44 protein-coding genes, 1 tRNA gene and 1 pseudogene (1 of these 46 running past the window's edge) are annotated in these 57671 nt (G+C 71.3%); 15 read left to right on the top strand and 31 right to left on the bottom strand.

Translation table 11 applies throughout. The features are described 5' to 3' along the window. The 5 genes in view from tal to pgl are tightly spaced (at most 48 nt apart) and all read left to right on the top strand, a layout consistent with a single transcriptional unit that may run on beyond the window. Positions 1–531, top strand: the 3' portion of a protein-coding gene (gene tal, locus PLJ28_RS02660) for a transaldolase (protein ID WP_298043750.1). It extends 606 nt beyond the left edge of the window; only the last 531 of its 1137 coding nucleotides appear in the window; the start codon falls outside the window, past its left edge; it ends in the stop codon at positions 529–531. A 48-nt stretch (positions 532–579) separates the two neighbouring features. Beyond that, a complete protein-coding gene (locus PLJ28_RS02655; protein ID WP_298043748.1) occupies positions 580–2211 on the top strand; it encodes a phosphoglucose isomerase-related protein in 1632 nt (543 codons plus the stop codon). Next, positions 2204–3796, top strand: coding sequence for a glucose-6-phosphate dehydrogenase (zwf, locus tag PLJ28_RS02650; protein ID WP_298043745.1), 1593 nt, complete (start codon positions 2204–2206; stop codon positions 3794–3796). The genes PLJ28_RS02655 and zwf overlap by 8 nt, the downstream gene beginning before the upstream one ends. After that, positions 3796–4737 carry a glucose-6-phosphate dehydrogenase assembly protein OpcA gene (locus PLJ28_RS02645; RefSeq protein ID WP_298043743.1) on the top strand — a complete coding sequence of 314 codons (942 nt, stop codon included), beginning with the start codon at positions 3796–3798 and terminating at the stop codon, positions 4735–4737. Before zwf ends, PLJ28_RS02645 begins: the two co-directional genes overlap by 1 nt. A gap of 4 nt (positions 4738–4741) precedes the next feature. After that, positions 4742–5533 carry a 6-phosphogluconolactonase gene (pgl, locus tag PLJ28_RS02640; RefSeq protein ID WP_298043740.1) on the top strand — a complete coding sequence of 264 codons (792 nt, stop codon included), beginning with the start codon at positions 4742–4744 and terminating at the stop codon, positions 5531–5533. A 57-nt stretch (positions 5534–5590) separates the two neighbouring features. Here the strand turns inward: pgl and secG are convergent, their stop codons facing one another. From secG to PLJ28_RS02615, 5 genes are all read right to left on the bottom strand, one after another. Then, entirely contained in the window at positions 5591–5842 is a 252-nt protein-coding gene (gene secG, locus PLJ28_RS02635) for a preprotein translocase subunit SecG (RefSeq protein ID WP_010142557.1), read from the bottom strand. 28 nt (positions 5843–5870) lie between these two features. Further along, positions 5871–6686: a triose-phosphate isomerase gene (gene tpiA / locus PLJ28_RS02630; protein ID WP_183525786.1), complete on the bottom strand. Its 816-nt coding sequence runs from the start codon at positions 6684–6686 to the stop codon at positions 5871–5873. Then, positions 6683–7942 carry a phosphoglycerate kinase gene (locus PLJ28_RS02625; protein WP_298043735.1) on the bottom strand — a complete coding sequence of 420 codons (1260 nt, stop codon included), beginning with the start codon at positions 7940–7942 and terminating at the stop codon, positions 6683–6685. Before PLJ28_RS02625 ends, tpiA begins: the two co-directional genes overlap by 4 nt. Positions 7943–7994: 52 nt before the next feature. After that, a complete protein-coding gene (gene gap, locus PLJ28_RS02620) occupies positions 7995–9011 on the bottom strand; it encodes a type I glyceraldehyde-3-phosphate dehydrogenase (RefSeq protein WP_183525780.1) in 1017 nt (338 codons plus the stop codon). A 108-nt stretch (positions 9012–9119) separates the two neighbouring features. After that, complete coding sequence (locus PLJ28_RS02615) at positions 9120–9743, bottom strand: superoxide dismutase (RefSeq protein ID WP_183525778.1); 624 nt, start codon at positions 9741–9743, stop codon at positions 9120–9122. 276 nt (positions 9744–10019) lie between these two features. Between PLJ28_RS02615 and PLJ28_RS02610 the strand changes: the two genes are divergently transcribed. Together PLJ28_RS02610 and PLJ28_RS02605 are read left to right on the top strand one after the other, a co-directional pair. Continuing rightward, positions 10020–10529, top strand: coding sequence for a DUF2243 domain-containing protein (locus PLJ28_RS02610; protein ID WP_298043730.1), 510 nt, complete (start codon positions 10020–10022; stop codon positions 10527–10529). A gap of 11 nt (positions 10530–10540) precedes the next feature. Next, positions 10541–11371 (top strand): cytochrome c oxidase assembly protein, encoded by an 831-nt coding sequence (locus PLJ28_RS02605; protein WP_324589867.1) that lies wholly within the window; start codon positions 10541–10543, stop codon positions 11369–11371. Here PLJ28_RS02605 and whiA read toward each other — a convergent pair. The 8 genes from whiA to PLJ28_RS02565 all read right to left on the bottom strand — a co-directional run bounded on the left by whiA (position 11368) and on the right by PLJ28_RS02565 (position 21403). Then, a complete protein-coding gene (gene whiA, locus PLJ28_RS02600; RefSeq protein ID WP_183525772.1) occupies positions 11368–12360 on the bottom strand; it encodes a DNA-binding protein WhiA in 993 nt (330 codons plus the stop codon). The two genes, PLJ28_RS02605 and whiA, sit on opposite strands and share 4 nt — an antisense overlap. Before the next feature lie 69 nt (positions 12361–12429). After that, positions 12430–13461, bottom strand: coding sequence for a gluconeogenesis factor YvcK family protein (locus PLJ28_RS02595; protein WP_298043725.1), 1032 nt, complete (start codon positions 13459–13461; stop codon positions 12430–12432). Further along, complete coding sequence (gene rapZ, locus PLJ28_RS02590; protein ID WP_010142547.1) at positions 13458–14351, bottom strand: RNase adapter RapZ; 894 nt, start codon at positions 14349–14351, stop codon at positions 13458–13460. Before rapZ ends, PLJ28_RS02595 begins: the two co-directional genes overlap by 4 nt. Before the next feature lie 19 nt (positions 14352–14370). Further along, positions 14371–16404 carry an excinuclease ABC subunit UvrC gene (uvrC, locus tag PLJ28_RS02585; protein ID WP_183525766.1) on the bottom strand — a complete coding sequence of 678 codons (2034 nt, stop codon included), beginning with the start codon at positions 16402–16404 and terminating at the stop codon, positions 14371–14373. A gap of 17 nt (positions 16405–16421) precedes the next feature. After that, complete coding sequence (locus tag PLJ28_RS02580; protein ID WP_183525763.1) at positions 16422–17096, bottom strand: lysophospholipid acyltransferase family protein; 675 nt, start codon at positions 17094–17096, stop codon at positions 16422–16424. An 81-nt stretch (positions 17097–17177) separates the two neighbouring features. After that, complete coding sequence (locus PLJ28_RS02575) at positions 17178–17900, bottom strand: HAD hydrolase-like protein (protein WP_183525760.1); 723 nt, start codon at positions 17898–17900, stop codon at positions 17178–17180. Beyond that, positions 17897–20920: an excinuclease ABC subunit UvrA gene (gene uvrA, locus PLJ28_RS02570; RefSeq protein ID WP_255459425.1), complete on the bottom strand. Its 3024-nt coding sequence runs from the start codon at positions 20918–20920 to the stop codon at positions 17897–17899. The genes PLJ28_RS02575 and uvrA overlap by 4 nt, the downstream gene beginning before the upstream one ends. Before the next feature lie 63 nt (positions 20921–20983). Then, positions 20984–21403, bottom strand: coding sequence for a GntR family transcriptional regulator (locus PLJ28_RS02565; protein WP_183525757.1), 420 nt, complete (start codon positions 21401–21403; stop codon positions 20984–20986). 122 nt (positions 21404–21525) lie between these two features. On the opposite strand from PLJ28_RS02565, the gene PLJ28_RS02560 reads away from it, so the two are divergent. Then, on the top strand, positions 21526–22206 hold the full coding sequence (locus tag PLJ28_RS02560) for an MBL fold metallo-hydrolase (protein WP_183525754.1): 681 nt from the start codon (positions 21526–21528) through the stop codon (positions 22204–22206). A gap of 10 nt (positions 22207–22216) precedes the next feature. Here PLJ28_RS02560 and PLJ28_RS02555 read toward each other — a convergent pair whose 3' ends face one another. Further along, entirely contained in the window at positions 22217–23062 is an 846-nt protein-coding gene (locus tag PLJ28_RS02555; RefSeq protein ID WP_183525751.1) for a methyltransferase domain-containing protein, read from the bottom strand. A 94-nt stretch (positions 23063–23156) separates the two neighbouring features. Here PLJ28_RS02555 and PLJ28_RS02550 point away from each other — a divergent pair, with 94 nt between their 5' ends. The 3 genes from PLJ28_RS02550 to PLJ28_RS02540 are packed head-to-tail and all read left to right on the top strand — an operon-like array spanning position 23157 to position 27804. After that, positions 23157–25793 (top strand): DEAD/DEAH box helicase, encoded by a 2637-nt coding sequence (locus tag PLJ28_RS02550; protein WP_298043713.1) that lies wholly within the window; start codon positions 23157–23159, stop codon positions 25791–25793. A 47-nt stretch (positions 25794–25840) separates the two neighbouring features. Further along, on the top strand, positions 25841–26419 hold the full coding sequence (locus PLJ28_RS02545) for a GNAT family N-acetyltransferase (protein WP_183525744.1): 579 nt from the start codon (positions 25841–25843) through the stop codon (positions 26417–26419). After that, positions 26416–27804 (top strand): alpha/beta fold hydrolase, encoded by a 1389-nt coding sequence (locus tag PLJ28_RS02540; RefSeq protein WP_183525740.1) that lies wholly within the window; start codon positions 26416–26418, stop codon positions 27802–27804. Before PLJ28_RS02545 ends, PLJ28_RS02540 begins: the two co-directional genes overlap by 4 nt. Positions 27805–27816: 12 nt before the next feature. Here PLJ28_RS02540 and PLJ28_RS02535 read toward each other — a convergent pair whose 3' ends face one another. From PLJ28_RS02535 to coaE (PLJ28_RS02515), 5 genes are all read right to left on the bottom strand, one after another. After that, positions 27817–29031 (bottom strand): globin domain-containing protein, encoded by a 1215-nt coding sequence (locus PLJ28_RS02535; RefSeq protein ID WP_298043709.1) that lies wholly within the window; start codon positions 29029–29031, stop codon positions 27817–27819. A 102-nt stretch (positions 29032–29133) separates the two neighbouring features. Continuing rightward, on the bottom strand, positions 29134–30396 hold the full coding sequence (locus PLJ28_RS02530; protein ID WP_183525733.1) for a TerC family protein: 1263 nt from the start codon (positions 30394–30396) through the stop codon (positions 29134–29136). Positions 30397–30610: 214 nt separating this feature from the next. Continuing rightward, positions 30611–32785 carry an excinuclease ABC subunit UvrB gene (gene uvrB, locus PLJ28_RS02525; RefSeq protein WP_183525730.1) on the bottom strand — a complete coding sequence of 725 codons (2175 nt, stop codon included), beginning with the start codon at positions 32783–32785 and terminating at the stop codon, positions 30611–30613. Positions 32786–32890: 105 nt separating this feature from the next. Then, complete coding sequence (gene coaE / locus PLJ28_RS02520) at positions 32891–33529, bottom strand: dephospho-CoA kinase (protein WP_183525728.1); 639 nt, start codon at positions 33527–33529, stop codon at positions 32891–32893. Beyond that, complete coding sequence (gene coaE, locus PLJ28_RS02515) at positions 33522–35876, bottom strand: dephospho-CoA kinase (protein ID WP_255459582.1); 2355 nt, start codon at positions 35874–35876, stop codon at positions 33522–33524. The genes coaE (PLJ28_RS02520) and coaE (PLJ28_RS02515) overlap by 8 nt, the downstream gene beginning before the upstream one ends. Positions 35877–35978: 102 nt before the next feature. On the opposite strand from coaE (PLJ28_RS02515), the gene PLJ28_RS02510 reads away from it, so the two are divergent. Together PLJ28_RS02510 and PLJ28_RS02505 are read left to right on the top strand one after the other, a co-directional pair. Continuing rightward, entirely contained in the window at positions 35979–36665 is a 687-nt protein-coding gene (locus PLJ28_RS02510; protein ID WP_183525722.1) for an IMPACT family protein, read from the top strand. Then, positions 36662–37879 carry a class I SAM-dependent methyltransferase gene (locus PLJ28_RS02505; protein WP_183525719.1) on the top strand — a complete coding sequence of 406 codons (1218 nt, stop codon included), beginning with the start codon at positions 36662–36664 and terminating at the stop codon, positions 37877–37879. The genes PLJ28_RS02510 and PLJ28_RS02505 overlap by 4 nt, the downstream gene beginning before the upstream one ends. 136 nt (positions 37880–38015) lie before the next feature. On the opposite strand, the gene rpsA is transcribed toward PLJ28_RS02505, so the two are convergent. The 3 genes from rpsA to polA form a co-directional block, all read right to left on the bottom strand. Continuing rightward, positions 38016–39470 (bottom strand): 30S ribosomal protein S1, encoded by a 1455-nt coding sequence (rpsA, locus tag PLJ28_RS02500; RefSeq protein ID WP_183525716.1) that lies wholly within the window; start codon positions 39468–39470, stop codon positions 38016–38018. Positions 39471–39665: 195 nt separating this feature from the next. Further along, on the bottom strand, positions 39666–40961 hold the full coding sequence (locus tag PLJ28_RS02495; protein ID WP_298043703.1) for a GNAT family N-acetyltransferase: 1296 nt from the start codon (positions 40959–40961) through the stop codon (positions 39666–39668). Further along, positions 40948–43791 (bottom strand): DNA polymerase I, encoded by a 2844-nt coding sequence (gene polA, locus PLJ28_RS02490; RefSeq protein WP_183525710.1) that lies wholly within the window; start codon positions 43789–43791, stop codon positions 40948–40950. The genes PLJ28_RS02495 and polA overlap by 14 nt, the downstream gene beginning before the upstream one ends. On the opposite strand from polA, the gene PLJ28_RS02485 reads away from it, so the two are divergent. Next, on the top strand, positions 43784–44314 hold the full coding sequence (locus tag PLJ28_RS02485) for a hotdog fold thioesterase (RefSeq protein WP_183525707.1): 531 nt from the start codon (positions 43784–43786) through the stop codon (positions 44312–44314). The two genes, polA and PLJ28_RS02485, sit on opposite strands and share 8 nt — an antisense overlap. A gap of 33 nt (positions 44315–44347) precedes the next feature. Here the strand turns inward: PLJ28_RS02485 and PLJ28_RS02480 are convergent. Beyond that, positions 44348–44429 (bottom strand) — tRNA-Leu (locus PLJ28_RS02480). 116 nt (positions 44430–44545) lie between these two features. Between PLJ28_RS02480 and PLJ28_RS02475 the strand changes: the two genes are divergently transcribed. Continuing rightward, a complete protein-coding gene (locus PLJ28_RS02475; RefSeq protein WP_183525704.1) occupies positions 44546–45148 on the top strand; it encodes an ANTAR domain-containing response regulator in 603 nt (200 codons plus the stop codon). Here the strand turns inward: PLJ28_RS02475 and PLJ28_RS02470 are convergent. The 8 genes and pseudogenes from PLJ28_RS02470 to trpC all read right to left on the bottom strand — a co-directional run bounded on the left by PLJ28_RS02470 (position 45129) and on the right by trpC (position 57609). Beyond that, positions 45129–45668 (bottom strand): nucleoside deaminase, encoded by a 540-nt coding sequence (locus PLJ28_RS02470; protein ID WP_183525701.1) that lies wholly within the window; start codon positions 45666–45668, stop codon positions 45129–45131. The genes PLJ28_RS02475 and PLJ28_RS02470 overlap by 20 nt on opposite strands. Position 45669: 1 nt before the next feature. Further along, a complete protein-coding gene (pyk, locus tag PLJ28_RS02465; RefSeq protein ID WP_183525698.1) occupies positions 45670–47163 on the bottom strand; it encodes a pyruvate kinase in 1494 nt (497 codons plus the stop codon). Positions 47164–47311: 148 nt separating this feature from the next. Next, a pseudogene (locus PLJ28_RS02460) lies at positions 47312–48775 on the bottom strand (glutamate synthase subunit beta); the annotation flags it as partial. Next, entirely contained in the window at positions 48768–53357 is a 4590-nt protein-coding gene (gltB, locus tag PLJ28_RS02455) for a glutamate synthase large subunit (protein WP_298043753.1), read from the bottom strand. The pseudogene PLJ28_RS02460 and the gene gltB, both read right to left, overlap by 8 nt. 220 nt (positions 53358–53577) lie before the next feature. Beyond that, on the bottom strand, positions 53578–54612 hold the full coding sequence (lgt, locus tag PLJ28_RS02450) for a prolipoprotein diacylglyceryl transferase (RefSeq protein ID WP_298043691.1): 1035 nt from the start codon (positions 54610–54612) through the stop codon (positions 53578–53580). After that, entirely contained in the window at positions 54609–55430 is an 822-nt protein-coding gene (gene trpA, locus PLJ28_RS02445; RefSeq protein ID WP_324589866.1) for a tryptophan synthase subunit alpha, read from the bottom strand. The genes lgt and trpA overlap by 4 nt, the downstream gene beginning before the upstream one ends. Continuing rightward, entirely contained in the window at positions 55430–56740 is a 1311-nt protein-coding gene (gene trpB / locus PLJ28_RS02440; protein WP_298043687.1) for a tryptophan synthase subunit beta, read from the bottom strand. The genes trpA and trpB overlap by 1 nt, the downstream gene beginning before the upstream one ends. A 44-nt stretch (positions 56741–56784) precedes the next feature. Further along, positions 56785–57609, bottom strand: coding sequence for an indole-3-glycerol phosphate synthase TrpC (gene trpC / locus PLJ28_RS02435; protein WP_298043685.1), 825 nt, complete (start codon positions 57607–57609; stop codon positions 56785–56787). Positions 57610–57671 lie beyond the last annotated feature (62 nt).

Here is a 57671-nt window from a genome sequence, read left to right as displayed (position 1 = left end):
GCCAGCTTCTTCGTCTCCCGCGTGGACACCGAGGTCGACCGGCGGTTGCGCGAGTCCGGCACCGAGGGCGTGGAGGAACTCACCGGCCAGGCCGGCCTGGCCAACGCGCGGCTGGCCCACCGGATCTTCACGGAGACCCTGGACACCGAGCGCTGGCGCGTCCTGGAGGCGGCGGGCGCCCGGCCGCAGCGACCCCTGTGGGCCTCCACCGGCACCAAGGACCCGGCGCTGCCGGACACCCTGTACGTCACCGGGCTGGTGGCACCCGGAACCGTGAACACCATGCCGGAGAAGACCCTGGCGGCCCTCGCCGACCACGGTGAGGTCACCGGCGACACGGTGACCGGTTCCGGCGAGGACTCGGACCGCGTGCTGGACGCCATCGGCCACGCCGGCGTGGACTACAACGACGTGGTGTCCGTGCTGGAGGAGGAGGGCCTGGAGAAGTTCGTCACCAGCTGGAACGAACTGCTCGAGACCGTGGGCACGGCGCTCCGCGAGGCCTCGGCCCAGGACGCCGCGGCGCGCTAGCCGGGCACCGCCCCTCCCACCAGGCAACGACACCAAGGAGAATCCCCCATGAGCTCGCTCGGACTGCAGGCCACCGGCGCCGCACTCGAGGCCATCGACCGCCACGTGCCCGCCCTGGTGCAGGACCGCTTCGCCAGCCGCCTGTCCGAGCGCGACGCCACCCTGTGGGGTCCGGCCGCCGAGGACGAGGCCTCGAGGCGACTGGGCTGGATGACGCTGTTCGAGGACTCCCGCGCGCTGGTGCCCCAGGTCGAGCAGCTCCGCGAGGAACTCGCCGCGGAGGGCATCACCCGCGTGGTCCTGGCCGGGATGGGCGGGTCCTCCCTGGCCCCGGAGGTCATCGCGGCCACCGTGGGCGCGCCGCTGACGACCCTGGACTCCACCGATCCGGAGATGGTGGGCAACGTGCTGGCCGCCGGCGTGAAGGACACGGTCCTGGTGGTCTCCTCCAAGTCGGGGTCCACGGTGGAGACCGACTCCCAGCGCCGGGTCTTCGAGCAGGCCTTCGCCGACGCCGGCGTGGACCCGAGGGCCCACGTGGTCGTCGTCACGGACCCGGGGTCCCCGCTCGAGCAGTCCGCCCGGGAGGCCGGGTACCGCCGGGTCTTCACGGCGGACCCGACCGTCGGCGGACGCTACTCCGCCCTGACGGCCTTCGGGCTGGTGCCGACCGGCCTGGCCGGGGTGGACATCGCGCGGTTGCTGGACGAGGCCGAGGAGACCCTCGAGGTGCTCGTCACGGACGAGCCGGACAACCCGGGCCTGCAGCTCGGTGCGGCGATGGCCGGCACGGATCCCCTGCGGGACAAGCTGGTGTTCTCGGACGAGGGGTCCGGCCTGGTCGGCTTCGCGGACTGGGCCGAGCAGCTCATCGCCGAGTCCACCGGCAAGGACGGTACGGGCCTGCTCCCGGTCGTCGTGGACGCCGGGGATCCCGAGACCACCGGGGACGCCGGTGACCTGCTCCAGGTCCGGCTCGTCGCCGACCCGGACGATCGCGAGGAACGGGTCGGCACCGACCCGGCCACCCGCTCCGAGGACGCCGTGGAGGTGTTCGGCTCCCTGGGCTCCCAGTTGCTCCTGTGGATGTTCGCGACGGCGGCCGCCGGCCGGATCCTGGGCATCAACCCCTTCGACCAGCCCGACGTCGAGGCCGCCAAGACCGCCGCCCGCGGCCTGCTGGACGCCACGCCCGCGCCGGGCACGCCCGACGCCGTGATCGGTGCCGTCGAGCTCACCGGCCCGGCCGACGTCGTGGGAGCCCCGGACGTGGCCTCGGTGCTCGGCGCCGTCGCCCGCCTGGTGCCCGAGGGGGGCTACCTGGCCGTGCAGGCCTACCTGGACCGCCTGGGCTACCCCGAGCTGGAGACCCTGCGCGCCGTCCTGGCCCGGGAGTCCGGCCGGCCGGTCACCTTCGGCTGGGGCCCGCGCTTCCTGCACTCCACCGGCCAGTACCACAAGGGCGGACCGGCCGGGGGCGTGTTCCTGCAGATCACGGCGGACTCCGACGTCGACCTGGCCATCCCCGGCCGGCCCTTCACCTTCGGCCAGCTGATCACCGCGCAGGCGGACGGTGACGCCACCGTGCTGCGCGAGCACGGCCTGACGGTGGTCCGGGTGCACCTGACCGACCGCGGTCAGGGCATCGCCCAGCTGCTCAACGGTTTCCGCGGTGCCTGAGACGGCCCAGGACCGCGGGACGAGGAACCCGCTCCGGGACCCCCGTGACCGGCGACTGACCCGGATCGCCGGACCCTCCGCGCTGGTGCTGTTCGGCGTCACCGGCGACCTGGCCCGCAAGAAGCTGCTGCCGGCCATCTACGACCTGGCCAACCGCGGACTGCTGCCCCCGGGGTTCTCCCTGGTCGGGTACGGGCGGCGCGACTGGGACGACGCGGCCTTCACCGACTACGTGCGCGCCTCCGTGCAGGCCTCGGCCCGGACCGAGTGGAACGACGCCGTCTGGGACCAGCTGCGCGGCGGCTTCCGGTTCATCTCGGGCGCCTTCGACGACTCCGCGGCCTACGAGCGGCTCAGCGACACCCTGGCCGTCCTGGAGTCCTCCCGGGGGACCGGAGGGAACACCGCGTTCTACCTGTCCATCCCCCCGGACTGGTTCGAGGAGGTCTGCCAGCAGCTCGCCGACCACGGCCTGGCCGGACGGCACCACGACTCCGGCACCCGGCCCTCCCCGGCGCGCACCGGGTCCACGGGCCGGCCGTGGCGCCGCGTGGTGATCGAGAAGCCCTTCGGCCACGACCTGGCCAGCGCGCGGGAGCTCAACGACGTCATCGAGCAGGTGTTCGTGCCGGACGCGGTGTTCCGGATCGACCACTACCTGGGCAAGGAGACCGTCCAGAACATCCTCGCGCTGCGCTTCGCGAACCGGCTGTTCGAGCCGCTGTGGAATGCCAATCACGTCGACCACGTCCAGATCACCATGGCCGAGGACATCGGCATCGGGGGACGGGCCGGGTACTACGACGGCGTCGGAGCGGCGCGGGACGTCATCCAGAACCACCTGCTGCAGTTGCTCGCCCTGACCGCGATGGAGGAGCCGATCTCCTTCGACGCGGACCACCTGCGCGCCGAGAAGGAGAAGGTGCTGGCCGCCGTCGAGGTCCCCGCGGACCTCGGGGCCGCCTCGGCCCGGGGCCAGTACACCGGCGGCTGGCAGGGCGGGGAGAAGGTCACCGGCTTCCTCGACGAGGAGGGCTTCAACCCGGCGTCCACCACGGAGACCTACGCGGCGCTGCGGCTGGGCATCCGGACCCGGCGCTGGGACGGGGTGCCGTTCTACCTGCGCGCCGGCAAGCGCCTGGGCCGACGCGTCACGGAGATCGCGGTCGTGTTCAAGCGCGCCCCCAACCTGCTCTTCCCGGGCCACCGGGAGGACGAGTTCGGCCAGAACACCATCGTGGTGCGGGTCCAGCCGGACGAGGGCGTGACCATCCGCTTCGCCTCGAAGGTGCCCGGCACCCAGCAGGAGGTCCGGGACGTGACCATGGACTTCGGCTACGGTCACGCGTTCACCGAGGACAGCCCGGAGGCCTACGAGCGGCTCATCCTGGACGTGCTGCTCGGCGAGCCGCCGCTGTTCCCGCGCCAGGCCGAGGTGGAGCTCTCCTGGGCCATCCTGGACCCGTTCGAGCAGTACTGGGCCTCGCTGCCCGGACAGCCCGAGCCCTACGCCCCGGGCAGCTGGGGTCCCGTCACGGCCGATGAGCTGATGGCCCGCGACGGCCGTGTCTGGAGGAGGCCCTGATGATCATCGACGTCAAGGACACCACCACCTCCCGGGTGGCCAAGGAGATGAACCGGCTGCGCCAGGCCGGCGGCGTGGTCACCCTGGGACGCGTCCTCACCCTCATCATCGCCACCTCCGACGATCACGTGGAGTCCTCGATCCGGGCGGCCAACCTGGCCAGCCGGGAGCACCCCTGCCGGATCATCGTGATCGCCGTCGGCGACCCCGAGGCGGAGACCGCCCTGGACGCCCAGATCCGGGTCGGCGGGGACGCGGGCGCCTCGGACGTCGTGGTGCTGCGCGGTTCCGGATCCAACGCGGTGGAGTCGGAGTCGCTCATCGGCGCCCTGCTGCTGCCGGACGCCCCGATCGTCGTCTGGTGGCCGCACCGGCCACCGGAGGTCCCGGCCGAGTCCCCGCTGGGCCGCATCGCGCACCGCCGGATCACGGACACGGCCACGGCGGCTTCCGCCCGGGAGGCGTTGATGCACCTGCGGACGACCTACCGGGCCGGGGACACCGACCTCGCCTGGACCCGGCTGACGGGCTGGCGCATCCAGCTGGCGGCCATCCTCGACGGGCTGGATCCGGCGGAGATCCGCTCCGTCACCGTGGACGGGGCCGAGGACTCCCCCTCCACCATGCTGCTGGCGGCCTGGCTCACGCGCCGCCTGAACGTCCCCGTGACGATGGCCCACTCCAAGGCCGGCCACGGCATGCGCTCCGTCCGGCTCCGCAGGGACGACGGTGACATCGTGCTCTCCCGCCCCGTGGGCGACGTCGCCTCCCTCTACCAACAGGGCCGGCCGGTCCAGCGCATCTCCCTGCCCAAGCGCAGCGACCAGGAGTGCCTCGCCGAGGAGCTGCGGCGGCTGGACCCCGACGAGGTGTTCGGCGACGTGGTGGTCCACGGGCTGCCCCTGACCGACCTGAAGGCGGTACTTCCCAGTGAACGATGACCACGTGACCATCACCACCGATCCCAGCGGGGACTGCGTCCGCGTCTACGGGGACCGGGACGCCCTGTGCCGGGCCGCCGCCCGGGAACTGCTCCGTGTCCTCGCCGAGGCCGTCAGCGGCCGGGGCAGCGCCTCGGCGGTCCTCACGGGAGGCGGGACCGGTACCGGCATCCTCGCCGCCCTGGCCCGCCTGCTCGGGGAGGAACCGGCGCTGGACTGGTCGCGCGTGCACCTGTGGTGGGGCGACGAACGCCACCTGGCCGCCGGCGACCCTGACCGCAATGAGGTCCAGGCCGCGGCGGCGCTGGTGGACACGCTCGTGGACGGCCACGGGATGCCGGCCGGCAACGTGCACCCCGTGCCGGCCGCCGACGGCTCCGGCCCGGACGCCGCCGCCGCACGCTACGCCGCCGAGCTGGCCCGGCACGCCCAGGCCGACCCCGGTCCGGACCCGCGGCTGCCCGTGTTCGACGTGGTGATGCTGGGTGTGGGCCCCGACGCCCACGTGGCCAGCCTGTTCCCCGGCCTGCCGGGCCCGCAGGCCCGGGACGCGACGGTGATCGGGGTGGAGGACTCCCCCAAGCCGCCGCCGCTGCGCGTCTCGCTGACCCTCGAGGCCCTGAACACCGCCCGGCGGCTGTGGTTCGTGGTCGCGGGTCTGGACAAGCAGGAGGCCGTCACGGCCGTGCGTGGGGCCAGGAACGCCAAGACCACCGACGCGGCCCGCTGGCCGGCATCGGTGGTCTCGGGTGCGATGTCCACCACCTGGTGGCTGGACGGTGCGGCCGCCCGCTGAGGCACGGGCGGGGCAGCGCCGGCGGCTCTCGCCGGCGGTCCCGGGTGCCCGAAGGGCTCAGAAGTCCTGGGAGAACCGCATGATCAGGCCCAGGGCCACGACGATCGCACCCCAGGTGATGCCGAGCGTCACCGTGAGGCGGTTCAGGTTCTTCTCGGCGACGCCGGAGGCGCCCAGGGATGAGGTCACGCCCCCGCCGAACATGTCCGACATGCCACCGCCACGGCCCTTGTGCAGCAGGATCAGCAGCACCAGCAGGACGCTGATGAGCGCCAGGGTGATCTGCAGGATGAGGGTCAGGACGTCCACGTCACTCTTTCCATTGGGGGTGCGCCGGTCAGTCGGTCAGCAGGTGGTGCTCGAACCTGACAATGCTAGCAAACTCGGACTCGTCCAGGCTGGCGCCGCCCACCAGGACGCCGTCCACGTCGCGCTCCCGCAGGATCGCCGCCACGTTCCCGGACTTCACCGAGCCGCCGTAGAGCAGGCGGACGCCCCGGGCGGTGGCGTCGTCGTAGAGGCCGGCCAGCTCGGCGCGCAGGGCGGCGCACATCTCCTGGGCGTCCGCCGGCCCGGCCACCTCACCGGTGCCGATGGCCCACACCGGCTCGTAGGCGACCACGAGCCCGGAGACGGCCTCGGCGGACAGTCCGGACAGGCCGTTCCGCACCTGGGCCAGGGTGTGCTCCACGTGCCCGCCGGCCCGGCGGACCTCCAGGCCCTCGCCGACGCAGAACACCGGGGTCAGCCCGTGGCGCAGGGCCGCCTGCAGCTTCCGGTTCAGCAGCGCGTCGTCCTCGCCGTGCAGGGTGCGCCGCTCGGAGTGCCCCACGAGCACGTAACGGCAGCCGAGACGGTCCAGGAACTGACCCGAGATCTCCCCGGTGAACGCACCGGAGTCCTCGGCGGAGAGGTCCTGGGCCCCGTAGGCCAGCGGCAACCGGTCCCCGGCGACCAGGGTCTGCACGCTGCGCAGGTCGGTGAACGGCGGGAAGACCGCCACCTCGACCCGCTCGAAGTCGTGGTCGGCGTCGGCCAGGGTCCAGGACAGCTTCTGGACGAGGGTGACGGCCTGGAGGTGGTCCAGGTTCATCTTCCAGTTCCCCGCGATCAGCGGGGTGCGGTCATAGACGCCGTTGGTCTGGGAGGTCATGCCCCGGCACCTGCCTGGCCGGCCGCCGGGGCGGTCTCCAGGGCAGACACGCCCGGCAGGGTCTTGCCCTCGAGGTACTCGAGGGAGGCGCCGCCCCCGGTGGAGATGTGGCCGAACTGGGAGTCCTCGAAGCCCAGGGTCCGCACCGCGGCCGCGGAGTCCCCGCCGCCGACGACCGTGAGCCCCTGGGACTCCGTGAGTGCCTCGGCCACCGTGCGGGTGCCGTGGGCGAAGGCCTCGAACTCGAACACGCCCATGGGCCCGTTCCAGAACACGGTGTGCGCGCCGCGGATCTCCTCACCGAACGCGGCCCGGGTCTCGGGTCCGATGTCCAGGCCGATGGCCTTCTCCCCGTGTGCGCCCGCGGTGAGGCGGTTCACCGGCAGCACCTCGTGGTCGGCGTCCGCGGCGAAGCCGGAGGCCATCACGATGTCCGTGGGGAGCACGATCCGGCAGCCGCCGTCCTGGGCGCGCCGGAGGTACTCGGTGACGACCGGGACCTGGTCCTCCTCGAGCAGCGAGGCGCCCACCTCGTGGCCCTGCGCCTTGAGGAAGGTGAAGAGCATGCCGCCGCCGATCAGCAGGGTGTCGGCACGCTCCATGAGGTTGTCGATCACGGCGAGCTTGTCCGAGACCTTGGACCCCCCGAGCACCACCACGTACGGGCGGTCGGGGTCTCCCGTGAGGCGGGACAGCACGTCCAGTTCCCGGGCCACCAGGGCGCCCTGGTAGGACGGCAGCCGCCCGGCGATGTCGTAGACCGAGGCGTGCCGGCGGTGCACGGCGCCGAAGGCATCGTCCACGTAGGCGCCGTGCTCCCCCGTGAGGGCCGCCATCTCGGCCGCCAGTGTCTCGCGGTCGGCGTCGGCCTTGGAGGTCTCCCGCGGGTCGAAGCGGACGTTCTCGAGCAGCAGGATGTCCCCGTCGGACATCGCGGCCGCCTGCTCACGGGCCGAGTCCCCGGTGACGTCGTCGGCCAGGCGCACGTCGCGACCGGACAGCTCCGCCATCCGGTCGGCGGCCGGCCGCAGGGAGTACTTCGGGTCCGCCTGGCCCTGGGGACGGCCCAGGTGGGCCATGACGATCACCCGGGCGCCGGCGTCGGCCAGCGCGGTGATGACCGGCAGCGAGGCGCGGATGCGGCCGTCGTCGGTCACCGTCCCGTCGTCCAGCGGGACGTTCAGGTCCGAGCGGACCAGGACGTGACGTCCGGCGACGCCCTCCTGCAGCAGGTCGTCAAGGGTCTTGGCGGTCATGCGAAAGTGCCTCTCTGAAGGAATTGCGGCTCGATGCGGTGCGATGGCGTGGTCAGAGCCTGGACGCGACCAGGGAGGTCAGGTCCACGAGCTGGGAGGTGTAACCCCACTCATTGTCATACCAGCCGAGGATCTTCACCGTCTTGCCGATCGACTTGGTCAGCGGCGCGTCGAAGGTGCAGGCCGCCGGGGCGCCGATGATGTCGGTCGAGGTGATCGGGTCCTCGGAGTAGACCAGGCGTCCGCCTGAGAGCGGACCGGACTCGGCGGCGGCCCGGAAGGCGGCGTTGACCTCGTCCACGGAGGCCTCCCGTTCCAGCTCGACGGTCAGGTCCGTGGCCGATCCGGTGATGACCGGCACGCGCAGGGCGAAGCCGTCCAGCTTGCCCTTCAGCTCGGGGATCACCTCGCCGATGGCCTTGGCCGCGCCGGTGGACGTGGGGACGATGTTCTGGGCGGCGGCCCGGGCGCGCCGTCGGTCCTTGGCGTGGGGGGCGTCGTGCAGGTTCTGGTCGCCGGTGTAGGCGTGGACCGTGGTCATGATGCCGTCGATGATCCCGAAGGACTCGTGCAGCACCTGGACCATCGGGGCCAGGCAGTTGGTGGTGCAGGAGGCGCTGGAGACGATGTCCATGGTCCCGGGGTCGTAGTCCCCGTCGTTGATGCCCATCACGAACGTGCCGTCGATGCCCTTGCCGGGGGCCGACAGGACGACCTTCCTCGCCCCGGCCTCGAGGTGCTTGCGGGCCTGCTCACCCTTCGTGAAGTGCCCGGTGCACTCGATGACGATGTCCACGCCGAGCTCGCCCCAGGGCAGGTCGGCCGGGTCCTTCTCGGAGAAGACCCGGATGGTCCGGCCGTTCGCCACGAGGTTGCCGTCCACGAGGTCGATGTCGTGACCGTACCGGCCCATGACGGAGTCGTACTTCGTCAGGTACAGCAGGTCCTCGGCACCGGTGAGGTCGTTGACGGCCACGAGCTCCAGGTCATGGCCGTCCTGCTCGAGGACACGGAGGATGCTCCGGCCGATGCGGCCGAATCCATTGATGGCGATCTTGGTCACGGTCATGCCTTTCAGTCGTGCTGGGAGGGTGGACGACGAGGGACTGCGGGGAGACGGCATGGGCGGGGCCGGCCGGGCTGTGACAGGCCGGCCGGCCCCGGGCACTTCATCGGATCAGGGGGTGATCAGCTTCGGGGCGCCGGTGCGGGCGGCCTCGAAGCGGGCGGCGACGTCCGCCCAGTTGACGATGTTCCAGACGGCCTTGACGTAGTCGGCCTTGACGTTCTGGTAGTCCAGGTAGAAGGCGTGCTCCCACATGTCCAGCTGGAACAGCGGGATGGTGGCGACCGGCACGCCGTTCTGCTGGTCGTAGAACTGCTCGATGACCAGGTTGCCGCCGATCGGCTCGTAGGCCAGCACGGCCCAGCCGGAGCCCTGGATGCCCAGCGCGGCGGCGGTGAAGTGGGCCTGGAACTTGTCGAACGAGCCGAAGAACTCGTCGATCGCGGCGGCGAGCTCGCCCTCGGGCCTGTCGCCACCGTTCGGGGAGAGGTTCTTCCAGAAGATGGAGTGGTTGGTGTGGCCACCGAGGTTGAAGGCCAGGTCCTTGGAGAACTGGTTCACGGAGCCGAAGTCACCGGCCTCGCGGGCCGCGGCGAGCTTCTCCAGGGCGGTGTTGGCGCCCTTGACGTAGGTGGCGTGGTGCTTGGAGTGGTGCAGCTCCATGATCTTCGCCGAGATGTGCGGCTCGAGAGCGGCGTAGTCGTAATCCAGCTCCGGCAGGGTGAATTCAGCCATTATTCCTCCTTGGTGGACGTGTGGCCGGGACCTGTGCGACAGGCCCCGCGGTTCGTGGCCCCGAGAAGGAGCCATCTGTCTCATCCTATGCATGGGCGGGGCCCGTCTGGTCAATGATTCCGCTGTCAGCCACAATGTCCGGCCGGTGTCCCGCCCGGTCACCGGCACGCCGAGGGCAACCCCGGGGCATCCCGCCGCGCCCGCGTCGTTGCCAGGGACGCCGCGGGGATGATGACAATGAGGGGTCCTCAGCATGCCGATCCAGGGGGTGGACCGATGTCGAGCGCAACGACCGGTGCCGGTGGTGAGGCCGGCCCCGGTGTGGAGCAGCGGTCCGGGGCCCGCGGGGGCCGGCGCGCGGTCGCCTCGGGGTTCCTCTTCGGTTGTGGCATCGCGGCGTCGATGATCGACCTGTTCGTCTTCCACCTGGGCCTGCAGTGGCATCACTTCTACGACCTCTCCACCCCGGAGGTGGCCCTGGCCGCCGACGGGGTCTTCCACGCCCTCGGGTGGTTCATCACGGTCTGGGGGCTGTTCCTGCTCGCGGACGTGCGCCGGCGCGGCGACGTGCCCTGGCGCCGGTGGATGGGGGCCGTGATCGCCGGGGTCGGGGCCTTCCAGCTCTTCGACGGGGTCATCAACCACAAGGTGCTCGGGATCCACCAGATCCGCTACCACGTGGACCTGCTGCCGTATGACCTGGCCTGGATCGGCTCGGCCGCGCTGCTCCTGCTCCTCGGGTCCGCCATCCTGTGGTGGACGCGGCCGGCACCGGCCGCCGGATGATCGCGGCCCGCATGGACCACGGGCACGGAGGGAGACCCGCCCCCGGCGGTTCCGGAGGTGCCGACGCCCTGGGTTGGTTCCTGGCCGACGTCGCCGTCGTGCTGCTGCTGACGGTGGCCGCGCTGGGCTATGCGCTGGGCCTGTGGGCGTCCCGGGGCCGCTCCCCGTGGCCGGTCCGGCGGGCCCTGTGCTGGTACGCGGGGCTGGGGTGCGTGGGGGCGGCGCTGCTCGGGCCCCTCGCCCGGGCCGCCCGCGAGGGCTTCACCGCCCACATGAGCGCACACCTGCTGCTGGGCATGATCGCTCCCCTGCTGCTGGTGCTGGCCGCCCCGGTGACCCTGGCCCTGCGGGCGCTGCCCGTGCGCGCGGCACGGTCCCTGGCGCGCCTGTTGCGTCGACGGTTCGTGCGGGTCATCACCCACCCGGTGGTCGCGGCGGTGCTCTCTGCCGGCGGGCTGTGGGTCCTGTACACGACGGCGCTGTACCCCCTGATGCACGCCTCACCCCTGGTGCACGCGCTGGTGCACGCCCACGTGCTGCTGGCCGGCTGTCTGCTCACCGCCGCGCTCGTGGGTCCGGACCCGGATCCGCACCGGGCCTCGATGGTCCTGCGCTCGGCGGTGCTGGTCGCCTTCATCGCCGCCCACTCGGTCCTGGCCAAGTGGCTCTACGCGCAGCCGCCGGACAGGGTGGACCGGACGGACGGCGAGGCCGGCGCCCAGCTGATGTACTACGGCGGGGACGCCGTGGACGTGGTCCTGATCGTGCTCCTGTTCAGCGGCTGGTACGCCGCCACCCGGCCCCGGGAGCGTGTGCGTTCCGGGAGCGGGGCCGGAGCCTAGTCCCCGTCCGCGGCGGACGGCGCCTCGGCGTGCAGGGCGGCGTCGGTGCTGGGCAGGCCCTCCTCCGCGGCGCGCTTGTCCGCCATGGCCAGCAGGCGCCGGATGCGCCCGGCGATCGCGTCCTTCGTCATGGGCGGATCGGCCAGCCGGCCCAGTTCGTCCAGCGAGGCCTGCTTGTGCTGGACCCGGAGCTGTCCGGCGTACTTCAGGTGGTCCGGGACCTCCTCGCCGAGGATCTCCAGTGCGCGCTCCACCCGGGCGCCGGCGGCGACGGCCGCCTGGGCCGAGCGGCGCAGGTTGGCGTCGTCGAAGTTGGCCAGTCGGTTCGCGGTGGCCCGGACCTCCTTGCGGGTACGGCGTTCCTCCCACACCAGCACGGTGTCATGGGCACCCATCCGGGTCAGCAGCGCCGAGATGGCGTCCCCGTCGCGGATGACCACGCGGTCCACGCCGCGCACCTCCCGGGCCTTGGCGGTGATGCCCAGGCGCCGGGCCGCACCGACCAGGGCCAGGGCCGCCTCGGGACCGGGGCAGGTGACCTCCAGGGCGGAGGACCGGCCCGGTTCGGTCAGCGACCCGTGGGCGAGGAAGGCCCCGCGCCACACGGCCTCGGAATCGGCGACGGAGCCGTTGACGATGGCCGGCGGCAGACCGCGCACGGGGCGACCCCGCACGTCCAGCAGACCGGTCTGCCGGGCCAGGGACTCGCCGTCGCGCACCACCCGGATCACGTAGCGGTTGCCCTTGCGCAGGTTGCCGCCGGAGACCACGATGATCTCGCTGCCGTGCCCGTAGACCTCGGCGATCGCGGTCCGCAGGCGCCGGGCCGCCGCCGCGTTGTCCAGCTCGGCCTCGATGACGATGCGCCCCGAGATGATGTGCAGCCCGCCGGCGAAGCGCAGGATCGCCGACACCTCGGCCTTGCGCTCAGAGGAACTCCTGACCGCGTGGTGGGTCAGCTCCTCTTTCACCGCAGCAGTCAGGGCCATGGGTCGCCTCACATCTTTCACTTGAACTCGTGGTGGCCCGGCACCGGCCGGGTGGGTACGCGCAGGGGGTCAGGATCTCGCGAAGGCCTCCTGGAAGGCCAGGGCCAGGCGCAACGGATCGTGCACCGGCGTCCCGGAACCGGCCCCTACCTTACTAAACTGCACGGCCGCACCGAGACGGGAGGCGGCCTTCTCGAAGCCGGCCCGGTCCTGGACCGCGTCGGGATCGGCCAGCACGACGTCGATCCGCAGGTCCGGCGCGTGATGGTGCACCGCCTCGAGGTGGTCGGCGGCGCTCATGCCGGAGGTCTCGGCGGTGTCCACGGCGAGGTTCATCACCAAGGCCCGGCGGGCGGTGGTCCCCTCGAGGGCCTCCCGCAGCTCCGGCAGCAGCAGGTGCGGCAGGACCGAGGTGTACCAGGACCCCGGGCCGAGGACCACCCAGTCGGAGAGCTCGATGGCCTCCAGGGACTCCCGGCAGGCCGGGGCGTCGTCCGGCTGGAGCTGGATCTGCGAGACCCGGGTGTTCCGGCCGGCGGCGGCGAGCGAGGCCTGGCCGGAGACGGTGCGCCGGATGAGCTCGCCATTGCGGCCCTCGGCGAGGACCGAACCGGAGATCGTCAGGGGGATGGTGGACATCGGCAGGACCTGGCCGCGCGCGCCCAGCAGCGCCCCGGCCCAGCGGAGCCCGCTCACCGGGTCGCCGAGGAGCTCCCACAGGGCCACGATCAGCAGGTTGCCCAGGGCGTGGTTGTCCAGGGTGCCGTCCACGCCCTCCTTGGAGTGGAAGCGGTGCTGCATGACGTCACGCCAGGTCCGGCCCCAGTCGGTGTCGTCGCACAACGCGGCGAGCGCCATCCTCAGGTCACCGGGGGGCAGCACGTCCATCTCCTGCCGGATGCGCCCGGAGGACCCGCCGTCGTCCGCCACCGTGACCACGGCCGTGATCTCCCCGGCGATCAGGCGCAGGGCCCGCAGCGTCGCGGAGAGCCCGTGCCCGCCACCCAGCGCGGTGACGCGCAGGGTGGGGTCGTACGTGCCCCCGGCGATCGACTGGGAGACCGGGACCAGGGGCAACTGGCCGGTGAAGTGCGTGCTCATTCCCGCCCCAGGTCCCGGTGCTGCACGTTCACGGTGACCCGTGGCTGCTGGCGGAGCCGGCGGGCCAGCTCCTCGGCGACGGCGACGGAACGGTGCTTGCCGCCGGTGCAGCCGACGGCGAAGGTGCCGTAGTGCTTGTTCTCCCGGCGGTACCCCTCCAGGACCGGCAGCAGCGCCTGGACGTAGCGGTCCACGAACTCCGCCGCCCCGTTCTGGCCCAGGACGAAGTCCGAGACGGCCGCGTCCTTGCCGGTGAAGGGGCGCAGTTCCGGCACCCAGTGCGGGTTGGGCAGGAACCGGACGTCGGCCACGAAGTTGGCGTCCTGGGGCAGCCCGTACTTGAAGCCGAAGCTCATCACGTTCAGGCGCAGCACGATCGGCCCGGACTCGGTGAACAGCTCCGTGATGGTGGTGGCCAGGGAATGGACGTTCATGGAGGTGGTGTCCACCACGATCTCGGCCTGCTCCTTGAGGTCCTTCAGCAGCAGTCGCTCGGCGGCGATGCCGTCCGGGATCCGGCCGGAGCCCTGGAGGGGGTGGGGCCGGCGGGCGGACTCGAACCGGCGGACGAGCAGGTCGTCCGCGGCGTCCAGGAACAGCACGCGGTAGTCGACGCCCTGGGCGCGCAATTGCTCGAGGGCCTCCTGGATGTCCGTGAACAGGTCCTTGGACCGGACGTCGACCACGAGCGCCATCCGCGGGATGGCCTCGGGCGAGCGGCCCACGAGGTCCGTCAGGGTGCCGAACAGCTGCGGGGGGATGTTCTCCACCACGTACCAGCCGTGGTCCTCGAGGGCGTGTGCGGCGGTGGTGCGTCCTGCCCCGGACATGCCGGTGACGATGAGTACCTCGGAAGTGGCCGGTTTCACCGGGATCAGGCCGTCGCTCATGCGTCCAGCCTACCCAGTGTCAGTCCAGGATCTCCCCGGTGGTCAGGTTGATCCCGTACTGGTCCGCCACCTGGTCCACGGCCTGCTCCCCCGCCTGTCCCGGGGCCCCGTCGGCCGCCTGGCCCGGATGCAGGGAGGCGTGGACGGCGGCGGCCAGGGCGGCACCGATGCCCGGGGCCTGACGGAGCTCGTCCAGTCCGGCCGCCCGGATCCGCTTCACCGAGCCGAAGTGCTTGAGCAGCGCCTTCTGCTTGGTGGGGCCGAGCCCGGGGATCCCGTCCAGGACTGAGGAGACCATCGACTTGGCACGCTTCTGCCGGTGGAAGGTGATGGCGAAGCGGTGGGACTCGTCGCGCAGCCGCTGCAGCATGTAGAGCCCCTGCGAGGCCCGGGGCAACACGACCGGGAATTCCTCCCCCGGCAGCCACAGCTCCTCGAGGCGCTTGGCCAGTCCGACCACCGGCAGGTCGGTGATCCCGAGGTCCGCGAGGGCCTGTGCGGCGGAGGCCACCTGGGCGGGGCCGCCGTCGACCACCACGAGGGAGGGCGGGTAGGCGAACCGCCGGGCGCCCGCCTCGGCCGGGGCGGCGCCCTCCGGTCCGTCGGGGCCGGCGTCGGGGATCTCACCGGTGGTGAAGGACCCGTTGCGTTCCTGGTCCTCCAGGTAGTGCCGGAAGCGGCGGGTCAGGACGTTGTGCATGGCGGCGGTGTCGTCCCGGGCCGCCTCCCCGGTGACGGCGAACTTGCGGTAGTCGGACTTCTTGGGCAGCCCGTCCTCGACGACCACCATGGACCCGACGACGTTCGTGCCGGACACGTGCGAGATGTCGTAGCACTCGATCCGCAGCAGCGGTTCGTCCAGCTCCAGGGCCTCCTGCAGTTCGCGCAGCGCGGCCGAGCGGGTGGTCAGGTCCCCGGAGCGGCGGGTCTTGTGCAGTCGCAGCGCCATCAGGGCGTTCTCCTGCACCGTCTCCATCAGGGCGCGCTTGTCCCCCCGCCGGGGCACCCGCAGGCTGACCTGGGCACCGCGCAGTCCGGTCAGCAGCGTGGCGACCTGTTCCGCGTCCTCCGGCAGCTCGGGGACCAGCACCTCACGCGGGATGCGGCTGGAGTCCTCGAGGGACCCGTAGACCTGCTCGAGCAGCTGCTCGACCATCTTCGGCCCGGAGACGTCCTCCACCTTCTCGACCACCCAGCCACGCTGGCCGCGGATCCGGCCCTCGCGCACGTGGAAGACCTGGACGGCCGCCTCCAGCTCGTCCTCGGCGAAGGCGAAGATGTCCGCCTCGGTGGACTCGGACAGCACCACGGCGTTGCGCTCGAAGACCCGCTTCAGCGCGGCGATGTCGTCCCGACGCCGGGCGGCGTCCTCGTAGCGCAGCTCGGCCACGGCCTCCTTCATCTGCTCCTCGAGCCGGCGGATGTACCGGTGGGCGTCCCCGGCCATGAAGTCGCAGAAGTCCTGGGCGAGCTGGCGGTGGTCCTCGGCACTGACGCGGCCCACGCAGGGCGCGGCGCACTTGTCGATGTAGCCCATCAGGCAGGGCCGGCCGGAGAGCTCCGCGCGCCGGAAGACGCCGGCGGAGCAGGTGCGCACGGGGAACACCCGCAGCATCAGGTCCACGGTCTCGCGGATCGCCTTGGCGGGGTGGAACGGCCCGAAGTACTTCACGCCCTTGCGCCGGTCCCCGCGCATGACCTGGACGCGGGGGTACTTCTCGTTCATGGTCACGGCCAGGTACGGATAGGACTTGTCGTCCCGGTACATGATGTTGAACCGCGGGGTGTACTGCTTGATCCAGGTGTACTCGAGCTGCAGGGCCTCCAGCTCCGAGCCGACGACCGTCCACTCGACCGAGGAGGCGGTGAACACCATGGCGCGGGTCTTCGGATGCAGCCCGGCGGGGTCCTGGAAGTAGGACGCCAGGCGGGAGCGCAGGTTCTTGGCCTTGCCCACGTAGACGACCCGGCCGTCCGGGTCGCGGAAACGGTACACCCCCGGGGAGGTGGGAACCTCACCGGGCCTCGGCCGGTAGCTGGCCGGATCAGCCATGGCGCATCAGTCCCGCATCAGTCCCGGGGCCCGCCGACCGGGGCGTTGTACTGCTCCACCCGCTCCTGGCCGGTGAGCGCGGCGATCGCCTCCATGACCTGGGCGGTGGCCTGCTTGCGCGGCGGCAGCGGGTGCTTGCGACCGAGGTGCTCGAACTGGAGGGGTTCGCCCACGGTCAGGCTGAAGTGGTGCGGGGTGACGCGGTTCGTGCCCGGCGGCTGGAGCCGGTCCGTGCCCCGCAACCCCACGGGGACCACCGGCATGCCGGTGGCCAGCGCGAGCCAGCCGACGCCGGTGCGGCCCTTGTAGAGCCGCCCGTCCCGGCTGCGCGTTCCCTCCGGGTAGATCCCCACGCCGGACCCGGCCTCCACGAGTTCCACCAGCTGGTCGAGCGCGGCCACGGAGGCGGCCTGCTGGTCGCGCTGGACGGGGATCGACCCGACGGACTCGAAGAAGCCCTTCATCACCCGGCCCTTGAGGCCCGGCTGCGTGAAGTACTCGGACTTGGCGAAGAAGTGGACCATCCGCGGCATGAGCGCCTGCAGGATCACCGAGTCCAGGAAGGACAGGTGATTGCTGGCCACGATGAACCCGCCGGTCCGCGGGACGTTCTCGAGCCCGGTGACGGTGGGGCGGCAGGAGACCTTCAGGGCGGCACGGAACCCCCAGCGCACGGCCTCGTTGGTCGCCATGTCCATCCTCTCGCTGCGTGGGTACGTGCTGGTCCGCACCGGTTCCGTTGAGGACCGGCGGACCGGTCCATCATAGTGTGCTCAGTGCTGGATGGCCCGCTCGCCCAGCAGGCACCGGCACAGCGCGGGCAGTTCCGCCGGGCTGTCGCACAGGGCCTCGGCCCCGGCGGCGGTCAGCTCGTCCCGCTCGCCGAAGCCCCACAGCACCCCGATGCCGGGCAGGCCGTGGTGCGCGGCACCGTCGAGGTCGAAGTGCCGGTCGCCCACCATCACGGCACGCGGCTTCCCGCCCCCGTCCATCCCGACGGCGGCCAGGGCCTCGGCCATCGCCTGCACCTTGGTGCCCCCGGGCGGGACGGGCGCGGTCTCGTCGTCGCTGGAGCCGCAGATGGCCACGAAGTGGTGGTCCAGGCCGTGGATGCCCAGCAGCCGGCGTGCACTCGAGACCGGCTTCGAGGTCGCCACCACCAGGTCGTGGTCCCGGCCCAGGTCCTCCAGCGCCTCGCGGATGCCCGGGTAGACCACGCTCGCGGCCATCCCGTGGTCCCGGTAGCCGGCGCGGTACTCGCGGATCAGGACCAGCAGGTTGTCCTCGGTCACCCCGTCCAGGCTCCGCAGTCCCTCCCGCAACGGGGGGCCGACCAGTGCGCGCAGCCGCTCCGGTCCCGGCACGGGCAGCCCGTGGCGGGCCAGGGTCGCCGCGATGCCCCCGGTGATGGCCCCCGCGGGGTCCACGAGGGTGCCGTCCAGGTCCAGCAGGACGGCCGGACGGGGGCTGCCGGTGGCGGGCGTCGCCGCCGTCACAGGACCTCGGCGAGGAACCGGCCGGTGTGGCTCGCCGGGTTCTTCGCCACCTGCTCCGGGGTGCCCGTCGCCACGATGGTGCCACCGCCGGAACCGCCCTCGGGACCGAGGTCGATCAGGTGGTCGGCCGACTTGATGACGTCCAGGTTGTGCTCGATGGTGATGACGGTGTTGCCCTTCTCCACCAGGGACTGCAGCACGCCGAGCAGCTTGCGGATGTCCTCGAAGTGCAGGCCGGTGGTCGGCTCGTCCAGCACGTAGATCGAGCGGCCGTTCGAGCGCTTCTGCAGCTCGGCGGAGAGCTTGACGCGCTGGGCCTCGCCGCCGGAGAGCGTGGTGGCCGGCTGGCCGAGCCTGACGTAGCCCAGGCCGACGTCCACCATCGTGTTGAGGTACCGCGAGATCTTGGAGTAGGCGGAGAAGAACTCGGCGGCCTCCTCGATCGGCATGTCCAGCACCTCGGCGATGTTCTTGCCCTTGTAGTGCACCTCGAGGGTCTCGCGGTTGTACCGGGCGCCGTGGCAGACCTCGCAGGGCACGTAGACGTCCGGCAGGAAGTTCATCTCGATCTTCAGGGTGCCGTCCCCGGAGCAGGACTCGCAGCGGCCGCCCTTGATGTTGAACGAGAACCTGCCGGGCTGGTAGCCGCGGACCTTGGCCTCCTGGGTGTCCGCGAACAGCTTGCGGATGGTGTCGAACACGCCCGTGTAGGTCGCCGCGTTGGACCGCGGCGTGCGCCCGATCGGACTCTGGTCCACGTGCACGACCTTGTCGAGGTGCTCGAGGCCGTTCACGCGCTTGTGCCGGCCGGGAACGTGGCGGGCGTTGTTGAGCTGGTTCGCCAGCACCTTGTAGAGGATCTCGTTGACCAGGGTGGACTTGCCCGAGCCGGAGACGCCCGTGACCGCGGTGAGCACCCCGAGGGGGAAGTCCACGGTGACGTCCTGCAGGTTGTTCTCCCGCGCCCCGACCACGGTGAGCTTGCGGTCCTTGTCCACGGGGCGGCGCTCGGCCGGCAGCGTGATGGCGCGGCGGCCGGAGAGGTAGTCCCCGGTGATCGAGCGCTCGTTGGCCTTCAGGTCCTCGAGGGACCCGGAGTGGACCACCTCGCCGCCGTGCTCGCCGGCCCGGGGACCGATGTCCACGATCCAGTCGGCCTCGGCGATGGTGTCCTCGTCGTGCTCCACCACGATCAGGGTGTTGCCCAGGTCGCGGAGCCGGTTGAGGGTCTCGATCAGCCGGCGGTTGTCCCGCTGGTGCAGCCCGATGGACGGCTCGTCCAGGACGTAGAGGACGCCCACCAGTCCGGAGCCGATCTGGGTGGCCAGCCGGATGCGCTGGGCCTCGCCGCCGGAGAGCGTTCCCGCCGGGCGCTCCAGGTTCAGGTAGTCGAGGCCGACGTCGAGCATGAAGTGCAGCCGGGCCAGGATCTCCTTGAGGACCTGGTCGGCGATCTGCCGGTCGCGGGCGGACAGCTCCAGTGCCTCGAGGAAGGTGATGGCGTCCCGCATGGGCAGGACCGAGGCCTCGGCGATGGACTTCCCGCCGACCAGCACGGAGAGCGACGTCGGGTTCAGCCGCGTGCCGTTGCAGGCGGCGCAGGGGATCTCGCGCATGTAGGACTCGTAGCGGTCCCGCGCGTTGTCCGACTCGGTCTCCAGGTGCTTGCGGTGGATGTAGTCGATCACGCCCTCGAAGCCGGTAGTGTACCGGCGTTCGCGGCCGAAGCGGTTGCGGTACTGGACCACGACCTTGAAGTCCTTGCCGTGCAGTACGGCCTTGCGGGCCGCGGCGGGCAGCTTCTTCCACGGCGTGTCCATGGAGAACCCGACCTCGTCGGCGAGGCCGGACAGCAGGCGCTTCCAGTACTCGGACGTGGACTTGCCCATGGACCAGGGCGCGATGGCGCCCTCGGCGAGGGAGAGGTCGGGGTCGGGGACCACCAGGTCCTCGTCCACCTCGAGCCGGGTGCCGATGCCGGTGCAGACCGAGCAGGCCCCGAACGGGTTGTTGAAGGAGAACGACCGCGGCTCGATCTCGTCGATGGACAGCTGGTGGCCGTTGGGGCAGGACAGCTTCTCCGAGAAGGAGCGGTACTTGCGGTTCCCCTCAGCGTCCACGGCGTCCCACTCACCGGCGTTGGCCTTCTCCGGATCCACCCCGGCGTCCACGTCCACGAAGTCCACCACCACGAGGCCGTCGGCGAGCTTCAGCGCCGTCTCCACGGAGTCGGTGAGCCGCTGGCGGATCCCGTCCTTCATCGCCAGCCGGTCCACGACCACGGCGATGGTGTGCTTGACCTGCTTCTTCAGCTTGGGCGGGTCGGAGAGCTGGATGAGCTCGCCGTCGACGATGGCGCGCGAGAAGCCCTGGGTGGCCAGGGAGGAGAAGACGTCCACGAACTCGCCCTTGCGGCCCCGGGCCACGGGGGCCAGCACCTGGAAGCGGGTCTTCCCCGGCAGTTCGGACAACTGGTCGACGATCTGCTGGGGTGACTGCCTGGAGGCCGGCTCCCCGCACTCGGGGCAGTGCGGCACGCCGATCCGCGCCCACAGCAGGCGCATGTAGTCGTAGACCTCGGTGATCGTGCCGACGGTGGACCGCGGGTTCCGGTTCGTCGACTTCTGGTCGATCGACACCGCCGGGGACAGGCCCTCGATGAAGTCGACCGAGGGCTTGTCCACCCGGCCCAGGAACATGCGCGCGTAGGAGGACAGGGACTCCACGTACCGGCGCTGGCCCTCCGCGAAGATCGTGTCGAAGGCCAGGGAGGACTTCCCGGACCCGGACAGCCCGGTGAAGACCACGAGCGAGTCCCGGGGGATGTCCAGGTCGACGTTCTTCAGGTTGTGTTCCCGGGCTCCCTTGACCACGATCCGGTCCGGGTCGTGGCGATGGCCACCGCTGTCCGGGCCCGAGGCCAGGCCGCGGGCGGTGGTGGGTGGAATGGTCTGGTCAGTGATCGTCAGAGGGGTATCGGGCACGCCGTCCAGTCTATTGGAGGACGCCTTCGAAGACATCTTCGAAACGTCGGCCGAGAGCGTAACCGGCCCCGGGCGCGCCTGCGGCACCGCCGCCCGTGCTCAGGACGGCGGGTAGACGGCCTCGAGCTGCCGGACCGCCTGGCGCCGCGTGAACCCGAGGGCCTGCGCGGCCTCCGCGTAGGCGGTGGCCGCCGCGGCCAGCCGGTCCTCGGCGTCGTCGCCGCCGCGGGCCACCACGGTGCCCAGCCGGGGCCGGGCCGTGACGACGCCGGCCTGCTCCAGTTCCTTGTAGGCGCGCGCCACGGTGTTGGCGGCGACCCCCAGGGCGGCCGCGAGACCGCGCACGGTCGGCAGCTTGGTGCCGACCGGCAACCGGTTGCGGTGGATGAGGTCGAGCAGTCCGGTGCGGACCTGCTCGAACGGCGGGACGGTGGAGGAGGTGTTGATGGCCAGGGCCTTGACGAGCCAGGCCGGCACCGATCCCTGCTGCGGCGCCCGCGCCGCGCTCTCGTCCTCCACCAGCACTCCCCCGTCTGCCGTGCACCCGCTGATGGCCCCACCCTAGCGAACGGCGCGGACCGGGTCTTGACCTCCCCGGCGGCCTTGCCCTTCGGAGCGTCAACGTCCCTAGACTGGGTCGCATGCCTTCTTCCACCTCACCGATCCGGCTGCTGCACGACCTGCCCCAAGTGACGGTCCGACAACGCTCGGTCTCCGAGATGGCGAACAACGTCTACGTCCTGACCTCGAAGACCTCCGGGACCCAGGTGCTGATCGATGCCGCGGACGACGCGGAGGCGGTCCGGGAACTGCTGGAGTCGGCGCGCGAGGACACCCCCTGCGAGCTCAAGCTCGCGGTGATCATCACCACCCACCAGCACTGGGACCACGTCCGGGCGCTGGCCGCGGTGGCGGAGTCCACGGGCGTGCCCACGGCCGCGGGGACCGCGGACGCCGCCGCGATCGAGGAGGCCACCGGCGTGGCCGCCAAGGTCCTGCTGAACCACGGGGACACCGCGGCCTTCAACGGGATCTCGCTGGCCGTCGTCGGGCTCCGCGGCCACACCCCCGGCTCGGTGGCCCTGGTCTACGAGCCCGAGGACGGGCCGCCGCTGTGCTTCAGCGGCGATTCGCTGTTCCCCGGGGGCGTGGGCAACACGCAGCAGGACCCGCAGCGGTTCGAGTCCCTGTTCGCCGACGTGGTGGGCAGGCTGTTCGACGTGTACCCGGACGACATGATCGTGCATCCCGGCCACGGGGACCCGACCACGCTCGGCGCGGAGCGACCGCACCTGGCGCAGTGGCGCGAGCGCGGCTGGTGAACGGCCCGGCTCAGATGCTGGGCGCCAGGTCGCTCTTGACCCCGACCACGAAGATGCGGCGGAACGGGTAGTCGGTCAGCCGCACCCCGTCCGGGGTGAGGTAGGTCGGGTAGGAGGCGCGCATGATGCGCTTGTACTCCTCCACGTACCGTTCCACCAGGTTCGTGCCGTCGCGCCGGTCAGCCTCCTCCAGCCGCTGCAGCGACGGACGCAGCGCCGCCCCGCGGACCCAGTCATAGACGGGATCGGACCCGGTGAGCGGCTGGGAGTAGGTGGTCTCCCAGACGTCGGCCTCATAGCCGGCCGCGATCAGGGTCTCCAGGTACTCCTCGGTGGTGTAGACGGACTCGCGTTCCATCACGCCCTCCAGCGCCGCCGCGTACTCCGGGCGGCGGGACAGCTCGGCCATGGTGGCGTGGGAGGGTGCCTCGAAGTTCCCGGGCACCTGGACGGCGAACCAGGCCCCCGGCCGGAGGGCGGCCAGCCAGCCGGCGACCAGGTCGCGGTGGTCCGGGATCCACTGGAGCATGGCGTTGGAGACCACCACGTCGACGTCGGCGCCCGGTTGCCAGCGCTGGGCGTCCACCTGCTCGAAGGACAGGTTGGCCGGCGCCCCCGGCTCGGCGGCCAGCCGGCGGGCGGTGTCCACCATGTCCGCCGAGGAGTCCAGTCCGGTCACGTGCGCGTCGGGCCAGCGCTCGGCGAGGGTGGCCGTCATGTTGCCGGGGCCGCAGCCGAGGTCCACGACCACTCGGGGATCGGCGATACGGATCCGGGCCGTCAGGTCGCGGTAGGGCCGGGCCCGGCGGTCGGCGAAGACGCTGTACTGCTCCGGATCCCAGGTGAAGTCGCGCATGGTTCCACGCTAGCGCCCGCCGGCCCGGACCGTACCCGTGGGATGACGCGGGAGGACACGAACCCACCCCGGAACGCCAACTAGGCTGGCAGGGATGCTGCTCTCCGACCTGATCCCCGCCCCGGACGCTCCCCGGCTGTCCCCCGATGCCGTCTATGAGTCCTTCCTGGACTGGACGCGGTCCCGGGGGATCACCCTCTATCCCGCCCAGGACGAGGCGGTCATGGAACTGGTGCAGGACAACAACGTCGTCCTGGCCACGCCCACCGGGTCCGGGAAGTCCCTCGTGGCCCTGGCCGCGCACTTCCACGCCCTCGCCCGCGGGCAGCGGACCTACTACACCGCGCCCATCAAGGCCCTGGTGTCCGAGAAGTTCTTCGCCCTCGTGGACGTCTTCGGGGCGGAGAACGTCGGGATGGTCACCGGCGACTCCTCCGTCAACGGTGACGCCCCCATCATCTGCTGCACCGCGGAGATCCTGGCCAACCAGGCCCTGCGGGAGGGATCCGGACTGGACGTCGGCCCGGTGGTGATGGACGAGTTCCACTTCTACGCCGACCCCCAGCGCGGCTGGGCGTGGCAGGTGCCCCTCCTGGAGCTGCCCCAGGCGCAGTTCCTGCTGATGAGCGCCACGCTGGGGGACACGAGCCGCTTCGAGGAGGACCTCACGGAACGGACCGGCCGGCCCACCACCACGGTGGCCCACGCCGAGCGCCCCATCCCGCTGACCTACGAGTGGTCCGAGGACCACGTCCAGGACAAGGTCGCCGAGCTCGTGGAGACCCGGCAGGCTCCGGTGTACGTGGTGCACTTCTCCCAGCTGGACGCCGTGGAGCGGGCGCAGTCCCTGTCCTCGGTGTCCGTGGCCACCCGCTCCGAGAAGGACGCGATCGCGGAGCGGATCGCCGGTTTCGCGTTCTCCGCGGGGTTCGGCAAGACGCTCAACCGGCTCATCCGGTCCGGGATCGGCGTCCACCACGCCGGGATGCTGCCCAAGTACCGGCGCCTGGTCGAACGCCTCGCCCAGGAGGGCCTGCTCAAGGTCATCTGCGGGACGGACACACTCGGGGTGGGCATCAACGTGCCGATCCGCACCGTGCTCATCACGGCGCTGAGCAAGTACGACGGCGAACGCACCCGGATCCTCAACGCCCGGGAGTTCCACCAGATCGCCGGCCGGGCCGGTCGCGCCGGGTTCGACACCTCCGGGCTGGTGGTCGTCCAGGCCCCCGAGCACGTGATCGAGAACGCCCGGAACCAGGAGAAGCTGGCGGCCAAGTTCGCCGGCGTCAAGGACGAGTCCGAACGGTCCAAGCGGATGAAGCAGTCCGCGAAGTCCTCGCCGAAGAAGACCCCGCCGAAGGGGTTCGTGTCCTGGGGCAAGGCGACCTTCGAGCGCCTCGTGGAGGCCGAGCCGGAGGCCATGTCCAGCCACCTGCGGATCAGCCACGCGATGCTGCTGAACATCCTGGACCGGCCCGGTGACCCGGTGATCGCCGTGCGACGGCTGATCCGCAACAGCCACGAGACACCGGCCCGGCAGGCCGCCCTGATGCGCCGCGCCCTGGGGATCTTCCGCGAGCTGCTGGCGACCGGCGTCGTGGAGAAGCTGCAGGAGCCGGACGCCGAGGGCCGCACGGTGGACCTGACGGTGGACCTGCAGCCGAACTTCGCCCTCAACCAGCCGCTCTCCCCCTTCGCCCTGGCCGCCTTCGAGCTGCTGGACCCCGCGGAGCCGGGGTACGCCCTGGACATGGTCTCGATCGTGGAGGCCACGCTGGAACCGCCCCGGCAGGTGCTCTCCGCCCAGGTGAAGAAGGCGCGCGGCGAGGCGGTGGCCGCCATGAAGGCCGAGGGCATGGACTACACGGACCGGATGAACGCGCTGGACGAGGTCACCCACCCGCAACCCCTGGCGGAGCTGCTGGAGCAGTCCTTCGAGACCTACCGCGCCTCCGCCCCGTGGCTCAACGACTTCGAGCTGACGCCGAAGTCCGTGGTGCGGGACATGTACGAACGGGCCATGGGCTTCACCGACTACGTGAACTTCTACGGACTGGCCCGGTCCGAGGGCGTGTTGCTGCGCTACCTCACGGACGCGGTCAAGGCGCTGCGCCAGACCATCCCGCAGGACGTCCGGGACGATGAGCTGGACGTGCTGATGGCCTGGCTGGACGAGATCGTCAAGCAGACCGACTCCTCGCTCATCGAGGAGTGGGAGGACCTGCTGGCCGGGGACATCGAGGAGCTCAAGAAGGACCACGAGCAGCTCGCCCCGCCCGAGCCGCCGCGGCTGACGGCCAACCGGACCGTCTTCACCGTGATGGTCCGCAACGCGATGTTCCGCCGCGTGCGGTTGTTCGGGGACGAGCAGGACCGCGCCCTGGGCGAGCTCGGCGCCTCCGCCGGGGACTCGTTCACCACGCACGACTGGGCCGAGGCCCTGGACGGGTACTTCGGGGACTACGAGGACATCGACGACGGCGCCGCCGCCCGGGGTCCCCAGTACTTCCGGGTGGACACGTCCCCGGCGGCCGGGCCCGGCGGCGGCGCGCCGGCCGGAGTGTCCGGCTCCCGGTGGTGGGCCGTCCGGCAGGTCCTCGTGGACCCCGAGCAGAACCTGGACTGGGGCATCAACGCCGTCGTGGACCTGGACGCCTCGGACGAGCTGGGCCACCCCGTGATCCTGGTGGTCTCGGTGGGCCCGCCCGAGCCCGGCTGGGCCGTGTGATGACGGGACGGGACAGGACGGACAGGACAGAGAGGAAGGACAGGACGATGGAGACAGCGACCATGACGAACGGCATCCGGCCGGCCCGCCCCACGGACGTTCCGGACATCCTGCGGCTGATCCGCGACCTGGCGACCTACGAACGGGAGCCCGACGCGGTCCGGAACACCGAGGAGGAACTGCACCGGCACCTGTTCGGTGAGCATCCGGCCGTGTTCTGCCACGTCGTGGAGGACGTGGCGGACGACGCGTCCGACGCCGCGCCCCGGGTGGTCGGCCTGGCCCTGTGGTTCCTGAACTACTCGACCTGGGAGGGCACGCACGGCATCTGGCTCGAGGACCTCTACGTGGATCCCGCGGTCCGCGGGCGCGGGCACGGCCGGCGGCTGCTGGAGCACCTGGCCGGGATCTGCTCCCGGCGCGGTTACGCCCGGCTGGAGTGGACGGTCCTGGACTGGAACGAGCCGTCCATCGGGTTCTACCGCTCCCTCGGGGCCGAGCCGATGGACGAGTGGACGACCTTCCGGCTCGCCGGTGGCGCCCTGCAGCGGGCCGGCGAGGCCGCGGGGGCCGGCGTCGGGCACGCCGCCCGGCCGACGACCGGGATGGCGGGCGCACGGGGGTGAGTGCCCTCGTCGCCGGTGACCCCCGCACCTTCGCTCCCCCGCGTCCCGCCGCGCACCGGGCCGGTCCCCGGGCCACGTTGCTGGACGGCACGCGGATCGCCGACCACTGGTTCGAGGTCCCCCTGGACCACGCGGCGCCGCACGGCCGGACCATCACCGTCTTCGCCCGCGAGTACGTGGCCGCCGCCCACCGTGGGAGGCGGCAGGAGCTGCCCTGGCTGGTATTCCTGCAGGGCGGGCCCGGGGGCAAGGGCATGCGCCAGGCCAGGCTCGGTGGCTGGATGAAGCAGGCGGCCGCCGACTTCCGGATCCTCATGCTGGACCAGCGCGGTACCGGGCTCTCCTCCCCCGTCACCCGTCATACCCTGCCGGCCGAGGGGACCGCCCGGCAGCAGGCGGAGTACCTCGTGCACTTCCGGGCGCCGTCGATCGTGCAGGACGCCGAGGCGATCCGGCTCGCCCTCGGCTCCGGGCCGTGGACCGTCTTCGGGCAGAGCTTCGGCGGCTTCTGCGCCCTCAGTTACCTCTCCTGGCACCCGGAGGGCGTGGAACGGGCCCTGATCACCGGCGGACTGGCCCCCCTGGACGGCCACGCCGAGCAGGTCTACCGCGCCACCTACCGGCGGATGCGGCACCGCAATGAGGAGTACTTCTCCCGCTTCCCGCAGGACCGGGACGTGCTGGCCCGCGTCTACGAGGTGGCCCGGGGCGGTGCCGCGCGCCTGCCCGACGGTTCGCCCGTGACCGTCGGCCGGGTCCAGGCGCTGGGGATGCTCTTGGGGGGCAACACCCGCGTGGACCAGCTGCACTACCTCCTGCAGGAGGCCTTCGCCGGCCCCGGATGCCCCGAGCTCTCCGACACCTTCCTGCACGGGCTCTACCAGCAGGTCTCACGGGCCACCAACCCGCTCTACCTGGTGATGCACGAGTCGATCTACGCGCAGCCGGCCAGCACCGGTGCCGTGCGTTCGGACACGGGCGGGACGGACACCGGCTGGGCCGCGCAGCGGCTGCTCACCGGGTCGGCGGACCTGGCCGACTTCGACCCGGACCGCACGGCGGTGCCGTTGCTGACCGGGGAGATGGTCTTCGACTGGTACGCGGACCTCGACCCGGCGCTGCGGCCGCTGCGCGCGGTGGCCGAGGCGCTGGCGGGCCGCACCGACTGGGGACCGCTCTACGACCCGGACACGCTCGCCGCCAACTCGGTGCCGACGGCCGCCGCGGTCTACACGCACGACGTGTACGTGGACCGGGACCTCTCCCTGCAGACGGCCGGACGGGTCCGGTGCCTCACCGTGTGGGAGACCGACGCATTCCACCACGACGGCATCGGCGACGACGGCCCGGCCATCCTGAAGCGGCTGCTGGAGATGACGGGCTGAGGCGGACGCCGCTCAGCGCAGCAGCCAGTCGTTCGGGCTGAACAGCTCGAAGTGGACCTCCACGGGGAACAGGGTGGTCTTGTGCTCCTCGATCTGGTCGCGGATGTCCTGCAGGAACGCGTTGCCGCCGCACAGGTACCACTGCGCGCCCGCCGGCAGGGTGCCGTCCTCGGACAGGGCCTTCAGGTCCAGTCGCTGGCCCTGGTCCCGGAAGGCGGTCACGAGCGGCGCGTGCAGGCGGGACGTCACCGACTGGGCCAGCTCCCCGAAGGCGTAGTCGGCCTCGGAGGAGTCGGCGTGCAGCACGGTGATCGGGTGCTCCGGAGCGGACTGCGCCCCCTGCTCAGTGTCCAGCCGCCGGATCAGCGCCATCAGTATCCCGGCCATCGGGGTGGAGCCGATGCCCTGGCTGACCGTCACGATCGGCGAGGTGAACTGGTGCAGCACCAGGTGTCCGGCGGGCAGGGTGGCCTCGATCGTGTCCCCCTCCCGCACGTGGTCCTGCAGGTGGGAGCTGACCTCGCCGTCCCGCTGGACGGCCACGGAGAAGCCCCGGTCGTCCCATTCCACGAGGGAGTACTGGCGCAGCTGCCGGGCACCGTCCGGCAGGCTCACGCCCAGGGAGGTGTACTGGCCGGGCTGGGTCTGGGAGAAGCCCTCGGCCTCGAAGGAGTACCTCATCACGGATCCCGTCAGCTGCTCGCGCCGGGCCAGCCGCGCGGGCACGAAGACGTCTCCGGGCGGCACCCCCGCGGAGTCGTAGAGGCCCTTCTCGAAGCTGACCAGGACGTCCGCCATGATCCAGTAGACGCGGTCCCAGGCCTCGGCGACCTCAGGGGTGACCGCGTCGCCCAGGACCTCCACGATCGCGTGGAACAGGTTGTCGTGGACGATCTGGTACTGGTCCTCGGTGATGCCCAGCGAGACGTGCTTGTGGCCGATCCGCGTCAGCAGCTCGACGGGACTCGGTGCCGAGGAGTCCACCAGCATGGCGGCGAAGGTGGCGACCGAGGCCGCCAGCGCCTTCTGCTGCTCACCGCTGCGCTGGTTGCCCCGGTTGAAGGTGTTGGCGAGCAGCTCGGGGTGTTTCGAGAACATCGTGCGGTAGAAGAGCCGGGTGATCTCCTGGATGTTCGCGCCCACCGCCGGCAAGGACGCCCGGATGGTCTCCGCGTGCTCCGGGCTCAGGGCATGACGGTCTGCCTGGGGTGCTGTCTCCGTGTACATGGGGCCACCATAGACCCCGGTCCCCGGGGTGGTGTCCAGCCCTGGACGACGGGGGCCCGGCCTGGCGACTGCCAGACCGGGCCCCCGTGCGGTGGGTCGGGATCAGGTCGTGGGACCCTCGTTGTCCACGATGGTCTGCGAGATGGCCGGCACGTCCCGGCCCTCCGCCTGGGCGGAGGCCAGACGGGTCTCGTGGGCCGTGCGGATGATCTGCGAGTAGCTGTCCTTGTGGTCCAGCAGCTCGTCGCGGTAGTGCGGGGAGACCCGTTCGGCCGCGTGCGTCCACTTGTCCATGAGCGCCTCGGCCTTGCGGCGGTCCTCCTCGGTCGCCGTCTCGTCCAGCTTGGTGTACCGGTAGGAGAACTTCTCCGCGTTCTGCAGGGCCACCAGGGCGCGCCCCTTGGGGCTGGTCAGCGAGGCCACGACCGTGATGATGAGGATGCCGACGATGAGCATCAGTGACACCGTCGTCTCGATCTCGATCACCGGGACGTTCTCGCCGCCGTTGATGAACGGCAGGTTGTTCTCGTGCAGCGCGTGCAGGATCAGCTTGATGCCGATCAGGCCGAGGATCGCGGCCAGGCCGTAGGACAGGTACACGAGGCGGTCCAGCAGGCCGTCGATGAGGAAGAACAGCTGGCGCAGGCCCATCAGCGAGAACGCCGTGGCCGTGAACACGATGTACGGATCCTGGGTGAGCCCGTAGATGGCCGGGATGGAGTCGAAGGCGAACAGGACGTCGGTGAGCCCGATGCTGACCATGACGAGCAGCATGGGCGTCATGACCTTCTTGCCGTTCTCCCACGTGAACAGCCGGTCGCCGTCGTAGCGCTCGGAGGCGGGGAGCCACTTCTTGGCCAGGCGGACCAGGAAGTTGTCCGCCTCGTCCTTGTTCTCCTCGTCCCCGGTGAGCTCGCCCTTGAGCTGGCCGCCCGCGATCAGCAGCAGCGCCAGACCGAAGAGGTAGAACACGTCCGACCAGGCGGAGATCAGCGCCGCACCGAGGAGGATGAACACGGTCCGGGAGATCAGCGCGAAGGTGATGCCGAACAGCAGCACCTTCTGCTGGTACTCGCGCGGCACCTTGAAGGAGGCCATGATGACCAGGAAGACGAAGAGGTTGTCGACGCTGAGCGCCTTCTCCGTGATGTAGCCGGCGTAGTACTCGATCGCGTGCTGGGTGTCGCCGAAGGCGAAGAAGACCAGGCCGAACACGAGGGCGATGCCGACGTAGATGGCGGACCAGATGGCCGCCTCCCGGATGGTCGGCGTGTGGGCCTTGCGCACGTGGAAGATGTAGTCGAAGAGCAGCAGCGCGATGATCACCGCGATGGTGATGATCCAGGTCAGCGCATTGATTTCCATGCAGTCACTTTCCGTGGTGGTTCCGGTGACCACGGCCGGACCGTCGCACGAGGGACGGCCGGCACGGGACACCGCTGGGTGTGTGCCGCAAGTCTCTCCGCCTGCCGTGCGGCAGGCCGCTGCGTACGGCTGGTCAGACCAGCGTGCTGACGTCCGCAGTGTTCGGGATACTCCCCTACGCCGTGGCCCAGTGTACCCTGCCCACGGTCAGGTCTCAGGCGTGGCCCGCCCGCTGCATCTGCCGCAGTTCCTTCTTGAGCTCGGAGACCTCGTCCCGGATCCGGGCCGCGAGCTCGAACTGGAGGTCCACGGCGGCCTGGTGCATCTGCGCGCTCATCTGGTCGATCAGGTCGGACAGGTCCTTGGCGGGCAGCTTCGCGAAGTCCGGGGCGCCGCCGTCGTGCTCCACCAGGTCCGCGTCCCCGCCGGCGACGGTGTGGGCGGCCGCCGCGCGCTGCTCGTCGCTGATGGTCGCGGTGTAGCCGCGCTTGCCCTTGCCGAACTCGAAACCGGACTTGATGCCGCCCATCCCCGCCAGGAAGTCCGCCGAGTCCGCGTCCTCGCGGGCCAGCTGGTCGGTGATGTCCGCGATCCGCTTGCGCAACGGCGTCGGGTCGATGCCGTGCTCCCGGTTGTACGCCTGCTGCACCTCGCGTCGGCGGTTCGTCTCGTCGATCGCGTAGCGCATCGAGTCGGTGATGCGGTCCGCGTACATGTGCACCTGGCCGGAGACGTTGCGGGCGGCACGGCCGATGGTCTGGATGAGCGAGGTGGACGAGCGCAGGAAGCCCTCCTTGTCCGCGTCCAGGATGGACACGAGGGACACCTCGGGCAGGTCCAGGCCCTCGCGCAGCAGGTTGATGCCCACGAGCACGTCGAAGGTGCCCTTGCGCAGCTCGCGCAGCAGCTCCACGCGGCGCAGCGTGTCCACGTCCGAGTGCAGGTACTCGACCTTGACCCCGTGCTCGAGCAGGTACTCCGTGAGGTCCTCGGCCATGCGCTTGGTCAGGGTCGTCACCAGCACGCGCTCGTCGCGCTCGGTGCGCACCCGGATCTCCTCGAGCAGGTCGTCGATCTGCCCCTGGGTGGGCTTGACCACCAGTTCGGGGTCCACCAGGCCGGTGGGCCGGATGATCTGCTCCACCACGCCGTCGGCCTGGGACAGCTCGTACTTGCCGGGCGTCGCGGAGAGGTAGACGGTCTGGCCGATCCGCTCGAGGAACTCGTCCCACTTCAGCGGGCGGTTGTCCATGGCCGAGGGCAGCCGGAAACCGTGCTCCACGAGGGTGCGCTTGCGGGACATGTCGCCCTCGTACATCGCCCCGATCTGCGGGATCGTCACGTGGGACTCGTCGACGACGAGCAGGAAGTCGTCCGGGAAGTAGTCCAGGAGGCAGTGCGGGGCCGAGCCGGCCGGCCGGCCGTCGATGTGCCGCGAGTAGTTCTCGATGCCGTTGCAGTACCCCATCTGCTGCATCATCTCGAGGTCATAGGTGGTGCGCATCCGCAGCCGCTGGGCCTCGAGCAGCTTGTTCTGCGACTCGAACTCCTGGAGGCGCTCCCGCAGCTCGTCCTCGATGGAGCCGATCGCCTTGTGCATGCGCTCGTCGCCGGCCACGTAGTGCGAGGCCGGGAAGATGTACATCTCCTCCTCCTCGCGGACCACGTGGCCCGTGAGCGGGTGCAGGGTCTGGATGGTCTCGATCTCGTCCCCGAAGAACTCGATGCGGATCGCCAGCTCCTCGTACATCGGGATGATCTCCACGGTGTCCCCGCGCACGCGGAAGGTCCCGCGGTGGAAGTCCTGGTCGTTGCGGACGTACTGCATCTGCACGAACTGGCGCAGCAGCGCGTCGCGGTCCATCTCCTGCCCGCGGCGCAGCGTCACCATCTGCTGGATGTACTCCTCGGGCGTGCCCAGGCCGTAGATGCAGGACACGGTGGCGACCACGATGACGTCCCGGCGCGTCAGCAGGGCGTTGGTGGCGGAGTGCCGCAGCCGCTCGACCTCCTCGTTGATGGAGGAGTCCTTCTCGATGAAGGTGTCCGACTGCGGGACGTAGGCCTCGGGCTGGTAGTAGTCGTAGTAGGAGACGAAGTACTCGACGGCGTTGTTCGGCAGCAGCTCACGGAACTCGTTCGCCAGCTGCGCGGCCAGGGTCTTGTTCTGGACCATCACCAGCGTGGGCCGCTGGACCTTCTCGATCAGCCAGGCCGTCGTCGCGGACTTGCCGGTGCCGGTGGCACCCAGCAGGACCATGTCCTTCTCCCCCGCCTGGACGCGCTCGGCCAGTTCGGCGATCGCCTTGGGCTGGTCGCCCGAGGGCGTGAACTCCGAGATCACCTCGAAGGGGGCCACCTGCCGTTTGATCTTCTGCGCCAGACTCATGCCGTTAACCGTACTGCTGTTCGAGTCACCTCGGCAGTACGGTTCACCACCGGCGGAGACCGGTGGTCCCGGTGGTGGTCCCGGACGGCGCCCCGCCGGGGACGCTCAGCCCCCGGCGCCGTCCAGCACCGGCGCCACGTACTCCTCCCAGAAGCGGCGGGTGGCCCGGCGCAGGTCCTCGAGGCCGGCGTCGTTGACGATGACGACGTCGGCCGCGGCCCGGCGCTGTTCGTCGGTGGCCTGCGTGGCGATCCGGGCCCGGGCGGCCTCCTCGGTCATCCCCCGGTCCCGGACCATCCGCGCCACCCGCTCGTCCAGGTCGGCCTGGACGACCAGGACCAGGTCGTAGGCGCCGGCCTGCCCGGTCTCGACAAGCAGCGGCACGTCCTGGACCACGACGGCGTCGGGCCCGGCCTCGCGGACCAGGCGCCGTCCCTCGGAGCGCACCAGGGGGTGGATGATCCCGTTGAGCCGCTCCCGGGCGTCGGCGTCGTTGAAGACGAGGGCCGCGACCGCGGCCCGGTCCATCGTCCCGTCCGCGGCGATCGCCGCGGGACCGAAGGCCTCGCGGACCAGGGCCAGCCCCTCGGAACCGGGGGCGACGACCGCGCGGGCCAGGGCGTCCGCGTCGACGACGACGGCCCCCAGGTCCGCGAGCTCGGCGGCCACGGTGGACTTGCCCGAGGCGATGCCCCCGGTCAGGCCGATGTGCAGCCGGGGCCGCTGGGCCGGTGTCTCAGTCATCGCGGTCTCCTGTCGCCGGGGCCCCGTCCAGGACGGGCTGGACGTGGTCCTCCCAGAACCGCACGGTCGCCTCGGACAGGTCGGAGACACTGCCGTCGTTGACGATCACCGCATCCGCCACGTCCCGCCGCTCGGCGTCCGTGGCCTGGGCGTCGACCCGCTCCCACGCCTCCTGCACGGTCAGGTGCCGCTCGCGCACCAGGCGGTTGACCCGGGTCTCGGCGGGGGCCTCCACGGTGAGGACCACGTCGAAGTCCCGCACGGAGTCGGTCTCGAGCAGCAGGGGCAGGTCCACCACCACGACCGCGTCCGGCCCGGCCTCACGCGCCAACCGGGCCACCTCGTCGCGGACCCGCGGGTGCATGATCTCGTTCAGCCGTTCCCTCGCGCTGGTGTTGCCGAACACGATCCGGGCCAGGGCCGGCCGGTCCAGCTCTCCGGTGCCCGTGATGACGTCCGCCCCGAAGACCTCACGGATCTCCGCCAGGGCCTCCGAGCCCGGGGCCACGGCCTGGCGGGAGAGCGCATCGGCATCGATCACCAGGGCGCCGAGGGACTCCAGTTCGCGGGCGACGATGGACTTGCCCGAGGCGATCCCCCCGGTCAGCCCGACGTGGAGCAGGGCCCGCTCGCCCTGGGCCTGCTGCCAGTGCCAGGTCCTCGGCTGGTGCGTGTCGTGCTCGGGCTCGGTGCCCACCTCGTACTCGGGACGGATCACGTAGTCCTCGATGTCGTGCCCCTCGTCCTGGGCCCGGCGGTGGTACTCCTCGATGGGCAGCACCTTCTTCCACTGGCGCGTGCGGATCGGCTTCACCGAACCGGCGTCCTCGCGCAACGCCTGGAGCAGCATGGCCGACTGCAGCAGCATGACGACCATCACCGGCAGGCCGATGACGATGATGACCTCCTGCAGGGCGTTCAGCCCGTTCTCGCCCGAGGTGGTCAGGATGGCCGTGCAGACCAGGCCGACGGCCAGGGTCCAGAACACGCGCTGACGCCGGGGGGCCTCGTCCTCGTGCCCGTTGGCCATGGAGTCCATGACCAGCGCACCGGAGTCGATGGAGGTGACGAAGAAGACCGTGATGATGACCAGGGCGAAGATCGCCACGGGCAGGTACAGGGGGAAGGACTGCAGCAGCTGGAACAGCGCGGCCTCGACCTGCTGGTCCACGACGATCGTCTGCGTCAGGCTCCCCGCGTTCTCCCCGTCCCGGTCGATGCGGAACGCGTTCAGTCCGTAGGTGCCCATCCAGATGACGACGAAGGCCGTCGGCAGCCCGAGGCAGGCCACGACGAACTCCCGGATCGTGCGCCCGCGGGAGATCCGCGCCACGAAGAGCCCGACGAACGGCGACCACGTGACGGTCCACGCCCAGTAGAACACCGTCCAGTCGCCGGACCACTCCCCGCTGCCGAAGGTGTCGTTGAAGAAGGACAGGGCCGGCAGGTTGGAGAGGTACGCGCCGGCCGACTCCACGATCCCGCGCACGGTGTCCATCGTGGCGCCCCACATCAGCACGTAGAGCATCAGCGCCACCGCCATGATGATGTTGGCGTAGGACAGCCGCTTGACGCCCTTGTCCATGCCGGCCAGCACGGAGGCCAGCCCGGCGGCGGTGATCACGGCGATGATCACCGCCTGGATCCAGCCGGCCATCGGCACCCCGAGCACGTAGTTCATCCCCGAGTTGATCTGCAGGGCGCCGAGCCCGACGGAGACGGCGAGTCCGAACACCGTGGACACGATCGAGATGATGTCGATCGCCTTGCCCCACGGACCGTGGATGCCGTCCCCCAGCAGCGGCTGGAACGCCGAGGACACCCGCGGCGGCAGCTTGCGCTTGTACGTGAAGTAGCCGAACGCCAGCCCGGGCACGATGAGGATGGCCCACATGTGCAGCCCGAAGTGGAAGTTGGAGATGGACAGGGCCTGCATGGCCGCGGTGTCCGAGGCCGGCTCCGTGCCGTACAGCGGGGGGTTCGCGTAGTGGTTCATCGGCTCGGCGACGCCCCAGAACATCAGGACGGCGCCCACGCCGGCGGCGAAGATCATCCCGAACCAGGCCAGGCCGGAGTACTCGGGCTCGGCGTCGTCGTCGCCGATCCGCACCCGCCCGTACCGGCTGGCCGCCAGCAGCACGGCGAAGACCAGCATCAGGGACGCCCCGAAGGTGTAGAACCAGCCCGCGTCGTAGCGCAGGAACCCGGCCACCACCCCGAAGGCCCCCTGCACCTGGAGGGGGAACAGCGCCATGGCCGCGGTGAACAGGATGATCACCAGGGCCGAGATGAAGAAGATGTGCGGCCCGGTCCGCAGACCGAGCCTGTCGTGCAGTCGCGTGAGCATCACGGGCGCTTCCATGTGGGCCTCGCCCCGGTGGGCCGGGACGTGTGCGCGGGGGGCACGGACATTCAAGGTACCAAAGGACTCCCCCGTAGACTGGGGTGCATGCCCGAGGAGTCCCGCGCCACCCGGTTCACGGTGCTCCCCGGATCCGCCCGGGCCCGGCCCGTGGTCCACGAACTGGAGATCAGGCGCTCGCGCTTCATCGGGTGCCTGGCCCGGGTCGAGACCGAACAGCAGGCCCGCGAGTTCATCGCCGGGTTGCGCCGGCAGCACCACGAGGCCCGGCATGTGTGCAGCGCCTTCATCCTCGGCCCCGACCGGGACGTGATGCGGTCCTCCGACGACGGTGAGCCGGCCGGGACCGCGGGCATCCCCATGCTGGAGGCCCTGTCCCTGAGGGACACCGGAGGCGCACGCGACCTCTCGGACGTCTGCGCGGTCGTCGTGCGCTACTTCGGCGGGGTGAAGCTGGGTGCCGGCGGACTGGTCCGCGCCTACTCGGACGCCGTGTCCGCCGTCCTGGACACCGCCCCCCTGCTCGCGCGGCAGCGGATGGTGCTCGCCGGGGTCGAGGCCCCGCACGCGGAGGCCGGCCGCTGGGAGAACGAGTTGCGCGCGGCGGGGTTCGCGGTGCAGGACACCGACTACGGGGCCTCCTCCGCCACGGTGACGGTGGCCCTGCCCGACGACGGCCGCTCGACAGAGGCGTTCGCCGCCCGCCTGGCGTCCATCACGGCCGGGGCCGGGACGTTCCGCACGCTCGGCAGCGAGTGGGTGGACCTGCCGTGAACGCCACCGTCCCGTTCGGCCAGACTCCCCCGGTCGACCGCTCGGCCCTGACGGAGGGCTTCGCGTTCGTTGCGCTGTCCCGCTGGCCCTACCCCGAGGCGCCCGGACTGCAGGCCCACGACGCCGCGGACCTGCTGCTGCTGGACACCCTGCAGTCCTGGCTGGACACCGGGCACGCCGGTGCGGGGAGCGGGGCGCGGGACGCCGTCGTGGTGCTGGAGGACCGGCACGGTGCACTCACGCTCCCCCTGCTGGCGGCCGGTCACGACGTCCGGGTGGGGCAGGACGCCCTGGCCCACGAGCGGTCCCTGGAGGCCAACCTCGGCCGGTGGGCCACGCCGCTGCCGGGGACCCTGCACCGCGGAGCGGTGGACCCCGCCCTGGTGGCCGGGGCGCGCACCGTCCTGCTGGTCCTGCCCCGCTCGCTCGACGCCCTGGAGCAGTGGGCGCACCTCGTGGCCGAGCACGCCGCCCAGGACGTCCTCCTGCTGGCCGCGGGCCGGGACAAGCACATGACCCCGCGGCAGAACACCGTGCTGAACCGCTACTTTGACTCCGTGGTCCCCGGGCGCGGCCGCTCCAAGTCCCGCGTCCTCACCGCGCGCGGCCCGGCCCGCGGACGGCCCGCCCCCTTCCCCCGCACGGCGGTGCACACCCTGCCCGACGTCGGCACCGTCACCCTCGCGGCCCACGGTTCCACCTTCGGGGGCACCGCCGTGGACCCGGGAACGCGGTTCCTGCTCGAGAACATCGGGGGGATCGGAGACGTGGGGCGGGCCGTAGACGTCGGCTGCGGCAACGGCACGATCGCGGTCCACCTCGCGTTGCGGGCCCGCAGCGGGGGCCGGGAGGCCACGGTGGTCGCCACCGACCAGTCCGCCGACGCCTGCGCCTCCACGGTCCTGTCGGCCGGGCTCAACGGCGTCGCGGCCCAGGTGGAGGTCCGCCGGGACGATGCCCTGGCCTCCTTCCCGGACGCCAGCGAGGACCTGCTGGTGCTCAACCCCCCGTTCCACGCCGGCAACACGGTGGACACCCGGGTGGCGTTGCGGCTGTTCGACGCCGGCGCGCGCGTGCTGCGCCCCGGCGGCGAGCTGTGGTGCGTGTGGAACTCGCACCTGATGTACCGGCCCGAACTGGAGCGACGGGTGGGCCCCACCCGGCAGGTGGCCCGTGACCGCACGTTCACGGTCACGGTCAGCACCCGGCACTGAGCCCGGCGTGTCCGAGCCCGGGGCGGACCGCGTCGCGGGTCAGGTGCCTGCCGCACTCCGGACGCAGGAAGGCCCCGCACCGTGGTGGTGCGGGGCCTTCCTGTCATGCTGTCCGGATGGTCAGCGGCTCAGCCGATCAGTTGCCGGTGAGCTTCTCGCGCAGGGCGGCGAGGGCCTCGTCGGAGGCCAGGGTGCCCTGGTCCGCCTCGCCGCGGTCCTCGGAGGAGTAGGAGGCGGCGCCGGACTCGGCGGCAGCCGCACCCTCGACGTCCTCGTTGAGGTGGCGGGCCACCTGCTCCTTGTGGGCCTCCCAGCGGGCCTGGGCGTCGGCGTACTGCTGCTCCCACGCGGCGCGCTGGGTCTCGAAGCCCTCGAGCCACTCGTTGGACTCCGGGTCGAAGCCCTCGGGGTACTTGTAGTTGCCCTCGTCGTCGTACTCGGCAGCCATGCCGTAGAGCGCCGGGTCGAACTCGGTGCCCTCCGGGTCCACGCCCTCATTGGCCTGCTTGAGGGACAGCGAGATGCGGCGGCGCTCCAGGTCGATGTCGATGACCTTGACGAACAGCTCGTCGTTGACGGACACGACCTGCTCGGCGGTGTCGATGTGGCGCGAGGCCAGCTCGGAGATGTGCACCAGGCCCTCGATGCCGTCCTCGACGCGCACGAACGCACCGAACGGAACCAGCTTGGTGACCTTGCCCGGCACGACCTGGCCCAGGGCGTGGGTGCGGGCGAACAGCTGCCACGGGTCTTCCTGGGTGGCCTTCAGCGACAGGGAGACGCGCTCGCGGTCCATGTCCACCTCGAGCACCTCGACGGTGACCTCCTGGCCCACCTCGACGACCTCGGACGGGTGGTCGATGTGCTTCCAGGACAGCTCGGAGACGTGCACCAGGCCGTCCACGCCGCCCAGGTCCACGAAGGCACCGAAGTTGACGATGGAGGAGACGGTGCCGGTGCGGACCTGGCCCTTCTCCAGCTTGTGCAGGAAGTTCGAGCGGACCTCGGACTGGGTCTGCTCGAGCCAGGCGCGGCGGGACAGGACCACGTTGTTGCGGTTCTTGTCCAGCTCGATGATCTTGGCTTCCAGCTCCTGGCCGATGTACGGGGCCAGGTCGCGGACGCGGCGCATCTCGACGAGGGAGGCGGGCAGGAAGCCGCGCAGGCCGATGTCGACGATGAGGCCGCCCTTGACGACCTCGATGACGGTGCCGGTGACGACGCCGTCCTCTTCCTTGATCTTCTCGATGGAGCCCCAGGCACGCTCGTACTGAGCGCGCTTCTTGGACAGGATCAGGCGGCCTTCCTTGTCCTCCTTGGTGAGGACCAGGGCCTCCACGTTATCGCCCACGGCGACGACCTCATCCGGGTCCACGTCATGCTTGATGGAGAGTTCCCGGGACGGGATGACGCCTTCAGTCTTGTAGCCGATGTCGAGGAGCACTTCGTCGCGGTCGACCTTGACGACGGTGCCTTCGACCAGGTCGCCGTCATTGAAGTACTTGATCGTCTCATCAATGGCGGCGAGGAAGTCCTCAGCAGTGCCAATGTCATTGATGGCGACCTGCGGGGCGGTGGAGGTAATGGTCATGTAGTAGGGGCTCCGATGTGGATTGTTCACTCGGCCGGGCCAGGCGGACACACGTGACGACCGCGACACCCGGATAGTGGGTTGATTTGGATTATTGGGTATGCACAGAAAGTGCTCGGCCAGTCTAGCCGCCGTCCCAAGTCGCGGTCAAAGCGGGGCGTGCTCCCGGGGGCGGCCCTCCGGGACCACCGTCCGTCAGAACCCGGTCATGCAGTGGACGGGCCGGTCCTGCGCCAGCATCCCGGCCAGGGCGGCGGCGGCCCCGATCCGGTGCTCGGTGATCCTCCCGGCCTGGCGGAGCACCTCGGCGGACACCCCGCCCAGGTAGGCCCCGGACAGGTCCGCGACGTCCAGCTCCAGGTCCGGGTCCGCGCCCAGCGGCACGACGTCGGCCTCGCCGCCGGCCACGGTCAGGCGCCAGTCGCCCGCGGTGTGCCCGAGGCGGTCGTGCACCCGCAGGGTCAGCTCACCGTCGCGGGCCCAGGACCGGCCGCGCAGGGCCGCCGGGAGGTCCAGCAAGCGCAGCCACAGGTGGTCCTCTCTACCGGTGGTGCGCACCCGGCGGTGGTCCGCGAACAGGTGCTCCAGCAGGCCGTCGTCCGGCGCGCCGCGCCAGCTGACCCGCTCGATGAGGTCCAGGTTCGCCAGGAAGGACCACAGGGCCCGGGTGCTCTCCGCCGTGGTGGCGGACAGCAGCGAGACCCGGATGGTGGCCGGGTCCGAGTCCCAGCCGGCGAACCGGTAGGTGACGTACCCGCGGGGCGCCCCGCCGTCGTCGTAGTGGACCGCGGCGAACAGCCCCTGGTCCTTCCCGTGACGGCCCGACTCGATGGTGTCCGTCTCGTGGCCGCCGTAGGAGGCCATCCGCTGCACGGAACCGGGCGTCTGCAGGTAGGCCTGCCCGAACAGCCGCGGGCCCAGCCCGGCCAGGTCCCCCGGCTCCACCAGCTCGACGCGGCCGGTCACCGGTCCCGCCAGGGCGGCGTCCCCCCGGACGTCCACCTCGACGGAGCGCTGGGCGGTGGCCGCGCCGAAGCCGAAGCGGCGGTAGATGGTGGCCTCGGAGGCGGTCAGCGCCGCCAGCGGCAGGCCCCGCTCGGCGGCGATCGCCAGTTCCGACTCCATCAGGGCGCGCAGGATCCCGCGGCGGCGATGGCTCGGGGAGACGGTGACCTCGGAGATCAGGCGGGCGTCGACCTCCCGGCGCCGGCCGGTGTGCAGGCGCTTGTCGAAACCGGAGAAGGTGCCGACCGGGCGGTCGGCGGCCGGGTCGGCACCGGCCGCGTAGACGCCGGTGTAGGTGCGCCCGTCCGCGTGGGCGTAGCCGAGCAGCTGGTCCAGTGCGGTGCCCGTCGGCTCCGGCTCGTAGAAGCCGCGCTCGACGGTCCGCAGGAACAGGGCCGCGGCGGGGTCCTCCGCGGCCGGGCGGCCGGTGACCTCGAAGCGATGCAGCCGGAGTCCCTCGGGCAGGACGGGATCAGTGCGCGGCATCGTGCCAGCTCCGCCCGACGCCGACGTGCACGTCCAGCGGGACGGACAGTTCCGCGGCCGCTCCCATCCGCTCCTGGAGCAGGGTGGTGGCCGCGTCGAGTTCCTCGTCCGGGACCTCGAGGACCAGTTCGTCGTGGACCTGCAGCAGCAGCCGGGAGCGCAGTCCCTGCTCCACCAGTCCGGACTGGACGTCCAGCATGGCCTGCTTGATGATGTCCGCCGCCGAGCCCTGGATGGGGGCGTTGAGCGCGGCGCGCTCGGCCATGTCCCGCAACTGGCGGTTGTCGCTGTTCAGGTCCGGCAGGTAGCGGCGCCGGCCCAGGATGGTCGCGGTGAAACCGTCCTGGCGGGCCTTGGCCACGACCTCCTTGAGGTAGTCGCGCACCGCGCCGAAGCGGTCGAAGTAGCCCTTCATGAGGGACCGTGCCTCGTCGACGGGGATCTGGAGCTGCTTGGAGAGGCCGAAGGAGCTCAGCCCGTAGGCCAGGCCGTAGCTCATGGCCTTGACCTTGGCGCGCATCTCCGAGGAGACGTCCTGGGGCTCCACGCCGAACACCTGGGCGCCGACGAAGCGGTGCAGGTCCTCACCCTCCCGGAACGCCTGGATCAGGGCCTCGTCCTCGGACAGGTGCGCCATGATGCGCATCTCGATCTGGGAGTAGTCGGCCGTGAGCAGGGTGCCGTAGCCCTCCCCCACGACGAACACCTCGCGGATCTTCCGGCCCGCCTCGGTCCGGACCGGGATGTTCTGCAGGTTCGGGTGCAGGCTGGACAGCCGCCCGGTGGCGGCGGCGGTCTGCGAGTAGGTGGTGTGGATGCGCCCGTCCCCGGCCACCGTGTCCAGCAGTCCCTCCACGGTCTGGCGCAGCTTGGTGGCGTCCCGGTGGAGCATGAGGTTCTCGAGGAAGGGGTGCTGGGTCTGGGCCAGCAGGTCGGTGAGCGAGTCCACGTCCGTGGAGTACCCGGTCTTGGTCTTGCGCGTGCGCGGCATGTCGAGCTTCTCGAACAGCAGCGCCTGCAGCTGCTTGGGCGAGCCGAGGTTGACCTTCTCCCCGCCGGTGGCCTCCGCCACGGAGGCCCACGCCGATTCCTGGGCGGACTGCATCCGCGTGGTGAACTCCTCGAAGAGCCCGTCCAGCACGGGCCGGTCCACGGCGATGCCGGCCAGCTCCATGTCCACGAGCACCAGGGCCAGCGGGATCTCGAGGTCCCGCAGCAGCTGCTGGGCCCCGCGCTCGAGCAGCTGGGGCACGAACACCTCGGACAACCGGCGCACCATCCAGGCTGCGCGGACGGTGGCGGCGGCCCGGGCCTGGAGCAGCGCAGCCCCGGCGTCGGCCCCCTCGGCCTCGGCCGCCCCGAGGTCCAGTTCCAGCTGGTCCCCGGCCTGGGTCGGGTCGTCCTCCATCTCGAGGGTGGACTGCAGGTACGCCTGGACGAGGGCGTCCAGGCCGTAGCCCCGGCGGTCCGGGGAGATCAGGTAGGCCGAGAGCAGCACGTCGTCCACGACGCCGGCCAGCGCCACGGCGCGCCCCAGTGCGGTCCGGGCACCCGAGGCCTTGAGGGCCTTGCCGGCCGCCTTCAGGTCGTACACCGCCTTCTGCGCACCGGACTGGGACAGATAGTCGGCCAGCACCGGGCCGGCGCCGGCGTCGGGCGTGTCCAGGGGGACGTAGACGGCGGCGCCCTCCGCCACGAGCGCCGCCCCGAGCGGGACCCCGTAGTCCCCGGGGGCCGGGATCTTGCGCTTGGGCAGGATGGCGGGCCCGTCCAGGACCACGTGCACGCCCACCAGGTTGGCCCCGTGTGCGGTGATGAACGCCTCCAGCTCCTCGGCGGTGGTGGCGACCGCGAAGTCCGGGGTCTGCTCGACCGGGGCGGCCTCGGGCTCGCCGCCCAGCCGTTCGGCGAGGGTGTCGAACAGGCGCTGGCGCACGGCGTTGAACTGCAGGGCGTCGAAGAGGTCCTCGATCTGCTCGTGGTCCGGGTGCTCGAGCTCGGTGGCCTCCAGCGCCACGGGCAGGTCCATGTCCGTCACCAGCGCGTTGAGCCTGCGGTTGCGGCGGACGGACTCGGCGTGGTCCCGCAGGGACTGGCCCGCCTTGCCCTTGATCTCCTCGGCGTGCTCCAGGACCTGTTCGACCGTGCCGTACAGCCCGATCCACTTCGCGGCGGTCTTCGGGCCCACGCCCGGCACGCCCGGCAGGTTGTCGGCGCTCTCCCCCACCAGGGCCGCCAGGTCCGGGTAGCGCTGCGGGGGCACGCCGTACTTCGCCTCGATCGCGGCGGCGTCCATCGGCGGGATGTCCGAGACGCCCTTCTTCGGGTACAGCACCAGGGTCCGGTCGGTGATGAGCTGGAACGCGTCCCGGTCGCCCGAGACCACCCGGGTCTGCCAGCCGGCCGCCTCGGCCTGGGCCGCCATCGTCGCCACGATGTCGTCCGCCTCGAAGCCGTCCACCGTGATGGTGGGGATGTTCATGGCCTCCATGACCTTCTGGATCAGCTCGACCTGCCCGTGGAACTCCTCCGGGGTCTTGGACCGGCCCGCCTTGTACTCCTCATACTGCTCGGAGCGGAAGGTGGGGGTGTCCAGGTCGAAGGCGACCGCGACGTGCGTGGGCTTCTGCTGGCGGATCATGGTCAGCAGCATGGTGGTGAAGCCGTAGACGGCGTTGGTGTGCTGACCGGTGTCCGTGACGAAGTTGTCCACCGGCAGGGCGTAGAAGGCCCGGAAGGCCATCGAGTGGCCGTCGATGACCAGCAGTCGCTGGGCGGTGTCAGGTGCGGAATTGCTCGAATCAGTCACGGGTGCCAGCCTAATGCTCATGGACTCAGCCCAGACACGCGCCCCCGCCGCGGCCCCCTACGCCTTCGTCCCCGGGGTCACGCCGGACCCCTCGCCCGAGGAGCTGCGGCGGCTCATGCTGGACTCGGGGATCCCGGAGGAGATCCACGGCAGGCTGGGCCGGCTGGGGATCAGTCCGCTGACCGCCAAGATGGGCATCGTGTTCCAGGAGATGACCGTGGAGCGCATGGTCGCCACCATGCCGGTGGCCGGCAACGAGCAGAACGCCGGGCTGCTGCACGGCGGGGCCCACCTGGTGCTGGCCGAGACCCTGGGGTCCATCGCCGCGGTCCTGCACGCCGGCAAGCCGGTGGTCGGGATCGAGATCGGGGCCACGCATCACCGGGGGATCCAGCGGGGCACCGTGACGGGGACCTGCACACCGATCCACCTGGGCGGGACGCTGACCACGCACGAGATCGTCATGACCGACGAGCAGGGACGGCGGCTGTCCAGCGCGAGGATCACCAATATGATCCTCGACCCGGAGCGCCGGAAGGACTAACGGCCGCGGGCGGTCGCACCGCCCCGCCGCCAGTGCCCCAAGTGGGACTCGAACCCACACATCTCTCGATACCGCATTTTGAGTGCGGCGCGTCTGCCAGTTCCGCCATTGGGGCCCGCCGGGATCCGGCGAGGCAACTCCACAAGGATACACGCGCGACCGCCGGGACCCGGCCTCGGGATACGCTGAACCGTGAGTCCCGTGAACCGTCCCCACCTGCGAGGAGCCACCATGCCGACCGAGAGCACCGCCCCGAGCACCGATGAGCCGTTGCGCGTCGTCGTCGCCGAGGACGAGACGCTGATCCGCCTCGACATCGTGGAGATCCTCTCGTCCCAGGGCTATGCGGTGGTCGGCGAGGCGGACAACGGCCAGCGGGCGGTGGAGCTGGCCACGGAGCTGCAGCCGGACGTGGTGCTGATGGACGTGAAGATGCCCATCATGGACGGCATCACCGCCGCCGAGCAGATCGCCCGGGACCGGGTGGCGCCCGTGGTGCTGCTGACCGCCTTCAGCCAGCGAGAGCTGGTGGAACGGGCCCGCCAGGCCGGGGCGATGGCCTACGTGGTCAAGCCCTTCAGCGAGAACGACCTGGTGCCGGCGATCGAGTTGGCGGTGGCCCGGTTCGAGGAGCTGCGCGCCCTGGAGGCCGAGGTCTCCGACCTCACCGAGCAGTTCGCCACCCGCAAGCTGGTGGACCGGGCGAAGTCCGTGCTGACGACCACCCTGGACCTGTCCGAGCCCGAGGCCTTCCGGTGGATCCAGAAGACCTCCATGGACCGTCGCCTGACGATGCGGGAGGTGGCCCAGACGGTCATCGACCAGATGGGCTGACTCCGCCGGCGGGGTCCGCTGAGCCCGCACCCTCCTCGAAGCGGTGATAGCGGTGATAGCGGTGATGCAGCCTCCGGACCTGCTCCGCGAGCTCCTCGTCCGGGCCGTCGACCGGCACCCCGGGGGCGACCTGCCGGATGGACAGCGCCGCGACCGGTCCGGGCGGGACTCCCAGCCCGCGGAACCACCGGCCCAGCTGGGCACTCGAACTGGCGTAGACGATCCGTCCCAGTCCCACCCAGGCATGCGCGGCGGAGCACATGGCGCAGTGCTCACCGGAGGTGTAGACCACGGACGTGGACCGCTGGTCCGGGCTCAGGTGCCCGGCGGCCCACCGGGCGATCGCGAACTCCGGGTGACGCGTGGCGTCCCCGCCGCCCACCCGGTTGTGGTCCTCGAGGAGCACGGCGCCGTCCGCGGAGACCAGCACGGAGCCGAAGGGCTCGTTCCCGCTCCCCAGGGCCGCCTCGGCCAGTTCCACGCATCGCCGCAGGTGGCCGCGGTCCGTGTCCGTGATCATCTCAGAGCGGGGACCGCGCCGGCCACACGCCCACCCGTTCCCGCGCCGGACGCTGGTAGCCCTGCAGCAGTCCGCCGGAGTCCGCGAGGTCGCCGATCCGGTGCACCTTGACCGTGTTCGTGGAACCCGCCTGGCCGGGAGGCGAACCGGCCGCGATGACCACGAGGTCGTTGACCCCGGCGATGCCCTCCTTGAGCAGCGAACGGTCCACCTGGGCCGTCATCTCGTCGGTGGAGTCGGCGAACGGCACCATCTTCGGCAACACCCCCCAGGACAGGCACAGGATGTTGTGGGTGTGCTCCACGTGGGTGAACGCGTAGACCATCTGGTGCGGCCGCAACCGGGACAACCGCCGGGCCGAGTCGCCGGACTGCGTGAAGGTGGCCAGGTAGCGCACGTCGAGCTGGTTGGCGATGTCCACGGCGGCCCGGGTGATGGCCCCGCCGCGGGTCTTCGGCCGCGACCCCAGCGGCAGGATCCGGTCCAGGCCGTGGGTCTCGGTGGACTCGATGATCCGGGCCATCGTCTCCACGGTGACCACCGGGTACTTGCCCACCGAGGTCTCGCCCGAGAGCATCACGGCGTCGGCGCCGTCGAGCACCGCGTTGGCGCAGTCCGAGGCCTCGGCGCGGGTCGGCCGGGGGTTGTCGATCATCGACTCGAGCACCTGCGTGGCCACGATGACCGGCTTGGCCCAGCGCCGGGCCAGCTCGATGGCCCGCTTCTGCACCACCGGGACGTCCTCGAGCGGCAGTTCCACGCCCAGGTCGCCGCGGGCCACCATGATCGCGTCGAACGCGTCCACGATCCCGTGCAGGGCCTCCACCGCCTGCGGCTTCTCGATCTTGGCGATGACCGGGACCTTCCGGCCCTGCTCCGCCATGATCTCGTGCACGCGTTGCACGTCCTGGGCCGAGCGGACGAAGGACAGCGCCACCATGTCCACGCCGAGGTCCAGCGCCCAGCGCAGGTCCTCCTCGTCCTTCTCCGACAGTGCCGGGACGTTGACCGCCACGCCCGGCAGGTTGATGCCCTTGTTGTTGGACACGGTGCCCGCCACGGTGACCTCGGTGACCACGTCCGTGTCCGTGACCTCCACGGCCCGCAGCGCGACCTTGCCGTCGTCGATCAGCAGGGTGTCCCCGGTGCGGACGTCCTGCGGCAGCCCCTTGAAGGTGGTGCCGCACCGCTCGGCGGTGCCCTCCACCTCCTGGGTGGTGATCGTGAACCGGTCCCCCACGGCCAGCGCGTGCGGCCCGTCGGCGAACCGGCCCAGCCGGATCTTCGGGCCCTGCAGGTCGGCGAAGACCGCCACCGGGCGGTCCAGGTCCGTGGCGGCCCGGCGGATGTCCGCGTAGGTCCGCTCGTGCACCTCGTACGTGCCGTGGCTCATGTTCATCCGCGCGACGTCCACGCCCGCGGCGATCAGCGCCCTGGTGTTCTCGTATCCCTCCGTGGCCGGACCGAACGTGGCAACGATCTTCGCGTGTCTCATGGTTCCACCCTAACGAGCGGAAGGTCCCTTCCGGGACTGACGCGGGACGACGTGCGGGTGAACGACCGGATCATCCGCGCACCCGGGCCTCGGCCGCCTCGGAGGCGTACTCACGCCGCCGCGGCCGCAGGGCACCGTCGTCGGCGCGCACCGCGATCGGCCGGTCCGTGGGCTCCACCGGGGAGGGCAAGCGGGTCCAGCTCTCCAGCGACTCGTCCACGGCCCGGGCACAGGCCCGGCCCTCGGCGATCGCCCACACCACCAGCGAGGCCCCGCGCCCTGCGTCGCCGGCCACGAACACCCCCGGGGTGTCCGTCTCGTACCGCCGGTCCCGGCGGACCAGGCCGCCCTCGAGCACGACGCCGGCGCCGTCCGGTCCCTGGGTCAGCCCGGTGTCCTCCACCCCCGTGAACCCGAGGGCCAGCAGCACGAGGTCGGCCGGGATCTCCCGTTCGGTGCCCGGCCGGGGCACCCGCCGCCCGTCCGGCAGGTACTCGGTCTCCGCCACCCGCAGGGCGCGGACGTGGCCGTTGCCGTCGTCGAGGAACTCCACGGTCGAGGCCAGGTACTCGCGGGTGCCGCCCTCGGCGTCGGCGCTGGTCACCTCGAAGACCTTCGGCATGGTGGGCCAGGGCTGGTCCTCCGGCCGCTCGGTGGGCAGTTCCCGGCCGATCGCCAGCGTGGTGACGGAGGCCGCGCCATGGCGGTGCGCGGTGCCGATGCAGTCCGCGCCGGTGTCCCCGCCGCCGAGCACGATCACGTGCTTGCCGTCGGCCCGGATCTGGTCCGGGACCTGCTGGCCGGCCACCACCCGGTTGGACTGCACGAGGTAGTCCATGGCGGGGTGGATCCCGGCCAGGTGCCGGCCGGTGACGGGCAGGTCGCGCGGCACGGGCGCACCGGTGGCGATGATGACGGCGTCGTAGCGCTCACGCAGTTCGGACCACGTGATGTCCTCGCCGATGGACACGGAGGTGCGGAACCGGGTGCCCTCGGCGACCATCTGCTCGATGCGCCGGTCCAGGATGTCCTTCTCCATCTTGAAGTCCGGGATGCCGTAGCGCAGCAGTCCGCCGACCTTCTCGTCCCGCTCGAAGACGGCCACCGTGAACCCGGCCCGCGTGAGCTGCTGGGCCGCGGCCAGCCCCGCCGGGCCGGAGCCGACGACGGCCACCGTGTGCCCGTTGAGCCGCTGCGGGATGACCGGATCGAGCCAGTCGTTGTCGAAGGCGGCGTCCGCGATCGACACCTCGGTCTGCTTGATGGTCACCGCCGGCTGGTTGATGCCCAGCACGCAGGAGGACTCGCAGGGCGCCGGGCAGATGCGCCCGGTGACCTCGGGGAAGTTGTTGGTGGCGTGCAGCCGTGCCGCCGCCTCCTCCATCCGGCCCTGGCGGACCAGGTCGTTCCACTCGGGGATGAGGTTGCCCAGCGGGCAGCCCTGGTGGCAGAACGGCACGCCGCAGTCCATGCAGCGCCCGGCCTGCTGGCGCACCACGGCCGGGTCCTGCCGGGCGTAGACGTCCTTGAAGTCCATGATGCGCACGGGCACCGGACGGGACGGACGGTCCCGGCGTTCGCGGTTGGTCAGGAATCCACGGGGATCAGCCATTGGTTGCCTCCAGAATCCGACCCCAGGCGTCGACGCCGTCCGGGTCCAGTCCTTCATCGATGACGGCCGCGCGGGCCTTGAGCACGGCGTCGTAGGTGGCCGGCAGCACGGTGGTGAACCGGGGCAGGGCCTCGTCCAGCGTGGCCAGCAGGTGGGCCGCCACCGGCGACCCGGTCTCGGCGTGGTGCCGGGCCAGCAGTTCGGCGATCGCCTCCCGGTCCTCGGGCCGGGGTTCCAGCAGCAGCAGGTCCCCGTTCGCCATCGCCAGCGGGTTCATCACGGTGCGGTCCAGGTCCAGGACCCAGGCCACACCGCCGGACATGCCGGCCCCGAAGTTGCGCCCGGTGCGGCCCAGGATCAGGGCCCGGCCACCGGTCATGTACTCGCAGCCGTGGTCCCCGATGCCCTCCACGACGGCGCTGGCCCCCGAGTTGCGCACCAGGAACCGCTCGCCCACGCGACCGCGAAGGTACAGCTCGCCGGACGTGGCCCCGTAGCCGATGACGTTGCCCGCCACGACGTTGTCCTCGGCGGCGAACCCGGCCCGCTCGTCCGGGCGCACGACGATCCGTCCGCCGGACAGGCCCTTGCCCACGTAGTCGTTGGCGTCGCCCTCGAGCCGCAGGGTGATGCCCGCGGGCACGAACGCCCCGAGGGACTGTCCGGCCTCGCCCGTGAGCCGCACGGTGATGGTGTCGTCCGCCAGCTCGTCCAGCAGCCGGGCCCGGGTCACGTGGTAGCCCAGCATGGTCCCGGCGGCACGGTCGGTGTTGACGATCGCCTTGGACACCTCGAGCGGCTGCCCGGTGGCGATCGCCGGCTCGGCGGCGGTGATGAGGTCGTTGTCGAAGTGCCGGTCCAGCTCGTGGTTCTGCCCCGTGTGGCTGAGCAGCTGCCGCGCCTTCTCGGGGTCGGCCGGATCGTAGCCGGACAGGATGCCGGACAGGTCCAGCCCACCGGTCTTCCAGTGGTCCAGGGACTCGTCCCGGTCGAGGACCTCGATGTGGCCGATCGCCTCCTCGAGGGACCGGAAGCCCAGCTCGGCGAGGTACTCCCGCACCTCCTCGGCGATGTACTCGAAGAAGGTGACCACGAACTCCGGGGTCCCGGTGAAGCGGGAGCGCAGCTCGGGGTTCTGGGTGGCCACGCCCACGGGGCAGGTGTCCAGGTGGCACACCCGCATCATGATGCAGCCGGAGACCACGAGCGGCGCGGTGGCGAAGCCGTACTCCTCGGCGCCCAGCAGGGCGGCGATCACGACGTCCCGGCCGGTCTTCAGCTGCCCGTCGACCTGGACCACCACGCGGTCGCGCAGCCCGTTGAGCATCAGCGTCTGCTGGGCCTCGGCCAGGCCCAGCTCCCAGGGGGCGCCGGCGTGCTTGAGCGAGTTCAGCGGCGAGGCGCCGGTGCCGCCGTCGTGGCCGGAGATGAGCACGACGTCGGCCTTGGCCTTGGTCACGCCGGCCGCCACGGTGCCCACCCCGGACTCGGAGACGAGCTTGACGTGCACGCGGGCGGCCGGGTTGGCGCGCTTGAGGTCGTGGATCAGCTCGGCGAGGTCCTCGATCGAGTAGATGTCGTGGTGCGGCGGCGGGGACACCAGGGACACCCCGGGCGTGGAGTGCCGCGTGGACGCCACCCAGGGGTAGACCTTGGTGCCCATCAGCTGGCCGCCCTCGCCGGGCTTGGCGCCCTGGGCCATCTTGATCTGCAGGTCGTCCGCGGTGGCCAGGTACAGGCTGGTCACGCCGAAGCGGCCGGAGGCGATCTGCTTGATCGCCGATCGGCGCTCCGGGTCGAGCAGCCGCTCGGGGTCCTCTCCGCCCTCACCGGTGTTGGACTTGCCGCCCAGCCGGTTCATGGCGATGGCCAGCGTCTCGTGCGCCTCCCGGGAGATGGAGCCGTAGCTCATCGCCCCGGTGGAGAAGCGCCTCACGATCGAGGAGACCGGCTCCACCTCGTCCAGCGGGACCGGCTCGCGCACCCCCGTCTTCAGGCGCAGCAGTCCGCGCAGGGTCATCAGGTCCTGGGACTGCTCGTCCACCCGGCGGGTGTAGTCCTTGAAGACGTCGTACTGGCGGGTCCGGGTGGAGTGCTGCAGCCGGAACACCGTCTCCGGGTTGAACAGGTGCGGCGGCCCGTCCCGGCGCCACTGGTACTCCCCGCCCGTCTCCAGCTCGCGGTACGGGTCGATGTCGTTGCCGTCCGGCGGGTACGCCGCCCAGTGCCGCTGCTGGTTCTCCGCGGCGATGACCTCCAGCCCCACCCCGCCCATGGGGGTGTGGGTGCCGGCGAAGTACCGGTCCACGAGGGACCGGGACAGGCCGATGGCCTCGAAGGTCTGGGCGCCGCAGTAGGAGGCGACCGTGGAGATGCCCATCTTGGACATGATCTTCTGCACGCCCTTGCCCAGGGCCTTGATCAGGTTGGCCACGGCCTGCTCCGCGGTGACGCCGGTGATGGCGCCGGTGCGCACGAGCGCCTCGGCGGACTCCATGGCCAGGTACGGGTTGACGGCCGAGGCGCCGTAGCCGATCAGCACCGCCACGTGGTGGACCTCGCGGACGTCCCCGGCCTCCACGAGCAGCGAGGCCCGCGTCCGGTTGGCGGAGGACAGCAGGTGGTGGTGCACGGCCGAGAGCAGCAGCAGCGAGGGGATCGGCGCCCACTGGGCGTTGGAGTCGCGGTCGGAGAGCACGATGAACTGCACCCCGCGGTTCACCGCGGTGGAGACCTGCTCGCAGATCTCGGTGAGCCGGGCGCGCAGGCCGGCCGCGCCGGCGTCGACCCGGTACAGGCCGCGCACCTTCAGGGCGACCTTGGCGCCGCGGCGCGAGGGTCCGCCCTCGGAGGGCTGCTCGCGCAGGTTGGCGATCTTGGCCAGCTGGTCGTTGTCGATCACGGGGAACTCGAGGTTGACGTGCCGGGTGCGCACCTGCTCCGTGGACAGCAGGTTGCCGTCCGGGCCGATCGAGGTGCGCATCGAGGTGACCAGTTCCTCGCGGATCGCGTCCAGCGGCGGGTTGGTGACCTGCGCGAAGGACTGCGTGAAGTAGTCGAACAGCAGCCGCGGCCGCTTCGAGAGCACAGCGATCGGGGTGTCCGTGCCCATGGCGCCGAGGGGCTCTGCACCCGTGGCGGCCATGGGCCCGATGAGCACGCGCAGCTCCTCGGTGGTGTAGCCGAAGGTCCGCTGGCGGTGGGCCACGGACTGGGCCGAGTAGCGCACGTGCTCGCGCTCGGGCAGGTCCGCGAGGTCCACCAGGTTCTCGGCCACCCAGCGGCGCCACGGGTTGGCGGCGGCGACCTCGGCCTTGACCTCGTCGTCCTCGATGATCCGGCCGGCCACGGCGTCCACGAGGAACATCCGGCCCGGGGCCACGCGGCCCTTTCGGACGACGCGCGCGGGGGCCAGGGGCAGCACGCCGACCTCGGAGGCCAGCACCACCAGACCGTCGTCGGTGACCCAGTAGCGGGCCGGGCGCAGGCCGTTGCGGTCCAGCACGGCGCCGACCTGGCGACCGTCCGTGAAGGCGACGGCGGCGGGCCCGTCCCACGGCTCCATGAGCATGGAGTGGTACTGGTAGAACGCGCGCCGGTCCGGGTCCATGGAGCCGTGGTTCTCCCAGGCCTCCGGGATCATCATCATGACCGCGTGGCTCAGCGGCCGCCCGCCCAGCATCAGCAGCTCGGCCACCTCGTCGAAGGACTGGGAGTCCGAGGCCCCCGGCGTGCAGATGGGGTAGAGCTTCTCCGGGTCCTCGCCGAGCACGGGAGAGTCCAGCAGGGACTGCCGGGCGCGCATCCAGTTGCGGTTGCCCTTGACGGTGTTGATCTCGCCGTTGTGGGCGATGGTGCGGAACGGCTGGGCCAGCGGCCAGGACGGGAAGGTGTTGGTGGAGAACCGGGAGTGCACGATCCCCAGCGAGGTCTTGAACCGGGGATCGGACAGGTCCGGGTAGAACGGCTGCAGCTGCCCCGTGGACAGCATGCCCTTGTAGACGATGGTCTGCGGGGACAGCGACGGGAAGTACACGCCGAAGCGGTTCTGGGCCCGCTTGCGCAACCGCCAGGCGCGCACGTCCAGGGAGTCCTCGGCGGTGATGAACAGCTGCTCGAAACGCGGCATCACCGATCGCGCGGAGGCACCGATGACGGTCTCGTCGACCGGGACCGGGCGCCAGCCCAGCACGGTCAGCCCCTCGTCGGCGGCCAGTCGCTCGATCCCCGCCACGGCCTCGTCGTACTCGGCCTGGGGCTGGGGCAGGAAGGCGGTGCCGACGGCGTAGTCCCCGGCGGCGGGCAGCTCGAAGCCCACGACGGCGCGCAGGAACTCGTCCGGCACCTGCATCAGCAGGCCGGCGCCGTCGCCGGTGCCGTCGTCGCCGCCGACGCCGCCGCGGTGCTCCAGGTTGCGCAGGGCCACCAGGGCGTGCTCGACGATGTCGTGGCCGGGCGTGCCGCGCAGGGTCGCGATCACGGCCAGGCCGCAGTTCTCGGTCTCCGTGTCCGGACGGTACAGGCCCTGCTCGGGCGGGATGGCGGAGAAGCGGTTGAACGGGTTCTTCGGGTCCCGTGCCATGGCCTCGGCGGCGCTGTCGTCGGGCAGCGCCGCGTCATCGTCTCGGGGGGCGTTCTCCGCAGCTGGGCGTGACGTCATGGAGGTCCTTCCGGTGTGCCGAGCGAACTCGGGCGGTGGAAGGGGACGTCGTTGGCCCCGGTGACGGCTCAGGCACGCTGGAGATCATCCGCGTCACCCGTGGCCGGTGCAGTGGAGTAAATACTAGCGACCGGTGGGGGGCTCACGCGTCGTTTCGACGCGAAAAACCCTCATTCTGTGTTTCGTCCGCGTTAACTTTGTGACCATCAGGCGTCGGTTCCGTTTCCGGCGTGGTCCCGGCCGGGGCGGGGGCGGCGGCGTCCGGGCCCTCCTCCACGGCGGACGGCTCGCGGCCCGGCCTCCAGACGGAGTCGGCGGCGGCCCGCGCCTCGGCGGTCCTGGGCCGGGTGGCCCAGAGCCCGATGAGGAAGCCCACGGCGATCAGGAACAGCAATAGGGAGGTCCACACGTTGAGCCGCTGGGTGACGCCGAAGAGGGTGATCATCTCGGCATCGTCGATGCGCATCATCTCGATCCAGGTGCGCCCGGCCGTGTACCAGGCCACGTAGGCCCAGACCATCATCCCGCGGCGCAGGCGCAGTCGCCGGTCGATGAGCAGCAGGAGCCCGACGCCGGCCAGGTTCCACAGCATCTCGTAGAGGAACGTGGGGTGGAACAGCGTGCCCTCCAGGGTCCCGGCGGGCCAGTTGGGGCTCTCGGGGCTGACCTGCAGGCCCCACGGCAGGGTGGTGGGTCCACCGAAGAGTTCCTGGTTGAAGTAGTTGCCCAGCCGGCCGATGCCCTGGGCCAGCAGCACGCCGGGGGCCACGACGTCGGCATAGGCGGAGAGCTTGAACCCGTACCGCCGGCAGGCGATCAGGGCGCCGACCGCACCCAGGGCCACGGCGCCCCAGATCCCCAGGCCGCCCTCCCAGACCCGCCAGATCCTCGTCAGGTCCCCGGTGCCGTCGAACCCCGGGCCGAAGTAGGCGTCCGGCGAGGAGAACACGTGGTAGAGCCGGGCGCCGACGAGCCCGAACAGGATCGCCCAGATGGAGACGTCGATGATGCCGCCCTCGGGGCCGCCGCGGGCCTTCCAGCGGGCGGTACCGAGCCACAGGCCGGCGATGATCCCGGCGATGATGCACAGCGCGTAGGCGTGGACCGTCACCGGTCCGAGGTGGAATCCGTCCCAGCCGGGGGCGGGGATGGCTCCGGTGACCAGCACCGCGTTCACGCGTCGGCCCCGTCCCTCACCGCTCCGGACGCCAGCTCGGCGGTCAGCGTCCCGACGGCGGCCGGGCCGCCGTCGCGCAGGGCGCTCACCAGGGCGGTGCCCACGATCGCGCCGTCGGCGTACCGCCCGATCTCGCGGATGTGCTCGGGCCGGGAGATCCCCAGCCCGACCGCCACGCGCGGGGCACCGGCCGCATGGGCACGGGCCACCACCTGCTCGGCGGCCGAGGAGACCTCGGTGCGGGCGCCGGTGACGCCCATGACGGAGACGCCGTAGACGAAGCCGCGGCTGGACCCGACGACGAGCTTGATCCGCTCGTCGGTGGAGCTGGGGGCGGTGAGGAAGACCCGGTCCAGCCCGTACCGGTCCGAGGCCTCGAACCAGTCGCCGGCCTCCTCGGGGACGAGGTCCGGGGTGATGATGCCCGCTCCCCCGGCCTCGGACAGCCGGTGGGCGAAGGTGTCCACGCCCATCCGGTCCACGATGTTCCAGTAGGTCATCACGAGCACGACCGCGTCGGTCCGTGCCGAGACGGCCTTGACGATGTCGAACACGGAGTCGATCCGGAAGCCGTCGGCCAGGACCTGGCTGGTGGCCGCCTGGATGACCGGGCCGTCCATGACCGGGTCCGAGTAGGGGATGCCGATCTCGATGACGTCCGCCCCGTTGTTGCCCAGGGCCACGGCCGCCTCGATGGAGTCCTCGACGGTGGGGTACCCGGCGGGCAGGTAGCCGATCAGGGCGGTGCGCCCGGCCGCGCGGGCGGCCTCGATCGCCTCGGCGGTGCGCGAGTGCACGGTGTTGACGGTCTCGGACATCAGCTCTGGGCTCCTTCCGGCCGGGCCGCCACGGCCTCGGCGTCCCCGCCGGCGGGGGTCTCGGCGTCCGGCAGCATCCCGAAGTACTTCGCGGCGGTGGCCACGTCCTTGTCGCCGCGTCCGGAGAGGTTCACGACGATGATCTTCTGCTCGTCCTCGGGCGTGTCCGGGCCGATGAGACCCTCGTCCGCCCAGCGGCGGGCCAGTCGCAGGGCGCCGGCCAGGGCGTGGGAGGACTCGATCGCCGGCACGATCCCCTCGGTCCGGCACAGCCGCTGGAAGGCGTCCATGCACTCGGTGTCGGTGACCGGCTCGTACGTGGCCCGGCCGGTGTCGTGCAGCCAGGCGTGCTCGGGACCGACGGCCGGGTAGTCGAGGCCGGCGGAGATGGAGTGCGAGTCGACGGTCTGTCCGTCCTCGTCCTGCATGAGGTAGGTGCGCGCTCCGTGCAGCACGCCCGTGCGGCCCAGGTTGATGGAGGCGGCGTGGCGGCCGGTGTCCATGCCCTCCCCGCCGGCCTCCAGGCCGTAGAGCTCGACGCCCGGGTCGTCCAGGAAACCGTGGAAGATGCCCATGGCATTGGATCCGCCGCCCACGCAGGCGCACACGGCGTCCGGCAGGCGTCCGGTCTGGGCCAGGACCTGCTCGCGGGCCTCCTCGCCGATGACGGAGTGGAAGTAGCGGACCATGGCGGGGAACGGCGCCGGTCCGGTGACCGTGCCCAGCAGGTAGTGGGTGGTGTCCACGGAGGCGACCCAGTCCCGCAACGCGTCGTTGATGGCGTCCTTGAGGGTGCGGGCACCGGTCGTGACAGCCACGACCTCGGCACCGAGCATCTCCATGCGGGCCACGTTGAGGGCCTGGCGCTGGGTGTCCACCTCGCCCATGTAGACGGTGCACTCCATGCCGAACAGGGCGGCCGCCGTGGCGGTGGCCACGCCGTGCTGACCGGCCCCGGTCTCGGCGATGAGGCGGGTCTTGCCCATCCGCTGCGCCAACAGTGCCTGGCCGATGACGTTGTTGATCTTGTGCGAACCGGTGTGGTTGAGGTCCTCGCGCTTGAGGAAGACCCGCACGCCCGGGGTGTCGGCGGCGAACCGGGGCACCTCGGTGAGCAGGGACGGCCGGTTCACGTAATTCGTGAACAGGTCCTGCAGTCGCGCGATGAACTCCGGGTCCTCACGGGCCTCGGTGAAGGTGCGCTCGACCTCCTCGAGGGCGGCGATCAGGGATTCGGGCATCCAGCGGCCGCCGTACGGGCCGAAGTACGGCCCGGGCTGGTTCTGGTAGCTGCCGGTGTGCTCAATCATGTCTCGGTCCAGTCTGTTCAGTGCCTGTGCTGTGGTGCCGGATGTCAGCGGGCCCGGGCCGTCACCGAGGCCGCGCGGAAGTCCCGGATCGCCTGGGACGGGTCGCCGTGCTTCACCAGGGCCTCGCCGACCAGGACGGCGTCGGCACCGTCCTGCGCGTAGCCGGCGACCTGCTCGGGTCCCTCCACCCCGGACTCCGCCACCCGGACCACGCCCTCGGGAAGGTGCGGGGCGAGGTTGCGGTAGTTGTGCGGGTCGACGTCGAGGGTCTTGAGGTTGCGCACGTTCACGCCCACGATGCGCGCGTCCACGGCGACGGCCCGCTCGATCTCCTCGGGGGTGTGCGCCTCCACGAGGGCGTTCATGCCGAGATCGTGGGTGAGCTGCAGCAGTCCGGCCAGTTCTGCGTCGTCCAGGGCCGCGACGATCAGCAGCACCAGGTCGGCACCGTGGGCGCGGGCCTCGTAGACCATGTACTCGTCGACGGTGAAGTCCTTGCGCAGCACCGGGATGCCCACGGCGGCGCGCACGGCGTCGAGGTCGGCCAGCGACCCGCCGAAGCGGTGCTGTTCGGTGAGCACGGAGATCGCGGCGGCGCCCCCGGCCTCGTACTGCCGCGCCAGGTCGGCCGGCGAGGAGATCTCGGCCAGCGCGCCCTTCGACGGGCTGGACCGCTTGACCTCGGAGATGATCCGGATGCCGCCGGCATCCTCGCGGCCACCGGCGAGGGCGGCGTGGGCGTCCCGTGCCGGGCGGGTCCGCACGGCCTCCTCGGCCCGCTCCCGCATGGCGGCCAGGGGGACCTCGCGGCGCCGGGCCTCGAGGTCCTGGCGGACCCCGACGATGATCTCGTCGAGAACCGTCGCCATCAGTGGCGCGCGGCCTTGGCGTGGCCCTTGGTGCCCATGCCGGCCTTGCCCATGACGAAGCC

This window comes from Citricoccus sp., assembly GCF_035445025.1.
GTDB lineage: Bacteria > Actinomycetota > Actinomycetes > Actinomycetales > Micrococcaceae > Citricoccus.
This window is presented reverse-complemented; position numbering and strand designations above follow the sequence as displayed.

Coding starts and splice junctions, on each gene's coding strand:
- uvrB (WP_183525730.1), bottom strand. CDS start 32,785: ATGAGTCTGGCGCAGAAGATCAAACGGCAGGTGGCCCCCTTCGAGGTG.
- PLJ28_RS02510 (WP_183525722.1), top strand. CDS start 35,979: ATGCCCGAGGAGTCCCGCGCCACCCGGTTCACGGTGCTCCCCGGATCC.
- trpC (WP_298043685.1), bottom strand. CDS start 57,609: ATGGCGACGGTTCTCGACGAGATCATCGTCGGGGTCCGCCAGGACCTC.
- PLJ28_RS02655 (WP_298043748.1), top strand. CDS start 580: ATGAGCTCGCTCGGACTGCAGGCCACCGGCGCCGCACTCGAGGCCATC.
- PLJ28_RS02560 (WP_183525754.1), top strand. CDS start 21,526: ATGCCTTCTTCCACCTCACCGATCCGGCTGCTGCACGACCTGCCCCAA.
- PLJ28_RS02550 (WP_298043713.1), top strand. CDS start 23,157: ATGCTGCTCTCCGACCTGATCCCCGCCCCGGACGCTCCCCGGCTGTCC.
- polA (WP_183525710.1), bottom strand. CDS start 43,791: ATGAGCATTAGGCTGGCACCCGTGACTGATTCGAGCAATTCCGCACCT.
- trpA (WP_324589866.1), bottom strand. CDS start 55,430: ATGTCCGAGACCGTCAACACCGTGCACTCGCGCACCGCCGAGGCGATC.
- PLJ28_RS02485 (WP_183525707.1), top strand. CDS start 43,784: ATGCTCATGGACTCAGCCCAGACACGCGCCCCCGCCGCGGCCCCCTAC.
- coaE (WP_183525728.1), bottom strand. CDS start 33,529: ATGACTGAGACACCGGCCCAGCGGCCCCGGCTGCACATCGGCCTGACC.
- trpB (WP_298043687.1), bottom strand. CDS start 56,740: ATGATTGAGCACACCGGCAGCTACCAGAACCAGCCCGGGCCGTACTTC.
- pyk (WP_183525698.1), bottom strand. CDS start 47,163: ATGAGACACGCGAAGATCGTTGCCACGTTCGGTCCGGCCACGGAGGGA.
- PLJ28_RS02535 (WP_298043709.1), bottom strand. CDS start 29,031: ATGTACACGGAGACAGCACCCCAGGCAGACCGTCATGCCCTGAGCCCG.
- PLJ28_RS02605 (WP_324589867.1), top strand. CDS start 10,541: ATGGACCACGGGCACGGAGGGAGACCCGCCCCCGGCGGTTCCGGAGGT.
- PLJ28_RS02610 (WP_298043730.1), top strand. CDS start 10,020: ATGTCGAGCGCAACGACCGGTGCCGGTGGTGAGGCCGGCCCCGGTGTG.
- PLJ28_RS02625 (WP_298043735.1), bottom strand. CDS start 7,942: ATGACCGCCAAGACCCTTGACGACCTGCTGCAGGAGGGCGTCGCCGGA.
- PLJ28_RS02470 (WP_183525701.1), bottom strand. CDS start 45,668: ATGATCACGGACACGGACCGCGGCCACCTGCGGCGATGCGTGGAACTG.
- tpiA (WP_183525786.1), bottom strand. CDS start 6,686: ATGACCTCCCAGACCAACGGCGTCTATGACCGCACCCCGCTGATCGCG.
- PLJ28_RS02615 (WP_183525778.1), bottom strand. CDS start 9,743: ATGGCTGAATTCACCCTGCCGGAGCTGGATTACGACTACGCCGCTCTC.
- uvrA (WP_255459425.1), bottom strand. CDS start 20,920: ATGTCTTCGAAGGCGTCCTCCAATAGACTGGACGGCGTGCCCGATACC.
- PLJ28_RS02645 (WP_298043743.1), top strand. CDS start 3,796: ATGATCATCGACGTCAAGGACACCACCACCTCCCGGGTGGCCAAGGAG.
- PLJ28_RS02580 (WP_183525763.1), bottom strand. CDS start 17,096: ATGGCGACCAACGAGGCCGTGCGCTGGGGGTTCCGTGCCGCCCTGAAG.
- PLJ28_RS02475 (WP_183525704.1), top strand. CDS start 44,546: ATGCCGACCGAGAGCACCGCCCCGAGCACCGATGAGCCGTTGCGCGTC.
- PLJ28_RS02555 (WP_183525751.1), bottom strand. CDS start 23,062: ATGCGCGACTTCACCTGGGATCCGGAGCAGTACAGCGTCTTCGCCGAC.
- rapZ (WP_010142547.1), bottom strand. CDS start 14,351: ATGAGCGACGGCCTGATCCCGGTGAAACCGGCCACTTCCGAGGTACTC.
- uvrC (WP_183525766.1), bottom strand. CDS start 16,404: ATGGCTGATCCGGCCAGCTACCGGCCGAGGCCCGGTGAGGTTCCCACC.
- PLJ28_RS02495 (WP_298043703.1), bottom strand. CDS start 40,961: ATGCCGCGCACTGATCCCGTCCTGCCCGAGGGACTCCGGCTGCATCGC.
- whiA (WP_183525772.1), bottom strand. CDS start 12,360: ATGGCCCTGACTGCTGCGGTGAAAGAGGAGCTGACCCACCACGCGGTC.
- gap (WP_183525780.1), bottom strand. CDS start 9,011: ATGACCGTGACCAAGATCGCCATCAATGGATTCGGCCGCATCGGCCGG.
- gltB (WP_298043753.1), bottom strand. CDS start 53,357: ATGGCACGGGACCCGAAGAACCCGTTCAACCGCTTCTCCGCCATCCCG.
- PLJ28_RS02545 (WP_183525744.1), top strand. CDS start 25,841: ATGGAGACAGCGACCATGACGAACGGCATCCGGCCGGCCCGCCCCACG.
- PLJ28_RS02595 (WP_298043725.1), bottom strand. CDS start 13,461: ATGAGCACGCACTTCACCGGCCAGTTGCCCCTGGTCCCGGTCTCCCAG.
- PLJ28_RS02530 (WP_183525733.1), bottom strand. CDS start 30,396: ATGGAAATCAATGCGCTGACCTGGATCATCACCATCGCGGTGATCATC.
- coaE (WP_255459582.1), bottom strand. CDS start 35,876: ATGCTCACGCGACTGCACGACAGGCTCGGTCTGCGGACCGGGCCGCAC.
- rpsA (WP_183525716.1), bottom strand. CDS start 39,470: ATGACCATTACCTCCACCGCCCCGCAGGTCGCCATCAATGACATTGGC.